We start from the raw sequence: 57,500 nt of genomic DNA on the forward strand, positions 1-57,500 counted from the left end.
GATTCACGTGATCCAACCCGATCAGACGCGCGTCACCCTCTCGGAGAAGAAGACACCGCTGACAGCTGGTCGCTCGGTCCTCCTCTTCCTCAACGATCCGGGCGTGACCTTCGAGGGGTTGTCGGTCCACTCGACGTACGGGAACGACCAGGGATACGTCTCACTCACGGGCTCGCCCACCGACCCCAAGCCTGTCGGGCAGCAGGAATCCGTCCCTCTGCCCGCGACGCTGGCCGAACTCGAGCGGGAGATCTCCGGGGCGGGGTGAGCATCGCCTCCCTCGAACCCGCCCACCGTCGGCGTGATCGGGCAACCCCGGTCAGCAGACGCGGGTCTTGGGTGCGCGTTCGGCGGTCTTGCCCGGGTCGCGTTCGGAGACGCCCGACAGCGCCGCGTCGATGCGCTGCATGATCGACTCCTCCAGCTTCACCCCGACGGCCTTGACGTTCTCTTCGAGCTGTTCGGGGCGGGAGGCGCCGACGAGCGCGGCGGCGACGTTGTCGTTCTGCAGCACCCACGCGATGGCGAGGGCAGGCATGGAGAGCCCGGCGTCGGCGGCGATCGGCTTGAGTTCCTGCACGGCCGTGAGTACCCGCTCGTTCATGAAGTCGCCCATGGAGCCACCGGCCTCCTCGTGCGCGGCGCGCGTTCCCTCCTTCGGAGCCTGGCCGGGTTCGTACTTGCCCGAGAGCACCCCCTGGGCCATCGGGCTCCACACGATCTGGGAGATGCCCAGCTCACGGCAGGTCGGCACGACCTCGTCCTCGATGACCCGCCACAGCATCGAGTACTGCGGCTGGGAGCTGATGAGCTGGAACCCGAGCTCCTGGGCGTACCGGTGCCCCCGCGGATCTGCTCGGCCGTCCATTCGCTGACGCCGATGTAGAGGGCCTTGCCGGAGCGGACGACGTCGGCGAACGCCTGCATCGTCTCCTCCAACGGAGTCTCGGTGTCGAACCGGTGAGCCTGGTAGAGGTCGACGTAGTCGGTCTGCAGGCGCGTCAAGGAGCCGTTGATCGACTCCAGGATGTGCTTGCGGGACAGGCCGGTGTCGTTCTTTCCGGCCGGGCCGGTGGGCCAGTAGACCTTGGTGAAGATCTCGAGCGATTCGCGACGCTCGCCCTTGAGTGCCTCGCCGAGAACGCTCTCGGCCTTGGTGTTCGCGTACACGTCGGCGGTGTCGAAGGTGGAGATCCCGAGGTCGAGCGCCGCCCGCACACACCGGGTGGCCACCTCGTTCTCCACCTGTGAGCCGTGGGTCAGCCAGTTGCCGTAGGTGATCTCACTGATCTTGAGTCCGCTGTCGCCGAGGTATCGGAATTCCATGGCCCCAGGTTAGGAGCCCGGGCATGGATCCACCTGTCGAGGCAGGAGATTCGATCCTTCATGGCCACGTGTCGGCCCGTGCGTCGGCGCGGGCCCGCCTACCCTGGCTGACATGCCCCACGCACTCCGGCCGCGCGTTCGTGTTCCGCTGTGCGGAGTGCCCCTGCTGGCGGCACTGACGGTCGCAGGATGCGCGAGTGCCCCGCCGCCCGCCTCCGACGACTCCGCACCCGAGGCATCGCCCGGCCCCGCGCAGAGTTCGGCATCGGCGTCCGCATCACCCTCGACCTCGTCCCCGCCGTCGCCGGCGAACCCCCGGCAGATCACCCTGGCCTTCGCCGGGGACGTGCACTTCGAGCGACAGCTCGCCCCTCTCCTGCGGGACGGCAAGGACGAGTGGGCGACGCGGCTGCCCGAGCTGGCGGCAGCGGACTTCGCGATGGTCAACCTCGAGACGGCACTGACCGAGCGCGGCTCGCCGGCCGCCAAGACCTACACCTTCCGCGCGCCACCGGCCGCGCTCGACGTGCTGTCCAGCGCCGGCGTCGACGCGGTGTCGATGGCCAACAACCACGCCGCCGACTACGGACGGACGGGGATCGAGGACACCCTCGCCGCCATCGCGAAGAGTCCGATCCCCGTCGCCGGATTCGGCAAGGACGAGAGCGCGGCCTACGCCCCGGTGTCCGTCGACGTCCAGGGGGTCCGGGTCGGGATCGTGGCGGCGACGGAGATCGCCGAGGAGACGTACGCGAACCACTCCGCCGGCCCCGACAAGCCGGGCGTCGCCCAGAACGTCGAACGCGACCGGTTCACGCGCGCGGCGACGGAGGCCGTGCGCGACCACGACCTCGTCGTCGCCTACATGCACTGGGGCACCGAGGGCTCCACCTGCCCCAACGAGCGGCAGGTCGAGACGGCGCGGGTGCTCGGGGACGCCGGGGTCGACGTGATCGTCGGCACCCACGCCCACCGTCCGCAGGGGTCGGGATGGACCGGGCGGACCTTCGTCGGCTACGGGACCGGCAACTTCGTCTGGTACAACGCGAGCCCCGGATCCCGCTCCTCGGGTGTGTTGTCGGTCTCAGTCGACGCGGACTCCGTCCGGGCCCGCAAGAACGGCCAGGACCCCCGCACCTCGGTCGTGAAGGCCTACGAGTGGGCGCCGAAGATCATCTCCGGCGGTGGGGTCCCGCAGGATCCGACGGCCTCGCGAGCTGCGGTGACGCAGGCGGCCGACGCGGCGAAGCGCTGCTCCGGCCTGGCCCAGGAGCCGGGCTCGGGCTGACGCCGACGTGCAACTGACGCGCATCCAGGTGGTGTCCAGTAATCCTCCAGCAAGTCGACTCACCATGCGAGAGGCGTCGATCGGAGAATCATGTTCAGCCTGACCAGTACCACTTTCGTCCTGCTCCTACGCGTCGCGCTGGTCGTCGCCGTGCTCTGGATCGTGATCCGCTGGGGGAAGGCGGCTCAGACCAGCGTGCTGGCCGTGCTGCGGCGGCTCGTCGCGCTCGCCGTCGTCATGCTGCTGGCCGTGCTCAACGTGCTCATGCCGATCAACGCCGAATACGGCTGGTACTCCACGTGGGACGAGGTGTGGACCGACCTGTCGGGCGAGCCGATCCCGACCGTGCCGGCCGCACAGACCGTCGGTGGCGCACCGGCCGCCGCCGCCAAGGCCTCGGTCGGCCCGAGTCCGCTGCAGTCGCTGCCCACCTCGGAGCGCGACCGGCTGCCGCTCTCCCTCACCCCGACCACCAACGGCGGGTATCAGACCTTCACCGTCAAAGGCCCCAAGAGCGGGTTCTCCAGTGATGTGACCGTGTGGTTCCCGCCCGGTTACAGCGAGGACCGCGCCATGTCCTACCCGGTGCTCGAGGTCTATCACGGGTTCCTTCCCGCTCCGCTGGCCACCTTCCGCGTCTTCCACCTCGACGAGACCCTCGAGAAGTTGGCGCTGGAGAAGCAGATGAAGCTGCCGATCGTCGTCATCCCGCACTGGGCCCCGAACAAGCTCGACACGGAGTGCGTCGACGGCGGCGGCAAGAACCCGGCGGTGGAGACCTGGCTGACCAAGGACATCCCGGAGTGGGTGTACCGCAACTTCCGGGTCGACTCGGCGCGTGAGTCGTGGGCGACGTTCGGGTACAGCGCCGGCGGCTGGTGCTCGATGATGTCGACGATGCTGCACCCGACCACGTACAGCGCGGCGATCTCCCTCGGTGGCTACGCCCGTCCGAGGATGGACCCGCCGTACGTGCCCTTCGGACCCAAGAGCCCGGAGGCGCGCCGCTACGACCTCGTGGCGCTGGCGCAGAAGAAGCCGCCGTCGGTGGCGTTGTGGACACTGACCTCGGCGCAGGACCCGTCGTCGGAGAAGACGACGACCGCGCTGGTCAAGAGCGCTCAGCCGCCGTTGTCGGTCACCCCGACCCGGTTGACCGAGGGCAGCCACCGGGCGGAGGTCTGGGGCCCCTACATCGAACCCTCGCTGCGCTGGCTGGCGACGACCAGTTCAGGGTTCGCTCCGGCGAACTGACCCGCGTCGTCCACAGCGGCAGGACCGAGGCCCACTCGTCCACCGCCGCTCGGCCCGACCTCCCACCGGCCGCTCACACCCGCTGGACTTCGTTCGTCGCTGACGGACGAGCGGGTGGGAGACATGACGCAGATCGGGACAGGAGGCGGCGGATTCGCCGTCGACACGAACGCGGTCCGGGTGGCGGCCGACGGTCTGGCGCAGTGCGCGCAGACCGTCGCCGCGGGCCGTCGGTGCGCGCAGGTGGCCGGGCTGGGTGAGGCCGAGAACGTCGCGGAGGCCATGCGCACCTTCTCCGCCGCCTGGGAGACGGCGCTGACGCAGTGGCAGCAGAGCCTCAGCGGGTACTCGGCGGTGGTCGCGCGGGCAGGCGCGACGATGGCCGAGGCGGAGCAGCAGCGGGCGGCCACGTGGTCGGGCATGGGCGGTCAGGTGCCGTGACCGACCAGATCAGATCGCCCGTCATCCCGGTCTTCTCACCGTTCCCGGCCGAGTCGTTCACCATCACGGCCGACCCGGCGATGATCCGATCCTCCGTGGAGCCGTACCGCCGGTTCGCGACCGTCGCCGCCGACGCCGTCGAGAACCTCGCGACGCTGAGCGTCGACTCGTGGGTCGGCGCTGAGGGCGACTTGTACCGCGAGCGACGAACCGCGTTCTCACCGACGATGGCGCGTGCTCAGGGCACGTACGCGACGGTCTGCAGCCAACTGCTGCAGTTCGCCGACACCGTCGAGGCGTTGAAGCGACGCATGGACGCGCTCCGCGGGACCGCCGAGGCGACGTATCGGGCGGGTGTCTCCGACCATGCCGCCGGCGACGCGATCAGTCGCGGATCGATCACTCTCGACGCCGGGTACACGGGTCCTGAACAGCAGTGGTTGCAGCACCTGACGGAGGTGCGGGCGATCCACGCCGAGCTGCTGGCGGCGTCCACAGCCACCGCAGCAGCCATCGCGGCGGCGCCACCTCCACCGCCGATCCCCGAAGTGTCCGCCCTTGCCAGCTCGGCGGAGACTCACGACCTGCTCCCACCCGTGGTGACGCACCGATGGACCGGTGATGCCGACGCTGCCCTCACGTGGGCCTTCGCTCTCGGCGAGAAGGGCATCAAGGTGGAGTCGGAGGAGCTCGAAGACGGCCGGATCAGGCTCCGGGTGATCGACGAGGCGGGCGTCGGGGTTGCTGCGAGCGGCGGTCAGCGATCCAAACTCAAGACCGGTCCGGGCAAGGCCACGGCTGGGGTCGACGCCGGGATCGGGGGGTCCTTTCAAGAGGCCTCGGCGTCGTCGTGGACATGGAGAAGGACGACCTCGTGCCGTATTTGGCGCGGTTGCTGGCCTCATCAGGGGATCCGGCGTCGTTCGTCCCCCCAGAGAGCGTGAACGTGGGCGCGCTCATCGAAGGCAAGAGTCGGATCAGTGCGCACGCCGAGGGCGAGGCCCCTGGTCTGTTCGGTGCCGAGGCCGAGGCGGAGATCGAGTCGTCGGTCCGGGCTGAACTGATGGCGGACGGCTCCAGCGTGACCACGATGAAGTTGGCAGGCGCTGTCGAGGTCGGGGAGAAGGCGGACCCCATCCTGTCCCCCGTCCTCGAGAAGCTGCCGTCCGTGGGCAAGTGGAAGCTCGACTCGGTGTCGGGTTTCGAGGACGTGATGGGCGTGAACACCGCAGCCGTCGGCATCGCGGCAGCCGCGGCGGTGACGCTGCGGACCCGTCCCGACGGGTCCGCGACCCTCGAGCGGTCGGTGCGCACGCAGAAGGCCGGCGATGACCTCATCGACGAGAAGCAGCGCGTCAGGGTGGTCTCGCCTGGCGAGGCGGCAGCGATCAAGAACGACCTCGACAACGGAGACGTCCAAGGAGCCTCGGAGAAGCTGTGGGACATCGCCACCGACGTCAGCGGCCATGACACGGAGAGACGGGAGCTGAAGTACAAGGTCACGAGCGAGGGGGAGTACGGCGCCGAGGGCTCGGTGGGTGCGGGGGCCAAGGCCTCCGCCGAGGCATCGGCCGGCTACCGCAAGGAGGAGCTCGTGTCGGTGAACGGGGTGGCGCGGTGACTCCGGTCGTGGCCGATGCCGATCCCCTCCGAGGCCCGACCAGGGACGTCGATGGCAGGTCCTGAGGCGCTGATCAGCCCGGGGGCCGGGCTGCTCTGACAGGATCGCGGACATGGGGACCAACGAGTTCGGGCAGCCCGTCGGCCGCGAGGTGTCGTGGGTGCCGCCCGAGCCGCTCGCGATGCTCACCGCCACCGGGCGGACCGTCGCGGTCGCGCCGCTGACTCCCGAGCACGCCGAGGGCATGTGGGAGGCGCTGGGTCCGGACCCCTCGCAGTGGACCTACATGCCGTCGGACCCGCCGCACGACGTCGAGGACATGCGTCGCGTCATCGACGGTTACCTCCGGACGGAGGGCTGGATGCCGCACGTCATCACCGATCCCGACGGTGCGGTGCTGGGGATGGGCGGCTACCTGCGGGTGCAACCGCGGCTCGGTTCCGCCGAGATCGGGTTCATCAGCTACGGCGGTCGGTTGCGGCGGAGCGTCGCCGCCACCGAGGCGATGACCCTGTTCGCCAGTCACGTCTTCGACTCCGGCTATCGACGCTACGAATGGAAGTGCGACGCGCTCAACTCGGCCTCGCGCGCCGCCGCCCTGCGCCTGGGGTTCCGGTTCGAGGGAGTGTGGCGCAACGCGCTCGTCTACAAGGGCCGCAACCGCGACACTGCCTGGTATGCCATGACCGACGACGACTGGCGCCGACTTCGACCCGCCCACGAGGCATGGTTGGAGACGGCGACGGACGACGGACAGGCGTTCCGGCTGTCGGAGGCCACCGCGGCACTGTGGGAGGAGACACCATGACCAGTCACAGCGACGACGCAGGCCTCGACGCGGCCCGGCCCCTCGCCGACGTCCGTGTGGTCACGATCGCGCTCAACGTGCCCGGCCCGGTCACCGTCGAACGGCTGGTCCGCTACGGCGCCGCGGTGACGACTGTCCTGCCACCTTCGGGCGATCCCCTCGAGCAGTACTGCCCACCGTGGTTCGCCGACCTGCACCGAGGCCAGCAGGTGACGACCCTCGACCTCAAGAGCGAGGTCGGCCGTGCCCGGATGGCCGACCTGCTCGACGAGGCGGACCTCCTCGTCACCTCCTCCCGCGCGTCGGCGTTGCGGCGGCTCTCGGTCGACTTCGCCACCCTGCACGAACGCCACCCGCGGCTCTGCCAGATCGACATCGTCGGCCACCCCGGCGAGGGCGCCGACATCGCCGGTCACGACCTCACCTACCAGGCCACCGAGGGGCTCATCCGACCCCCGGCCATGCCCACCACCCTGGTCGCCGACATGTTCGGCGCCGAACGTGCCGTCTCGGAGGCGTTGGTCGCGCTGCGGGTCCGCGACGCCACGGGGGCGGGATGCCGGCGCGAGGTCGCCCTCTCCGACGCGGCCCACGACGCGGCCAGACCGGTGGCCTACGGGATGACCTCCGCCGGCGGACCCCTCGACGGCGCCCTTCCGGCCTACGGCATCTACGCGGCGCAGGACGGATGGATCGCCCTGGCCGCCCTCGAACCGCACTTCGAGCGACGGGCACGTGAACTCCTGGAGGTCGACGGCACCGCCGAGGCGTACGCGGCGGTGTTCGCCACCCGCCCGGTCGCCGATTGGCAGGCCTGGGCCGCCGAGAACGACGTCCCCCTCGCTCCGATCCACCAGGGCTGAGCGAGCCGCCGGCGGATCTGGGGCATCATCTGGGGTGGCCGCGGCATCTTCGGGCGCGGATCGACCCACGAGGAGATGGTGTGAGGTTCCGGCAGCACCTGGCCGACACTCGACCACTGCAGAATCCGTACTTCCGGCGACTGTGGACCGCGAACATCGTCACCGTCATCGGGGCTCAACTGACGATCGTGGCGGTGCCGGCGCAGATCTACGTCATCACCTCCTCCTCGGCCTACGTGGGTCTGACCGGGCTCTTCGGGCTCGTGCCGCTCGTCGTCTTCGGGCTCTGGGGTGGGGCGCTCGCCGACGTCTTCGATCGCCGCACGATCCTGCTCATCACCACGTGGGGCCTGATCATCACCACGGCCGGATTCTGGCTGCAGGCGCTGCTCGGCAACCAGAACGTGTGGCTCCTGCTCGGGCTGTTCGCGGTGCAGCAGGCCTTCTTCGCGGTCAATCAACCCACGCGCAGCGCGGTGCTGCCGAAGATCCTCACCCCCGACCTTCTGCCCGCCGCCAACTCCCTGTCGATGACGCTGTTCGGCGCGGGTGCCGTCGTGGGACCCCTGCTCGGCGGGGTGCTCATCCCCGTGCTCGGGTTCTCGTGGTTGTACCTCATCGACACCCTGTGCCTGTTCGCCACCCTCTGGGCGGTGATCTCGCTGCCCCCGCTGCCCGTCGAGGGCGCCGAGGGACGACCCGGATTGCGCTCGGTCGTCGACGGATTCGTGTACCTACGCGGTCATCCGGTGCTGCTGATGTCGTTCGTCGTCGACATCATCGCCATGTTCTTCGGGATGCCGCGGGCCCTCTTCCCCGAGGTGGCCGACGTGTCGTTCGGCGGACCGCCCGGCGGCGGCCTGGCCTACGCCGTCCTATTCGCGGCGATGCCCGCGGGGATGGTGTTCGGCGGGGTGGTGTCGGGGTGGGTCTCCCGGGTGCAGCGGCAAGGTCTGGCCGTGGTCGTCTCGATCGTCGTCTGGGGTGCGGCCGTCGTCGTGCTCGGACTCGCGGTGCTGGCCGCGGACGGCCGAGCCGGGTTCTGGCTGGCGGTCGCGGCCGTGGCGCTCGCCGTGGGCGGCGCCGCGGACATGGCGTCGGCGGCGTTCCGGCAGAGCATGTTGCAGGCCTCGGCCACCGACGCCGTGCGCGGGCGGCTGCAGGGCGTGTTCATCGTCGTCGTCGCCGGTGGGCCGCGCCTGGCCGACGTCGCGCACGGGGCGGCCTCCCCGGTGATCGGCCCGGGATGGACGATCACCGCCGGCGGGCTCCTCGTCATCGTCGGCGTCGTCCTCGCCTCGGCCCTGGCCCCCGTGTTCGTCCGCTATCGAGGGTGAACGACGGCGGCGGAGCGGACGCCGGAGGGCGGGCACGCGCCATGCGTGCCCGCCCTCGTCGATCGGCTCGCCGTCCGGCCGGTGGATGCGTCCTACCTGCCAGGAGCGCGGAGGCTCAGCGGTCCTCGCGCGCGACCCAGTGCTGGTCGGTGGGGCCCACGTAGATCTGCCGCGGGCGATAGATCCGGTTCTTCGGGTCCTCCTGGAGTTCCTTCCAGTTGGCGATCCAGCCGGGCATCCGGCCGATGGCGAACATCACCGTGAACATGTTCACGGGAATGCCCATGGCCCGCAGGATCATTCCGGAATAGAAGTCCACGTTGGGGTACAGCTTGCGCTCCACGAAGTAGTCGTCCTCGAGAGCGGCGTCCGCCAGCTCCTGCGCGATGTCGAGCAGCGGGTCGGTGACGTTGAGCTCCTCGAGCATGTCGTCCGCGGCCGCACGCAGGATCTTGCTGCGCGGGTCGAAGTTGCGGTAGACGCGGTGACCGAAGCCCATGAGCTTGATCCCGTCCTCCTTGCTCTTCACCCGCCGGACGTACTCCTTGACGTCCATGTCGCTGTCGCGGATCTGCTCGAGCATCTCGATGACCGCCGCGTTGGCGCCACCGTGACGCGGACCCCAGAGGGCGTTGACGCCCGCGGAGCAGCTCGCGAACAGGTTGGCCTGGCTCGAGGCGACCATGCGCACGGTCGACGTGGAGCAGTTCTGCTCGTGGTCGGCGTGCAGCAGCAGGAACAGGTTGAGGGCCTTGGAGACGGCCGGCGTCGGCTCGTACGGCTTGTACGGCTTGGTGAACATCATGTGCAGGAAGTTCTCGGCGTACCGCAGGTCGTACCGCGGGTACACGATCGGCTCCCCGATGGACGCCTTGTAGCTGGCGGCCGCGATGGTGCGCACCTTGCTCATGAGCTTGGCAGCGGCCTCCTCCATCTCCTTCTCGGAGTCGATGGAGGTGTTGTCGGGCTCGTACCCGGAGATGAGGTTGACCATCGCGGAGGTGATGGCCATCGGGTGGGCGTCCGGCGGGAAGGCGTCGAAGTGCTTCTTCATGCCTTCGTCGACCATCGCGTGATCGGAGAGCAGGCCTGCGAAACGGTCGCGCTCCTCCTGGTTCGGCAGCTTGCCGAAGATCACCAGGTAGGCGGACTCGATGAAGGTGCTCTTCTCGGCCAGCTCCTCGATGGGGATACCGCGGTAGCGCAGAATGCCCTGGTCACCGTCGATGAACGTGATCTCGGACTTGCAGGACCCGGTGTTGCTGTACCCGTCGTCGAGGGTGATGTAGCCCGTCTCCGAGCGCAGCTTGCTGATGTCGATGGCGAGTTCGTTCTCGGTGCCCTCGACCACGGGGAACTCATACGACTGCCCATCGAGTTCGATGCGGGCCGTCCGGCTCATGTGCTTCCTCCTGATGTCGTCGTGTTCGTCGCAACCTTACGGCCAGCGCGAGACCTCGGTCGTCCTCGGTCCGGGTGATGACGATCTCGCCGCCCCGCTCGCGAGGCCCATCGTGCAGGATCGTCACATGTATGACGTCACCACGTTGCGTTCCCAGATCCCCGCCCTCGCCGACGGAACGGCCTACTTCGACGGTCCGGGTGGCACCCAGACCCCGGCGCCCGTGGCGGGCACGATGGCTCGGGTCCTCACCTCGGGCATCTCCAACCGCGGCACGGTGACGGCAGCCGAGCGCCGCGCCGAGGAGGTCGTCGTCGCCGCCCGGGCAGCCATGGCGGATCTGCTGGGCGCGGATCCCGGCGGGGTCGTGTTCGGCCGGTCGATGACGCAGCTCATGTACGACATGGCGCGCACGCTGGCGAGCGGGTGGGGCCCCGGTGACGAGGTCGTCGTGACGCGGCTGGACCACGACGCGAACGTGCGGCCCTGGGTGCAGGCGGCCGAGCGGGTGGGGGCGAGCGTGCGGTGGGTCGACTTCGACCCCGGGACCGGCGAACTCACCGTCGACGACGTCGCGGCGGTCCTGTCCGACCGGACCCGGGTCGTGGCGGTGACCGCGGCGAGCAACCTCATCGGCACCCGCCCCGACATCGCCGCGATCTCCGCACTGGTGCACGACGCCGGGGCCCTGTTCGCGGTCGACGGCGTGCACGCCACGGCGCACGTGGGCATCGACGTCGCCGCCCTGGGCGCCGACGTGTTCCTCTGCTCCCCCTACAAGTTCATGGGCCCGCACTGCGGGGTGCTCGCGGCGGCGCCGGCGTTCCTCGAGACGCTGCGGCCGGACAAGCTCGCCCCCTCGACCGATGCGGTGCCCGAGCGGTTCGAGCTCGGGACCCTGCCGTACGAACTGATGGCCGGCACGACCGCCGCGGTCGACCTCATCGCCTCCCTGGGCGGCGGACAGGGCTCACGCCGGGAGCGGATCCTGGCGGCGATGGACACGATCGAGGAGCACGAGGACCGCCTGCGGCTGCGCCTCGAGCAGGGTTTGGCCGACCTCGGAGCGACCGTGTGGTCACGCGCCTCCCGCCGTACCCCGACGTTGTTGTTCCGGCTGCCCGGAGTCCCGGACGCCGACGTGTACCGCGGCCTGGCGCAGCGTCAGATCAACGCCCCGGCCTCCTCGTTCTACGCGCTGGAGTGCTCGCGCAGGCTGGGACTGGGCGACACCGGCGCGATCAGGGTCGGCCTCGCGCCCTACAGCGACGACTCCGACATCGACCGCCTGCTGGCGGGCCTGCAGGAGATCGCCGCCACCGCACCCCGCTGATCCACGACACGCGTCGATGGGACACGCCTGTGACGCCGCGTGCGTCCTGTGACGTCCTGCGGGCAGTGCAGCGGGCTCAGAGCAGGGTGGAGTTCGTCGTGACGTCGTCGAGGGCGTCCAGGTCGAGGACGGCTCCGCTGCCCGGGCCCGTCGGCGGGATCAGGTGGCCGTCGACGAGTTCGAAGCTCTGGGTGATGTCGCGGGCGTAGTAGCGGCTCGTGGCCGAGATGTCGCCCGGCAGAGTGAAGTTCGGCAGTCCGGCCAGCGCGAGGTTGGCTGCGCGGCCCAGGCCGGTCTCGAGCATCCCGCCGCAGAACACCGGCACCCCGTGCGCGGCGCAGAGGTCGTGGATCGAGCGGGCGTTCACATACCCCCGACGCGGGCCGGCTTGATGTTGATGCTGTCGGCGGCGTGCAGGGCGATGGCCGTCGCCGCGGTGCCGAGCGAGGTCACCGACTCGTCGAGACACACCGGCGTGGCCAGGTCGGCCGCGAGGCGGGCATGGGCGAGGAGATCCTCGGCGGGGAAAGGCTGTTCGAGCAGCAGCAACCCGAACTCGTCGAAGCGCAGCAGGTGCGGGATGTCGGCCGTGCCGTACGCCTGGTTGGCGTCGACCTGCAGCGGCAGGGGCTCGCCGTAGGCCTTCCGGTGCTCCTCGTCGAAGGCCTCGCGCACGGCGCGGATCGGCTCGACGTCCCACCCGGGACGTACCTTGAGCTTGATGCGGCGGTACCCGTCGTCGAGGTAGCCGCGCACCCAGTCGAGCAGTTCGTCGATGGTGTCGGGGATGCCCACGGAGACCCCCACGGCGATCCGGTCGCGGTGCCCGCCGAGGTAGGTCGACAGCGACATCCCCCGCGCGCGGAGTTGGGCCTCGAGCACGGCGGTCTCGACGACGCCCTTGCCCAGCGGCATCCCGGGGAGGTCGGCGAACGCCGCGCGCAGCAGCGGCAGGGTCGGCCCGTCGGCAGCGGCAGCGTCCCTGGCCATCGGCACGAGGACCTCGGCGAGGGCCGTCCGGACCGTCGCCATGTACTCGGGGTAGTAGGTGGGCTCGCGGTCGGCGCCGCATTCGGCCCACCCGGTGGCCTCGGGCGTGCTCCAGCGCAGCAGCAGGACGTCCTTCTCCGTCTCCGCACCGCGTGAGGTGCGAAACGGGCGGACGAGCGGCAGTGAGGCGGTGCGGAGTTCGACCTCGATCGGTGCGGCGGTCGTCATGACGTCGGTCCCTTCGTCAACAGGTAGGCGCCGGAGCGGGTGAACCCGGCGACGACCCGGTCCGCGCCGGCACGGAACACCTCCCGGGCCGCCTGCCGCCACGCGAGCGAGGCGTCGCGGTCCTCGCGGCGCAGCGTCTCGACGTCGGAGGGGGTGCCCACCAGCCACGCCGCGTCCTCGGGCCGGTCGTGCAACCGCGGACGGCCGTCGTCCCCCTCGTCGAGGACGACGACCGCGCCGAGTCGCGCGGCGAGGTCGTCGGCGGGGTCGCGAGGGGCGGCCGAGCGCACGTCGACGCGCACGAGGAGGCGATCGGTGGGGTCGCCGGCGTTGATGCCGTCGGGGATCGGCGGGTAGTGCTCGACCTCGTACTTCACGACGTCGGCGCCGAGAAGGTCGAGGTTGAAGTGGGCGTTGCGGCGCACGAGCGGGTCGTAGGTCCATTCGATGCCGGCGACCCCGCGCTCCGCCGCCCACTCACGCTGGGCCGACTTGAGCAGTCGGCCCACACCTGCGCCCGCCGCCCTCGGCGCCACCCCGGTGATGAGCGAGGCCAGGGTGTCCGAATGCGGTGCGGCGGCGATGCCGACGACGACGCCGATCAGGTCCTCGCCGTCGAACGCCCCGAGCAGGCAGCCGCCCCACGCGCTGATCGATCTGACGACATCGCCGGGGATCGGCGAGGACTCGTACGGTGTGCCCCAGACCTCGGCGAGCAGCCGGGTCGCGGCCTCGGCCTCGGTCGGGCCGATGAGCGGACGGACGTCGATGTTCACGCCCCCCAGCATGCATCCCGCCTCACCCCGGTGGCAGAGCCGGGTTCGGCGACCCCTGAGGTGACCACTCCGCCGGAGGCGAACGAGGTCGGTCCGCGGCATCGGTACGGTTGCACCGTGAGTCAACCCAGCGCGCGTCTCGTCGTCACCGGCCTGTCCAAGACCTACGGGGGTCGCCGCATCCTGCTGGAGGTCGGTCTCGAGGCGCGCCCCGGTGAGGTCGTCGCCCTCGTCGGCCCGAACGGCGCGGGCAAGACGACACTGCTGCGCTGCATCATCGGCACCGAGGACCCCGACGCGGGCACCGTCACCCTCGACGGCGCGCGGTTCGACGAGAGCGACCCGGCCACGCGGCGCAGGGTGGCGGCCGTCCTGGACGACCTGGCCTGGTTTCCCGACCTCACGGCCTGGGAGCACCTCGACCTGCTCGCCCGCGCGCACGGTGACGACGAGAACGACGACATCGTCGACGACGCGCTCGCCGCGGTCCGCCTGTCCCATGTGGCCGATCAGGTGCCGGGCACCCTCAGCTCCGGTCAACGTCGGCGCCTCGGCCTGGCCACGACACTGGTCCGGCCCTTCGACCTGCTCTTCCTCGACGAACCCGAGCAGCGCCTCGACGAAGCGGGCCGCGAGTGGCTCGCCGGGTACCTGCGCCGCTCGGCCGCCGACGGCCGCACGGTCGTCATGGCCAGCCACGACGCCACCCTGGTCGAGGCCTGCGGAGGGCGGGTGGTCACCATCGACGCCCCCGACGAGGTCGGAGAGGTGAGCTCGGAGGACCGGCCGTGAAAGGCACCGGCAAGCACCGCCGCTCCGGCGGCGACAGGCCGGGTGACGACGCGCCCCACGACGCGGATCGTGACGCCGCACCACCTGGCGACGCGACGAGCATCCTCTCGCCGCCTCTGACCGGCGAGCCTCCGGACCTGCGTGCGCGCCGGTCGTGGGCCCACGACGCGCTGTACGCCCTGGCCGAGGCGCGGGGGAGGCGGCTGGAGGAACGCGGCGATTCGCGCTTCGGCGAGGTCTACACCCTCATCGTCGGGGTCGTCGTCTTCACGGCCATGGCGGGGTCGTTGGCCTCGGGCGTGTTCTCCCGCTCCTGTTCCGGGCCCCTGTGCGCCGGCGCGGTGGAGGGCAGCGCCTACGCGTGGCTCGCGCTCGCGATCGCCGTCGCGACGGCCGGGGCCCTGGCCGTCGGTGCGCGTGCGCTCGGCCCGGCCGGGCTCTCGGCGGCACGACGGTCCTGGTTCGCCTCGGCCCCGATCGACCGCGCGCTGGTCGTGCGCGGTCCCCTGACCACCGTGATCTCCCTGCTCGCCGCGGTCGGCGGCGTCGTCGGCCTCCTCGTCGCCCTCACCGCGTCGGCCGGACGATCGGACCTGCCCTCCCTGCTCGCCGGTGGCGCGGCCGGTGCGGCGGCCGCGGCGTTCGGCGTCGTGCTCGCGGGCCTCGTGCAGACCTCGCGCCTCGCGCGGGCGTGGACGATCGTCGGGTGGTGTCTGCTCGTCGCCGGCATCCTCACCGCGGCCCTGGCGGTCGCGCCGTGGTCGACGTCGGCGATGCCCGCCGTCCCGGCCCTGACCTCGGTGCCCGTCGTGCCGGTCGCGCTCGGGATCGGCCTGCTCGCCCTGCTGGGAGCGGTCCTCGGATGGGTCGTCCTACGGCCTCGCCTGCGCACGATGCCCCTGATCGAGCTGCAGCGCGCCGGCGACACCTCCGAGGCCGTCATCTCCAGCCTCCTCATGCTCGAGACCACCGCGCTGGACGAACTCCGCGGCTCCCGCGCGCTGGCCAAGCGGGGTCGTCACCGGTCCCGCCCGATGCGCGGCCGCGGATGGGTCGCGATCGCGTCGGCCGAACTGCGCAGGCTCACGCGCTCGCGGACGCCGATCGTCGTCGCCGTGCTGCTCGTTGCTGTTCCGGTCCTGGTGTCGGGGCTGCTGGGCGCGGTCCCGGCGATCATCGGCGCCGCCCTCGTCGCCGTGATGCTCGGCAACGGCAGCGCGGGCGGGTTGCGTCTGTGGACGAGGTCGTCCTCGGTCAACCGCATGTTCCCGTTCGCCGCCCGACAGGTCCGCGCGGCCTACCTGCTCGTGCCCGCGCTGCTCGTCTCGGGGTGGCTCGCGGTGGTCTGCCTCCTGGTGGGCCTCGGCTGGATCACGTGGGCGGTCCTCGCGGTCGCCGCGGCGTCGGCCGTGCTGCGCGCCGCCCCCGAATCGTCCGTCGGACTGGCCGCCGGCAACGTCGTCATGACACCCCAGGGCGCGATCCCGGTGGGACTCATCGGCATCCTCATGCGCGGCCCCGACGTCGCCGTGATCCCCGTCGTGCTGCTGCTGGCCGGATTCCCGGGAGCGGCGTTCATGCTCGCGCTGGCGTTCCTCGTCGGGTTCCTCTGGCGCGACTGACCTCGCCGGCCGAACCCGCCGACGCGGGCGCGCGCGGGCCGGTCAGAGGTAACGCTGGAAGCGGGTGCGCACGGCCTCGCGGGTCGGGTGGTGGTCGCCGTTCTTGGCCTTGATGGCGTCGGCGATCTGCTGGTAGGACAGGCCGCGGCGGTGGGCGTCGCGCACCCCCTCCTTGAGCCGGGCGTCGTTGCCGGTGCGCCGCGCGTGCTCGTCGAGCTCGGTCAGTCGCCGTTGGATCAGCCGGACCGTGGGTTTGGGGATGTGCCGCGCCTCGCGCTGCTGCAGCCAGGAGTCGATCTGCGCCGCGTCCCACAGCGTCTTGCGTCCCCACTTGCGGTCGGTGGGTGCCGGCATCTGGTCGCGGCTGGCCATGCCCCGGATCGTCGAGGCGCGGATCGAGTGCTTGCCCGTGATGCGGGCGAGTTCGTCGGCGATCATCTCGGCGGTCACGTAGCCCGTCGGCGGCCCGGCGGGAGTGCTCTCCTGCACGGCGGCCTCGGTCTCGCGGTGGCTCGTGGCGACACCGTCCATCACCCTCGCCACGGCAGTGCGGTGAGCGATGAGGGGTGCGGTCGGAGTGGCCTGGCCCTCCTGGGTCGACATTCCCACCTCGTTCGCCGTCTCGAAACTGCCCGCCAGCCTAGGTCATGGCGTGGGCGGGTCGGCGTGTGTGGGACATCCCTTCGGACGTGGGTCCCGAGGATTCCCCCGGTGTGTGGCCCGTGCGTCGGGCGCGGCGGGGTCGGCCGTGATTCCTGTGGGTCGACGGACGGGCACTGCAGATGAACTCTGTATGAACGCCCTGCGTGACCTGGGTCACCCTCCTTAGCGAGGCCGGCCGCGAGCTTTCGCGAACGACCCCTGGGGTCAAGGGGATTGGCGAGCCGCTCCTGAACGGTCCACCAGGACGATCGTTCAACGCTCAAGCAGATCCGCAGGTCGGGACGGACATTTGCTTGACAGGAGCAGCGCTCGATCGCAAGACTCCCCGCGTTCCCTCTAGCTACCGAGGAGTAGTCGTGAGCATCACGGCCTTGCGCACCATCCGTCACCGTGCCCAGGTGAGCCCCGAGCTCGCCGCGCGCATCGAAGCCGTCCCGGCGACGCCGACCATGGAGTCCGGCGAAGCGGCGTGCGCGTCCGCCCGCGCGCTGGGGATCCCGGCCACGGCATGGACGCCGGAGGTCGAGGCCGAGACCGTGCCGCGCTCGCTTATGAGCATCTGCGAGAGCTGCCCGGTGTGGGGAGCCTGCCTGCGTGAGGCCATCCGCATGAACGACGTCGGATACCGCGCCTCGACCACGACGAGTCAGCGCAGACTCCTCTTTCCCGAGCTCGCCACCGCAGGCCGGAGCCCACACAGTGCCCCCCGGGTCGCCGATCTGGCCTCGGAGACCGAGCGTCGCCCGCGCCACCCGCGGGGCGAAGGCAGCCTCTCCCGGTACCGCCGGGGCTGCCGCTGCGACGAATGCCGCGGCCACAACGCCGCTGCCCGCCGACGCGAGCGCGCCCGCGCCTCGTGAGCAAGGAGACGTCATGACCACCACCGGTTCGCCCCACCAGTTCGGCCCCAAGCCGACCAACCCGCAACCTCGACCCGACGCGGTCCGCTACACCGCCGTCGAGCGTCCATGGCGGCGGGAGGCGGCGACCGCGGAGGTCCTCCCCGCAGGCGGCGGCCACACCGCCGACGTGCCGGTGCACGGTGAGGCTGCTCCGACGGCCATGACGGACGGAGCGACCACGTCCGATCACGACACGTTCACCCACACCGCTGCCGCTCCCGCCGCTGCCACTCCGGTCACCGCGCCCCAGGACGTCCCGGCCGGGTCGATCGTCGAACGGCCGGAGTACCGGCGCCCCCGCGCGGAGGCGTCCGCGCCGATGGTGCGCACCCGCTCACCGAAGCCGCGCTCGGGCTGGCAGTCCATGGCGTACACCCTCACCGGCGGCCGCTGGAACCCCGGCATCAGCGACCGCGAGCAGCGTGAACGTGACCGCGAGCGGCAGATCTCGACGCAGTTGCGCGGCAAACACGTCACGGCGTTCTTCTGCCTCAAGGGCGGCATCAGCAAGACCTCGACGACGGCCGCGACCTCGATCGCGTTGTCCGACCTGCGTCCCGACCCGGTGTTCTCCATCGACGCCAACCCCGACGCGGGTGACCTCGCCGAACGCCTCGTGGGCGGCAGGCTCTCGGGCATCGCGGCTCTGGCTCGCGACATCGACCGCATCGGCAGCCTGGATGACCTCTCGCGCCACACCGCCACCCGGGGGCGCCTCACCGTGCTTCCGGGTGAGCCCAACCCGACCCTCGGCGACTCGCTGTCGGCCGACGACTTCGATGCCGTCATGCGGGTCGTGCAGCGCTACTACTCCTTCGTGCAGGTCGACTGCGGCACCGGTGTGACACACCCGCTCATGGAGGGGGTGCTGCGGTTCGCCGACACCGTCGTCATCCCGGCGGCGTGGTCGGTCACGGGCGCGAGGCGTGCCGCCGAGACCATCGACTGGCTCGCCGACCACGGCTTCGAGGATCTCGCGCGCACGTGCATCGTCGTGTTGACGGCCAAGGACATCGTCTCCTCGGCCGTCGACAAGGATGCGGTGCTCGACTTCCTCTCGCGGGCGGCCGACGTCGTCGTCGTGCCTGCCGACCCGCACGTCGCCGACGGTGCGTTGCTGGACTGGGAGGCGTTGCAGCCGGCCACCCGGGAGGCCTACCTCGACATCGCCGCGGCCATCACGAAGAGGTTCGACGACTCCCCGATGTGAGCACCGACCGCGTCCCGAATCGCGCTGTGTGACATGACGCCCCCTGTCCGGGTCTTGCCCGACAGGGGGCGTGCGCGTTAGGAACGGGGATGACGTATTCCACCTTCGACGTTCCCGTCCCCGGCGGACCGATGCGCGTGGGCCGCTGGTCCGGCCCCGAGGCCACCACCACGGTGGTGGCCGTCCACGGCATCACCGCCCACCATCTGGCCTGGGCCCTCGTCGCGCAGGAGCTGCCCGAGGTGGACCTCGTCGCTCCCGACCTGCGGGGCCGTGGCCGCTCGCGCGATCTGCCTCCCGAGGTGGGCATGGCCGCGCACGCCGACGACGTCGCCGCCGTGATCCGCGAGGTCGGCGGCCCGGTGGTCGTCGTCGGTCACTCGATGGGCGGGTTCGTGGCGGCGGTGCTCGCCCACCGGCATCCCGACCTGGTCTCGGGTGTCGTGCTCGTCGACGGCGGATTCCCGTTCGCATCCGGGGATGCCGAGACCACCCAGGCCGGGCTCGAGCTCATCAAGAACAGGCTGCGGGCGCGCTTCCCCTCGGTCGAGGACTACGTGGAGCTGTTCCGGGCCCACCCCGCCTTCGTCGACGACTGGTCCGACGCCGTCGAGGGCTACGTCCGCTACGACGCGATCGGTGAGACGCCGGAGCACCACAGCAGTGCCGTCCTGGACGCGGTCGTCGCCGATCAGCGCGACATCGCCGCCAGTGACGCGCTCACCGACGCCCTGGCCGCGTTGGCCGAGTCGGAGGCGTCGGGTGGCAGCGACGGCGCCCCCGTCCGGACGATGTTCCTGCGCGCCCCGCGGGGTTTCGTCGACGACCCGCCCGGGCTCTACTCACCCGAGGCGACCACCGAGCTGCGTTCGCAGTACCCGGCCGTGGAGTTCCGTGAGATCGAGGGCGTCAACCACTACACGATCACCCTCGGACGCCGCGGCGCTCGCGCCGTCGCCACGGCGGTGCGGGACATGATCGGGTGACCTGCCGCGGCGTGGCCGGCCGGCTGCACGACCTCGGGCCGCCTCCCAACGGAGACGGTCCGAGGAACGGGCGGTGCGCTCATCGGGCACCCCCGCGGTCACGTCCCGGGGGCTCTGCGTGGCCGTGGTGCTGGTACGACGTCGTGGCTTGTGGATCAGCCCGTCGTCGCCGGAGCGCTTGCCGGTGGGCGCACGACCCACTGCTGCATCTCCTCGAGGTAGGCGTCCTTGGCCTTGGGGTTCTGGGTGAGCGAGCAGCGACAGTAGTCCTCGCGCTCGTCGAAGTAGGTGTCGAACGTCATGATGTCGGAGTTGGCGTTCATCCAGCGCATGACGCGTTCGATGAACTGCGGGTTGTCGCCGCCGGACTCGTTCGAGCCGGGGATGACGCCCCATTCGGGAACGGCGAACTCCTTGTTGCGTGAGCGGGCGAAGTTGCCCCAGAAGTCCCACCCGCCGGGCTGGGTCAGGTGGCGCTGCCAGCGACGTTCGTCGTCGTACGGCGGACTCCAGTCGTAGGCGTCGATGCCGATGATGTCGACCACGTCGTCGCCGGGGTAGGCCTTGGTGGCGTCCTCGAGCGAGTTGCCCTTGCCCTCGTTCGGGTTGAAGACGATGCGGAGCTGGGGCCCGCCCTTCTTCAACGACGTCGACGCGTTCCGGAACGCCTTCTTCCACTCCTCGACGTTGTCGTCGGTGGCGCGCCAGTTCCAGTTGACGATGTTCATCTCCCAGCCCGGACGCACGTAGGCGGTGGGGTACTTCTCGGCGATGAGCCGGCCCATCCGCTCCCACTGGTCGTTGTCCTGGCCGCTCGCGGCACGCTCCAACGACCCGTCGTCGGGGAAGAGGGGCAGCGCCACGTTGAGGGTGCCGGAGAACCCACTCGGGATGGCCATGTCGCTCAGCCACCACTCGTTGAACAACGTCTTCCACGAATCGCGGGTCGGTGAGACGCCGATGACGTCGAGCGGACGACCGCGGAGTTGTTCGAACTCGGTGGCCAGTTCGGCCTGGTTGTGCACGACCCCGCTGTCCCACTTCAGGCCACTGCGGACGCCGATCTCGGGCGCGTTCGGTGCGCGGGTGTGCGGTGCGACGGTGGTGGTCGAGGGCTGCTCGGGCGGCGGTTCGCCCTCCTGCGTGCAGCCCGCCAGGAGCAGCGCGACGGCGGCTCCGACCGCGACGGCCCCCGGACGCGGCGGTTGATCATCGATGTTCCTCCCCAGCTGGATCTCCGGGCCATCCTAGACGAGCAGGACGGGTGCCTTGACCGGCGTGCGGGCGCCGACGTCGTGGTTCCGTACCCTGGGCCCATGACTTCGGCCTGGATCTTGACCGGCTGCGTCGTCCTCCTCATCGCTCTCAACGCCCTCTTCGTCGCGGTCGAGTTCTCGTATCTCACCGTCGACAAGGGGGCGGTGGAGCGTGAGGCCGACGCCGGTGACGCGCGCTCGACACGGGTGATGGGACACCTCCGGTCCCTGTCGAGCCAGCTCTCCGGAGCGCAACTCGGCATCACCGTGACGAGCCTGGTGGTCGGCTTCATCGCCGAACCCTCGATCGCCACGCTGCTCGGTGCCGCCTTCGGCGCCTTCGACTACACGGGCCCCGCCGCCACCGGCCTCGCGTTCGGTGCGGCGTTCGTCATCGCCACGTTCAGCCAGATGGTGTTCGGCGAGCTCGTCCCCAAGAACTGGGGCATCGCCGAGCCGATGCGCGTGGCCAAGCTCGTCGTCTGGCCGCACACGGTGTTCATGACCGTCTTCGGGTGGGCCGTCAAGCTCTTCAACGACGGCGCCAACCGCGTCGTGCGCATGCTCGGGTTCGAACCCACCGAGGAACTCGCGCAGGCACGCACGGCCGAGGAGTTGCAGTCGGTCGCGCGCCGCTCGGGGCAGGAGGGGACCCTGGACGAGGCGACCGCGGAACTCCTCGCCCGCTCCATCGAGTTCGGTCGCCTCACGGCCGGCGAGGTGATGAAGCCCCGCCCGCAGGTGGAGTTCCTGCACGCCGAGGAGCCGGTGCAGGCCGTCCTCGACGCCGCGATCCGCACGGGGCACTCGCGGTTTCCGGTGATGGGCGAGCACGTCGACGACATCGCGGGCCTGGTCCACGTCAAGCAGGCCGTCGGCGTCCCTCTGGGCGACCGCGGACAACTGACGGTCTCGGACATCCTCGTCGACGCACCGGTCGTGCCGGAGTCGATGACCCTCGACCCGCTGCTGCGCCGCCTGCGCGAACCCGGGTTGCAGCTCGCCGTCGTCGTCGACGAGTACGGAGGCACCGCCGGGATCGTGTCGCTGGAGGACCTCGTCGAGGAGATCGTCGGCGAGATCGACGACGAGCACGACCGCGGCCCGCTGATGTACCGCCGGGCGGGACGGGCGTGGATCGTGTCCGGCCTGCTGCGCCCCGACGAACTGGGTCAGTTGCTGCAGCTCGACCTGCCCGAGGGGAGGAGTCGGACACCCTGGGCGGGCTCGTCACCGAGATGCTCGACCGGCTGCCCGACGCCGGTGACCACGTCGTGCTGGACGCGATGGACGAGGTCAACCGCGACGGCAACGACCTGCCCACCCCCGCGTTCGTCGACGTCACCGTCATGCGCCTGGACGGGCACCGCGTGGCCTCGCTGCGCATCACCGTGCGCCGGCCGCACGCCAGCGTCGCCACCTCCGTCGCGGCTCTCGGAAGGGAGGAGGCGTGAACGACCTCACCTCGTTGCTCATCCTCGTCGTGCTGCTCGCCCTCAACGCGTTCTTCGTCGGGGCCGAGTTCGCGCTCGTCTCGGCCCGCCGGTCGCAGATCGAACCCCGCGCCGCCGGCGGATCCTGGCCGGCCCGCGCCACGCTGCGGGGGATGGAGAACGTCTCCCTGTCCATGGCGTGCTGCCAGCTCGGCATCACGATGTGTTCGCTGGGGATCGGTGCCGTCGGCGAGCCCGCGGTGGCGCATCTGCTCGAGGTCCCGTTCGAGGCGATGGGGGTGCCGTCGGCGTTCGTGCACCCGGTGGCGCTGGTCATCGCGCTGATCATCGTCGTGTACCTGCACATGGTGCTCGGCGAGATGGTGCCCAAGAACATCACCCTGGCCGGCCCCGACCGCGCCGCGCTCATCCTCGGGCCACCGCTCTACCTCGTCACCATCGTGTCCCGGCCCGTCATCTGGCTCATGAACGCGACCGCCAACCTCGTGCTGCGCGCCGCCCGCATCGAGCCCAAGGACGAGGTCGCCTCCGCGTTCACCAACGAGGAGCTGCGTCACTTCGTCGCCGAGTCCGGTCGCGAGGGACACCTGGACGAGGACGAACTCTCCCTGCTGCAGGGGGCGCTGGAGTTCGAGACGCTCACCGCGCGTGACGTCACGATCCCCACCGCCGACCTCGTCACCGTTCCCCCCGACGTGACGATCGCCGAGGTGGAGGAGCTCGCGAGCCGCACGGGGTTCTCGCGGTTCCCCGTCCTGGAGGACGGTGAGCTGCGCGGGTACGTGCACCTCAAGGACCTGTTGGCCATCGACGTCGACATGCGTGACGAGCCGCTGCCGGCCGATCGCGTCCACCCGCTCGGATGGGTGCAGGCCGACGACCGGCTGCGTCAGGTCATCTCGGTGATGCAGGAGCACAGCCTGCACCTGGCTCAGGTCGAGGGGGTCTCCGGTGGCGGCGTCGTGGCGCTGGAGGACGTGCTGGAGTCGCTCGTCGGCGAGGTCCGTGACGCCACGCGGGTGCCCGGCACGCGTTGATTCTCCGGTGAGCTCGCGATGAGGTAGGACACCCATCCGGCCTGCCGGTCCCCGTCGATGAGGATCGCCTTGACCAGCAGGGTGGCGGGCAGGGCGAGCAGGGCGCCGAGGGGCCCGAGGACCCAGGTCCAGAAGAGCAGCGAGACGATCGAGACCGTCGGAGTCACCCCCACGGCGTCACCGGCCACCTTGGGTTGGATGAGGGACTGGATGACGAAGTTGAGCACGCAGTAGGCCACGATCACGGCGACCGCCGTCTTCGGCCCCTTCTCCAACAGGCCGAGGAGGGCAGGCGGGATGAGGCCGATGACGAACCCGATGTTGGGGATGTAGTTGGTGAGGAACGAGAACACGCCCCACACCAGCGCCAGGGGGACGCCGAGGTACATCAGCACCCACGTGTCGAGGACCGCGACGATGAGCCCGAAGACCGTGGTGACGATCCAGTAGCGACGCACACCCCGGGCGAAGTCGCGCAGCACGGCGGACACGTGCGGGTTGCTCTGCCTGATGAGGTCGAAGCGGCGGCCGACGCCGATCGTGTCCATGGTGAGGAAGAACAGCACCGTGACGAGGACCAGCAGCAGCGACAGGACACCGGTGAGGTTGGACAGGACCCCCTGGAGCAGGGTGAGGCCCTGCTGCGCGAAGTTCTGCCACTGGGTGGAGACGGTGTCCTGGATGGAGTCGACGAGTGCCTGTTCGGTGATGCCGCGCGTCTCGAGCATGGCGAGCATGTCGAGGTAGAGCCGCTCCACCTTGGGGATGTACCGCGGCATCTCCAGGACCAACGCGGCGATCGACCACCCCAGCAGGGCGAAGAACCCGATGAGCACCGCGATGACCACGAGGCCCGTGAACACCGCGGCGAGAGGCCCCGGCAGCCCCCGGCGCCGCAACCATCCGTGCATCGGATAGCTGGCGATGACGAGGTTGAGCGCGAGGAAGATCGGTGCCGCCACCTCGGACGCGGCGCGCACCCCCGCCATCCCGACGACGAACGCGGCGAGTCCGACCGAGACGGTGAGGAAGTGGGGCCAGCGGGTACGGACCAGCGGTTCGGCCGGAAGCTGCGGTGGCAGCTGCGGCACCTCCCGCGGGGAGGGTGGGACGACGGGACCCTCGGGGATGCGTCGTCGGACGTTGTCCAGCAGAGCCGATGGGTCGGGCATCCGCAGGCGCGCGACGCGGCGGCGCACAGATGCGGGAACGGACGGTCGGCGGGCGAACGGCACGTGTCCACGATAGGGCCCGACGCCGGGAGCAGGCACACGATCCGATCCGGACAGGGTGCATCACCGTTCCGGATCGCCGCGCCGGGAGCGCTGAGGAGAAAAAGGTCACCGAACGGTATCGAACGGGCGAACTCGGGAGTTCGGTGTAACGGCGGCTCGATACCGAACGATCACACGTGTGAACACCCGGGGTGGAGAGCCGCACCGACGACCGGCCAGGGCCGGAAGAGAGGTCGGTGCGAGGCGCGTAGAAGCGCGAGCGGCCCGGCGTCCGAGTGGACGCCGGGCCGATCCGTTTGTTCCCCCGCGGTCAGCGGCGGGTGCCACTGTCAGGGTCGGTCGCGGGCGGACCCGCGTCGTCGGGTCGGATGTCACCGCTCTCCCGCTCACTGGGCTGCGAGGTCGGCGCGCGGTCCTCGGCTTCGGCCTTGCGCATCTCCTCATCGCTCGGACGCGGGATGTCGCCCGGTTGCGCTCCAGCCTCGGCGAGGTCGCGGTCGATCTCGTGCTTGTGCTCGGCGATCCGCCGCTCCGCCTGCGCGCGCAGCTGGGGGTTCTCCGCGAGGTACCCGTCGTGCTGACGGTGCGCCTCCTGGAGCTTGCGGTGCAGGCCCACCTCGTCGCGCACCAGGGGACGGAACTTGGGTTCCACCTTGGCGAGCTGCGCCTCCTCGGTGAGGAGTCGGAGGTAGTTGCGCTCGCGCTCGGCCGGGTCGGCTTCGTAGCCGAGGTCGAGGTACTGGTCGACGTGGCGGCGGGTGTTGTTGATGAGCGTCTGCGCCTTGCCCTTGCGGGAGAACAGCGAGGCCAGGACCGTGACGACGAGGACGCCGACGATGACGGTGAGCGAGATGTTCGTCTCGATCTCGATGACGGGCACCGGCTCGCCGTCGTTGATGAACGGCAGGTTGTTCTCGTGCAGGGCGTGCAGGATGAGCTTGACGCCGATGAACGCGAGGATCGCCGACAGGCCGTAGGACAGGTAGATGAGGCGGTCGAGCAGGCCGTCGATGAGGAAGTACAACTGGCGCAGACCCATGAGCGAGAACGCCGTGGCGGTGAACACGATGAACACGTTCTGGGTGAGGCCGAAGATCGCGGGGATCGAGTCCAGCGCGAAGAGGATGTCCGTGCCGCCGATGGCGATCATCACGAGCAGCATCGGCGTCATGACGCGCTTGCCGTTCTCGTGGGTGAACAGCTTGTCGCCGTCGTAGTCCTCGCTCGTGTGGAAGAACCTGCGGGCCAGGCGGATGACGAAGTTGTCGGCGCCGTGGTCGTCCTCGTCGCTGCTCTCCTCCTTGAGGAGGTTGCCGGCGGTGTAGATGAGGATGAGGCCGAACAGGTAGAAGATCCAGGCGAACTGGTTGATGAGCGCCGCGCCGAGGAAGATGAAGCCCGTGCGGGCGAACAGCGCGAAGACGATGCCGAAGAGCAGCACCTTCTGCTGGTAGGCGCGCGGCACCCGGAAGCTGCTCATGATGATGAGGAACACGAACAGGTTGTCGACCGAGAGGGCCTTCTCGGTGATGTACCCGGCGAAGTACTCGGTACCCATCGTCGATCCGCCGAACAGCCACACGCCGACGCCGAAGACCAGGGCGATCCCCACGTAGAAGGCGGACCAGACCGCCGCCTCGCGCAGGGTGGGCACGTGCGCCTTGCGCACGTGGAAGATGTAGTCGAAGAGCAACAGACCTGCGATGGCGACGATCGTCGCGATCCAGACGGTGGTGGACACCTCGGTCATCGTGAAGTGGAGCTCCTGTCAGGGGGTCGGCCACGCCGGGGAGAATCACCGGCCCGGGCGGCGTCGTCGGTGATCGCCTGGGTATGACGCTTGAGGGGGTCAGGGTGTTCCCAGCAGGCGCCGCCACGAGGTGTCGCCACGTGACCCGCCAATGCTGCCACGGCGTGAGGTGATCGACCTCTCAGGGCAGCGTTGCGAACTCCACGATCTCGACCAGCCCGGCCGCGGGGGTGCGCGCGATGCGGGCGGCGACCTCCTCGCGCACGCTCGCGTCGTTCACGAGGACGACGGCGCGGGCCTTCGGCCGCTCGCTGCGCAGCAACGCCAGCGTGAACACGTCCTGGACGACGAGGACCAGGTCGAGGTGCCGCAGCGGACCCGCGCCGGCGTGGGCGGCGACGAAGAGGGACTCCTCGGCGCTCGCCCCGTCGACGAGCACGCGGGCGCCGCTGGCGAGGGCCACCGAGGCCGGACGCAGGGGGATGCCGACGTGGTCGGCGAACCGTCGCACCATGTCGTCCGCGGCCATCCGCCGTGCGGACCGCCGAAGGCCGCGCCCCCCGTGTGCGGTGGGAAGGGGTCGGCGGGTCGCGGTGGGGCTGGGCACGGAGGGTCCTTTCGGGGACGCGAGGAGAGGCAGGATGCTCCTCGCCCCATCGGCCGCGCGCCGGTGGATCGGAGTCTCCGGCGCGGATCCGTCCCGCGTCGTGAGGATCCGGGCGGTCGTGTCGGCGGCGGTGGGTCGCCTCGGCCGGTCAGTCGGAGACGGCGAACCGTGCCGAGCGGCCGGCGCGGTCGAAGCGGCGGAACCCGCGGGGGAGCAGGGCGGCGGTGCGCAGGGCGAGGTCGCCGGCGATGTGCAGGACGGCCGCTTCCTCGTCGTTGTCGGCCACGGTGAGCCGCTGGAGGTCGTGGGCGAGTTCGGGCAGCATCGCGGCGGCGTAGCGGTGGATCACGGGGCTGAGGTCGGCGGCCACGCGCAGGGTGGCGAGGTCGTCGGTGAAGGCGGCCAGGTCGTGGCGGGCGACGTGGGTGCCGAGGAAGCGGACCGGCCCGGCGGGGGCGGGGTCGAGCAGCACGGCGCCGCAGGAGGAGGGGCTCCACCCGGTCGGTACGCGGTCGGAGAGCAGCAGGACGGCCTGGGCCACGGCGGCCCCGGCCGAGAGGCCGACGACCGTCCGCAGTGATTCGGCGACGGCGCGGGTGGTCGACGGCCCGATCTCGACGGGCGGGAGCGCGTGCCGGGCGATGTCCAGCCGTCGCGCCAGTCGGCGGACGTCGGAGATGTTGTGGCCGATGCCGGCGGCGGCCTCGCCGATGAGGTCGACGGGCGTCCGTGACCAGCTCAGGTCGGGTGCCGGTGCCGCCTGGGTGGAGGCGAGCACGTCGAGCAGGACGAGTCGGCGGCGTTCGCTGGGCAGGAGTGCGCCGGTGTCGCGGATGCGTCGGCGCAGCGTGGCCATCTGCGCCACGACGCTCACCCGTGCCGTGATTCCGGTCGCCCCGTCGGCGGCCCGATCGGTGGGGTCGGTGGTCGCCCACGGGCGCAGGTCGAGCCGGTCGAGCTTGTCGGCGATGGCGCTCGCGGGGGCGAGGCACGCGTCGCGGACCATCACGTGGGTGCGGACGGCCGCGGCCAGATCGAGCTCTCGCTCGTCGAACGTCGCGGGTCCGGCGGGGCCCACCGGTCCGGTGACGCGACGGATGTCCGTGCCGTCGTGCCCGTCGATCGCCATGGCAGAACCCTTCGACATGCTGCACGGCTCAGGGGGCGCCGCGCTCATGTCCATAGTCGACCCGGAGGGCTTCGTCCTGAGTCCGCGTTTGGTCAAGAACGTTGCAGGACGACGAAAATTGTCCGGGTGCCGGGTCCGTGGGCCGGGGTTTCGGCGCCGCGGACGGGTCAGTCCGCGTCGAACGTCGCACCGATCACGAGGAGGCGGGTGGCGCGTTCCGCGGCGTCGGCGACGAGGGTCTGGGCCTCGGCGACGGCCTGGGCGAGGTCCATGGGGATGGTGATGATGTTGAGGATGGCGCCGATCCCGATGTCGTGGACGTCGGTGGCGCCCTCGCCGATGGAGCCCGCGAGGGCGAGGCAGGGTTTGCCCTTGGCCTCGGCGCGGCGGGCGACCTCGGCGGGCACCTTGCCGCGGGGGGTCTGGAAGTCGACGGCACCCTCGGCGGTGATGACGATGTCGGCGCGTTCGATCGCGGCGTCGAGGTCGATGCCGGAGAGTTCGCCGTCGAGCAGCACCTCGAACCGTTCGCGCAGGTGCGCCCCGCACACGGCCGCGAGGGCGGCGCCGAGGCCACCGGAGGCGCCGGTGCCCGGGCCGGTCGCCACGTCGAGGTGCAGCTCCTCGAGGGTGTCGGCGCAGGTGGTGCTCAGCAGTTCGGCCCACCGCGTGAGCGCCCGGTCGAGGGTCTCGACCTGCTCGGGGCTCGCGCCCTTCTGCGGCCCGAACACCCGGGCCACGCCGCGCTCGCCGGTGAGGACGTTGTGGATGTTGCACGCCACCTGGATGTCGACCTGACGCACCCGCGGGTCGAGGCCCGTCAGGTCGAGACGCACCGCGCCCGCCAGGGCCGCGCCGCCCTCGGCGATCTCGGTGCCGTCGACGTCGAGGATCCGGGCGCCCAGGGCGCGCACGAACCCGGCGCCGCCGTCGCTCGTGCCGGAGTCTCCGCAGCCCACGATGATGCGCGTGGCCCCCGCGTCGAGGGCGGCGAGGACGAGTTCGCCGACACCGCGCGTGCTGGTGGCGGTCGGGTCGCGCAGATCGGCGGGCACCAGACGCAGGCCGGCCGCGGCGGCCATCTCGACGACCGCGGTGCCTTCGAGGTCGCCGCCGAGGAGGGCGAAGTGCGAGTCGACCGGGTCGCCGACGGGCCCGGACACCTGGTGGTGCACCAGACGACCGCCGGTCGACCGTGCCAGCGCCTCCGCGGTGCCCTCCCCGCCGTCGACCATGGGGATGCGCTCGGTGATCGCCCCGGGCAGGGCGCGACGGATGCCGCGACCGATGGCCTCGGCGACCTCGGTGGAATCGAGGGACTCCTTGAAGCCGCTCGGCGCGATGAGGAAGCGGTGGGGGACGACGGCGGGCATGTGAACCTCCGGGGGACGCTGGGAGAGCGGGTGAGTGCGGGTGGTGGCAGGTCGCGCGCGGCGCGGCCGATCAATGGGGCAGGCCGAGGAAGGGCCAGACGAAGTAGCTGAAGAGCAGGACGAGGACGGCCGTCACCGGCGCGAGGACCACGCTGAGTCGGCGCAGGTCGGAGGGCTCGTAGGTGGGCACCTCGGCGATGGAGGAGAACATCATCACGGGCTTGGCCGAGGCGGGCAGCGTGTGACAGAACCCGGCCGCCGCGGTGGAGGCGAAGGCCGCCGCGTCGGGGGCGACGCCCATCGTGGGCGCGAGGGCGACGACGATCGGCACGAGGACCGCCGACCGTGCCGACCGCGACTGGATGACGAGGTGGGCCATCGTCGAGACGAGGACGACGACGATCATGAACGGCAGCGAGCTCGTGATCCCCAATCCCGCGAAGAGGCTGGCCGCCATCCACTCCGCGGCGCCTGAGGTCATCAGGGCGTCACCGAGGGCGAGGGTGGCCGCCATGAACAGCAGCAACGACCAGGGCACCTTCTTGAGGGTGTCCTTGAGGCGGGCGGAGCCGTAGCGCGGGGACGTGGTGACCAGCGCACCCATGAGCGCGACGATCGCGGGGTCGATGCCGTGCAGGGTCGCGGTGCACCAGAGCACGACGACCGTGGAGATGATGATGGCCGCTCGGGTCTCGTAGATGCTCAGCGGCCCGGTGACGGGCGTGGGTGAGGCCGCGGCGAGGGCGTCGATCGTCAGGGCGACCGGGCGGCGGCGTTCCTCGCGGGAGAGGAACCCGAACAGCACGAGTTCGGCGGCCAGGTGGCTGCTGACCAGCGCGAGCGGGAGTCCGAGCAGCAGCCATTCGGCGAAGTCGAAGCCGGTTCCGGTGGCGGTCTGCACGACCCGGCTGGTGACCAGGTGCGCGCCGGCACCCAGCAGCGACCCGACGGCGGAGAGCAGGATGACGGTGGGGAAGAGCAACGCCAGGGCGCGCACGAGTCGCTCGTGCTGCTTGCCCTGGGACATCAGGGCCGTGCCGATGGCGATGAACACCGGCAGGGAGAGCGCGGCACGGCCAGAGGTGGCGGGGACGGCGAACGTCGTCACCACGAGGGCGGCGGTGATGAGGTGGACCAGTCCGCGTACGCCCGTGGCGCCGGTGACGAGCCAGCAGGCGGCGCGGTCGGCGAGCCCCGAGGACGTCACCCCCGCCGAGATGACGAAGGCGGCCACGAGCAGCCAGATCGTGTCGTCGCCCAACGCCGAGAACAGCCGGTCGCTGTCGAGGACCCCGGAGAGCACGACGATCGTCCCCGCGAGCAGCGCCACGAACGTGTCGTCCAACGGCGTGAAGGCCCACGCCCACACGGCGGCGATGAACGTGACCAGCGTGATGGCGCCCGCGCGGGACAGGTCGAGGGTCGTGCCGTCGGCGGCGATCGTGCGCCCCTCGGAGGTGACCACCAGGACGATGAGCGCGATGGCGAGCAGGCCCGACCACAGCCGCGGCGAGGCGAGCCATCCGCGACCGATCCCCGTGGACGGCGGGAGCTCCGGGGCCGGCGCCGGCGTGCGGTAGGAGGTCAGATCAGCCATCGCGGTTCACCGCCGACGTCGTGTCGGTGCTTGTCGTCGCCGTCGCGGTTCTCGGGATGGTGAGTCCGAACGTCGCACCCCGGCCCGGCTCGCTCTCCACGAATGCGGTGCCGCCGTGGGCCTCGGCGATGGCCCGCACGACGGCCAGGCCCAGACCACTGCCTGCCGCGTCGCCGGGCTCGCCGTCGGTAGCGGCGGCGTCGTCCGCCTCCGTGGCCCGCCGGTTCTCTGCTGAGTCGGTCTCTGCGGAGAACCGCGAGAACACCGTCTCGGCGACCTCCTGGGTGATTCCGGGCCCACGGTCGCGCACGGCGAGCTCCACGCCGGTGTCGTCGTCCACCGACCGGATCCACCAGTCGATCGGGCTGTCGGGTGGGCTGTGCTGAGCGGCGTTCTCGGCGAGTTGCTCTGCGGCCGTGACGATCTTGTCGACGTCGGCCCGTAGCGAGGTGTCGCTCACCTCGAGCAGTCGCCAGTCGCGGTCGGCGACCTGGTGCAGGCGTGCGGAGACGGCGTCGGCGAGAGCGCTCGTCGTCGTGTCCGTGGCGGCGACGAACCCGGCTCGGCGTGCCGAGGTGAGGACGTCGAGGTCGTCCAGGGTGCGCTCCATCGACACGAGGTCGGCCTCGATGGCGTCCAGGCGTGGATCGCCGGTCGTGTCGGCGAGGCGGCGGCGGGCGCGCCGGATCGGGTCGCGCAGCTCGTGCCCGGCGGTGTCGACGAACCGTCGTTCGGTGGTCAGGCTGTGGTGCAGACGGTCCAGCAGCGTGTTGACCGTGAGGCCCAGCGCGGCGATGTCGTCGCGGCCGTGCACCGGAAGCCGCTGGTCGAGGTCGTGGGCGCTGATCGCCTCCGCCGTCCGGCGCATCGTGCGGACCGGTTTGAGGATCTGGCCGGCGACCAGCCAACTCACCAGGGTGGTGAGCAGGAGGACTCCGAAGCAGACACCGATGAGCAGCCGGACGATCCGCTCGACCTCCTCCTCGGCCTCGGAGACGAAGAACGCCACGACGAAGCGCCCTGCGGGCCGGTCGGACTGGTCTCGCAGTTCGACCTTGCCCCAACGCATCTCACCGACGTCGGTGGTCATGATGCCGGACTCGCTGCGGGCGATCTCGGCCATGGCGACCGCGTCGCTCGGCAGATCGAGCGCCTGGGCGTCGCGCGTGCCGGGGCCGTAGAGCTCACGCACGCGCCCGTCGGCGAAGTGGCCGAAGAAGTACTCACCCGTCTCCGGACGCTGGCGGTTGAGGAAGACCTCGACGATGCGCTCGCCGGAGGTGAACGGCCGGGCCGTCTCGGGATCGAGGCCGTCCGAGGCGAGATCGCGGAACTCGGCCAGCTCCTGCGTGACCTCCTCGTTGGCGCGGCGGGCCACGTCGGCGCGCAACGTGGAATCGACGGTGACGACGATCGCGAGCTGGCCGAGGAAGATCGTGGCCAGCAGCCAACCGACGATGCGCCAGCGTGCCGAGACGCGTGATCCGGTGGGGCGGGGGTCCTTGCTCATTCCTCGTCCTCGGTCGTCGTGGTGGCGGTGCCGGGCGTGCTCGCTCCCGAACTCCGTGCCGAGTTCTGTGAGTTCTGTGCTGTGCCGGGGCTGCCGCCGACGACGGCGTCGTCGCCGGGTTCGGCCGGTGGGGGCGGCGGCCCGACGGTTCGCGTGATCTGGGTGGGGACGACAGGCTCGGCGGGGGTGTCGCCCTCCGGCGGCGGCGCCGCGTCGGACGGCGGGTCGGACACGCCGTCGAGCGTGACGACGGGCTCCCGGATCAGGGGTGCGTCGGGTCGCGCCGCGAGCTGTTCGCTGGCGAGGGCGAGCAGCACCGGGACGGCGAGCAGCCCGAGGAGGGCGAGGAGTCGAGTCGAAAGACGCACGACGAGAACGGTATGCGCTGTGTTGTCGCTGCTCGTGAGGCGTGCATGAGAGAACCCACACGCTGTGCCGGGGGCGCGTCGCGCTCGACTTGCGTCAGCCGACGCGCGTGCGCACCACCGCGCCGCGTCCGAGATCGGGCGGCCGCCGCCAGGGGGACGTCACCCGTCCAGCCACCCGCAGGGCCTCGGTCTCGTGGCGCCCGCCGAACATCGCCAGCGTGGTCGCGGCGGCGAAGCTCGGCCCGAGGCTCGTCACCAGCAGTTCGACAGCGCGCGGCTCCACGAGCACGTCGCGCAGGATCGCCGCGGGTCGTCCGGCGACCCCGGCGGCCCTGCTCACCTCGACGACGGCCGCCCGGCGGAGCGGGTGATCGACGCGTGTGGGGTGCCCGCCCGGTCCGTCGAGGGACAGGTGCGTGCGCAGGGCTCGGCGTGGTGCGTCGGGGGCGATGTCGTCGACGACCGCGGTGAGCAGGCGGCGCGCGGCGGCGGTCCAGGCGGCTCCCCGTCGCGCGGGTCCGGGGTCGGCGGGCGCAGCGAGGGCGGTTGCGGCCCGGCGCCATTCGTCGAGGTCGAGGAGCCCGGTCGCGTCGAGGACCTGCCGTCCGGAGACGAGGAGGGCGTGGCGACCGGCGGCCGCCAGCCCCGGGATGGCGGGGTCGCGCGCCAGCTCGTCCTGGTGGGCGGGGGAGAGCGCGACGCCCGACATCGACTGCCACATCGCGGCGACGGCCGCGGGGGTCGGCGCGGTCGGCGCGACGTGGGCGCCCCGGAGGCGCAACCACAACAGGTCGAGGTCGGCGACGTCGCCCGCGTGCGCAGCGGTGGGGCCCTCGCCCAGCAGGGAGGTGATGCGGCGGTGCACGTCGTCGGGGGTGCGCGCGAGGTCGGTGCAGATCAGGGTGGGTGGACGCCCCGCGCGGAGGTCGTCCAGCAGCGTGGCCTGCTCCGCCGAGCGCCACGGCCGTCGCACCGTCATCCCGCCACCTCCGGGCGGCAACCTACCCCGCCTCGCCGGGTGCGTGTTCGGGCCGTGTTGCCAGCGGTGCCGGGGGTCGAGTGGGTCTGTCTGAAGTCCAACGGTCCTCACGAGTGGTCTGGGGTGCGAAGGCGCGGCAGAGTGGACCCACACATCCGGCCGAGGAGTAGCCATGACCCGTCGTCGTCTCGCCACCTGCGCACTCGTCCTCGCTGTCCTGCCGTTGTCGGCCTGCGGCGAGGGCAACCCCTTCGGTGAGTTCATCCAGGGGCCCCAGCAGACGGGGACCACCGCCCCTCCGACGACGGTGTCGCCCGAGACGACCACCGCCACGGACACGGGCACCGAGACGGGCACCGGTACGCCCACCGACACGCTGAGCGGGACGGGCACCGACACGGGCACCGCTACCGACACGAGCACGACCACAGCTCCCTCGGGTACCGGCACGCCCACGTCGTCGCCGGCCGACACCGCGTCGCCCACGACCGACCCGGCAGCGACGTCCACAGCCACGACGGGTGCGACGTCGGCGCAGACCGCCGTCGCGCAGGTCGACGGACGCACCATCCAGGGCGTGCCGACGGGGCTCGGCTTCCCGGCCGAGGCGGGGATCGAGGCGACGCATTCGTTCGCCGGCGGCGGTGGGTCCGTGGTCATGTCGGAGCCCGCCGAGAAGGAGATCTTCTCCTACTACCGCTCGGCGCTGCCCGGGGCAGGGTTCCGGGTGGTCAGCGACACCGCGGGAACCCTCGCCTTCACCGGACACGGCTTCCGCGGAACGCTGGTCGGCACCGGTTCCGGTGGCGTCCTCACCTGGTCCCCGGCTCAGGGCTGAGCGCCGCGCCACCTGTTGCATCCCTGCGGTCGCATCCGGAGTTGATCGCGCGTTCTGGACGGTTGTACAACTTCTGCGTGCCCGGGGTGATCGACCGGGTGCGCGTCCGTCCGTCGCCGCCGGGGACCGACCCCTCTCGGGGCCCGGGGCGGGGACGTCGCCGCGGGGCTCGCTGATTCGGCGGATGTATTCAAACGCGGCGGTCGGCGCTGGCCAAGGCGTCCAGGACAAGCGTACAAATGGTGATCAGGACGGGCGTCCGGTTCGAGAGAACGGGGCGGACGGTGCGGCGTGGGGACGCCGGACCGGGCGGATGCCGGGGAGCATCCGATCGTCCGGGGATCCGCCCGCATCCGTGGGGACGGATGGCAGGGGCTGTGCCGGTGGGGACCGGCGCGGATGCAGGTTCGGGGAGGCATGACCGCACCGATGGGGATCGGTGCGTACGGGGATCGCGTCGATGGGGATCGACGTGGCAGGGGAATGGGAGAGGCGAGACCCTCGAGCGCATGGATGCGAGGGGCCGGGGTGGCGGTGGGGACCGCCGCCCCGGCCGCGTCATGAAAGCGCCCCGGATCGCGTCGAGGACGCAGGCACTCGCATCTGTCGTACGATCTGTCATATGGCCACGCTGACGATACGCACGGACGACGCTGTCGAGCGCGCCCTGGCCGCGCTGACCGAGGGTGGTCTGTCCCGCTCGGAAGCGGCAAGGAGCGCAATCCTCGACGCCGAGCGGGCCCACCGCCGCACGAAACTGCGGGCCGAGGCCGAATCGCTGCGCAACGACCCCGAGGACGTCTCCGCTTCTCGCGCCCTCGCAGCAGAGATGGACGCCATCCGTGCGTGGTGATCTGTACCGGTTGCGGGCTCCCAAGGAGGTCCGGGGCCACGAGCAAGCCGGCGCTCGATACGTGGTCGTCGTGCAGTCGGATGACCTTCCGCTCTCCACCTGGATCGTCGCGCCGACGTCCACCGGCCGACGTGGTGCGTCGTTTCGGCCGGAGATCGACATCGACGGTGTCAAGACCCGCGTCATGGTCGAACAGCTCACCGTGGTCGACCCCGAGACGCGCTTGGGAGACTTCGCGGGGCGACTCGACGCCGACGAGATGAGCGCCGTCGACCAGGCGCTCCTGGTGACGCTCGGCCTGGACTGAAGACCGCTCCCCGGTCACCACGACAAGGGCTTTTACCTCAGAGCTCGTCTGAGGACCTCCGCCAGGTGGAGCGCCGAGCGGTCGGTGCCCTGGTCGACCTGCGTGCGGCAGGAGAATCCGTCGGCGAGGACGAGGTCGTCCTCGCCCGCCTCCCGGACCTTGGGGAACAGCTCGCGTTCGGCGCACGCCGTCGACACCTCGTGGTGGCCGGGCTCGAAGCCGAAGTTGCCCGCCAGGCCGCAGCATCCGCCACCGACGACGTCGACGTCGATGCCCAGCTCGGCCAGCACCCTGGAATCGGGGTCGTAACTGCCCTTGGCCTTCTGGTGGCAGTGGACCTGAGCCACCGCGGACGCCTCCACCGTGCCGAAGGGCCAGGTCGACGACTCCACGTGGTCGGCGACGACCGTGGCGAACGTCGTCACGAGGTCGTGCAGCCTCCCGGCGTGGGGATGCTCGGGCAACAACTCGGGTGCCTCGGTGAGCATGACCGTGCACGAGGGCTCCAGGCCGACGATGCGATGCCCGGCCTCCAGGTGTGGGCCGAGCGCGGCCAGCGAACGTGACAAGGCGCGCTTGGTCATGTCGAGCTGACCCGTGGAATGCCAGGTCAGGCCGCAGCAGACCGGGCCCGACGGCATGACGACGTGATACCCGAGCGCTTCGAGGACCTCGACCGCCGCGACGCCGACCTGCGGGCTCAGGTGGTTGCTGAACGTGTCGGGCCACAGGACGAGAGTCTCCGCGCCCGGCGCCGGGGTCGGCGCCTCACCACGGCGGGCGCGGGTGGAGAACCAGGCGGCGAGGGACAACTCGTCGGCGAACGTCACCATCTCGCGACGCGGCTCGACCCCCGCCAGGCGCAGCGTCGCCACCTCCAGCGGCCGGAATCGCATGGCGCGGTTGATGATCGACCCGACTCCCAGCTTGGTCACCAGCGCGGCCGCCACCGGCAGCCATCCCATCGAGTAGTGCGCGAGCGGGCGCAGCCGGCCGGTCCAGTGGTGGTGGAGGAACTCCGCCTTGTACGTCGCCATGTCGACGTTGACCGGGCACTCCGTCGCGCAGGCCTTGCACGACAGGCACAGGTCGAGCGCCTCGAGGGTGTCGGTGTTGCGCCACCCACCGCGCAGATGCTCACCACGCAGCATCTCGGCGAGCACACGAGCACGGCCCCGCGTCGTGTGGACCTCGTCGCCGGTGGCCTGGAAGCTCGGACACATCGCCCCCGTGTCGGAGCGGCAGGCACCCACGCCGACGCAGCGGTTGACGGCCGAGGCGAAGTCGCCGCCGTCGCGGGCGAGTGCGTGCACCGGGATCGTGACGTTCGTGCGCAGGCCGGGCCCGGGACGCAGGCGGTCGTCGATCGGCTCGGGATCGACGAGCACCCCGGGGTTGAGGACGTTCTCGGGGTCGAAGATCGCCTTGAACCGGGCGAAGAGCGCCAGCATCTCGGGCGAGTACATGCGCGCGAGCATCTCGGAGCGGGCGCGGCCGTCGCCGTGCTCACCGGAGACCGACCCGCCGTGCCGGGCGACGAGTTCGGCAGCGGCGGTGATGAACTCGCGGTACACCGCGATGCCGGCGTCGGTGCCCAGGTCGAAGTCGATGCGCACGTGGATGCAGCCCTCGCCGAAGTGGCCGAAGGGGATGCCGGCCAGGCCCATCCGGTCCATGAGGGCGTAGAGGTCGCGCAGGTAGTCGGCGAGGTGGTCGACGGGGACGGCGGAGTCCTCCCAGCCCGGCCACGCCTCGCCGCCGTCGGCCCGCCGGGTGGCGATGCCGGCCGCCGCCTCGCGGATCCGCCACAACGCCCGCGTCTCCTCGGGGTCGGTGACCACGACCGCGCCATCACCTGCCCGCGACACCTCCGCCAGCTCCCGGCCGGCGCGGACCGCGTCCTCGAGATCGGTCCCCGCGACCTCGCAGTACAACCAGGCACCGCCGGCGGGCAGGGTCGACCCGGCGTTCTCGCTGCCCGGGCGGGTGCGCAACGCCGCGATGAGGTCGGAGCCCATCCCCTCGATCGTCTGGACCCCCTCCCGGCGCAGGCGCGCGCCGTCGGCGGCTGCGGCGAACACGTCGTCGTACCCGAGCACGACCAACGCCGTCGCCGCCGGGGGCTCCACGAGCGTGACCGTGAGTTCGCTGAACACCCCGCACGTGCCCTCGGTCCCGGCCAGCGCCCTGGCCACGTCGAACCCGTGCTCCGGTAGCAGGTAGTGCAGGCCGTACCCCGACACCTGGCGGGGGAATCGGCCGAGCTCGGTGCGGATCAGCTCCTCGTTCTCGGCGACCAGGGCGCGCAGGTCGGCCTCGATGCGCGGATCACTGCACCCGCCGCGACGGGCCGTGATCTCCCGGCCGTCGGCGAGGACGAGGCGCAACGCCACGAGGTTCTCCGCCGACGTGCCCCAGGCCACCGAGTGCGACCCGCACGCGTTGTTGGCGACCATGCCGCCGATCGTGCACCGGGAGTGCGTGGACGGATCGGGGCCGTAGGTCAGCCCGTGGTCGGCCGCGGCGACGCGCAACGAGTCACAGACGACGCCCGGCCCGACGACCGCCGTACGCGCCGCCGGGTCGATGCGGACGGACGTGAGATGACGACTCGTGTCGAGGACCAGGCCCTCGCCGATCGAGTTGCCCGCCACCGACGTTCCGCCCCCGCGCGAGGTGAGCGCCAGTCCACGACTGCGCGCCCATCGAACGGCCTCACGCACCTCGGTCGCATCCCGCGGCTCGACGATCGCCGCAGGCCATCGACGGTAGATCGAGGCATCGCTGGTGTAGGCGGCGCGGGTCGCGGCGTCGGTGCGCAGGCCGGGTGGCTCGGTGCGTCCCGTGCGGGGCGGCGCGTCGAACGTGCTCTGAGAGGTCACGGTGCCTCCGGGGTGGCGTGGCGGTCACCCGACGGTACTCCGTGCGGCCCGCCCGGGGGCATCCGGCCGGTGCCGCGCCTGCCGGACCGCTACGCGCGCGTCGTGGAGCTCGGCGCGGCGGTCGTGCGCACGGACTTCGTCGTCCTGACGACCGACTTCTTGGTCGCCGTCTTCACGGACGTCACGGCCTTCTTCTTCACGGACTTCTTGACGACCTTCTTGACGGGCTTCTTCGAGGTCTTCGTGACGACCTTCTTGGCGGGTGCGGCCTTCTTCTTCGCCGACGTCGCCTTGGCGGACTTCGCGACGGGCTTGGCGGGCTTGGCGGCCGGTTCGGCCTTGGCCGTGGCTGTCGTCTTCACCGTCGTGGACCGCGTCTTCACCACGACCGGCGTCGTCGGCGTGACCTCGGCAGGTCGGGCCGGGCCGCTCAGCGGACGTTCGGTGATGACGACGTTCTCGTAGCCCGGTACGACGGGCGGCGGGGGAGCTGCGCGGCGTGGGCGCCCCCGGGCGTGATCACGGCCGCAGCGAGGATGAGTCCGGTCGCGATGCGTACGCGGCGCGATGTGGTGTCCTTCATGTCCATCCCCCTGGATTACCCACCTGGGCGACTGCAGTGGTGCAACGACATGATGCCGTCGACGGCCGATCTCGGCCGGGTCGTCCATTTTTCACGATAAGAGCGAATCCCGCTGTCGCATACCGTGGTCGTATACATGTGGACGAGCGTCCAGGTGGCGACAGGAGTCCTCTGCGTGCGGACGGCCACCGTCGGGTGGCGGCCCGAGCCGGTGGGGAACGACGACGACCGTCGGGCCACGGTGACTCCTACTCGTCTCGACAAACGATCCTGCTGCATCTCGCCATGCGATATTCGCCGATCGCTTCCGCGCGGGTGACGGAGTCGTCATCCGCCTGAGAACCCCTGGTCCGCCGATGAATCCAGACGTGCGACCTGGACGGTCGTTCCGAAGGTCGGCATCCACGGCTGGGCAGATCTCCCCGTCACGGATTACGGTCCAGGCGTGCCACGGGGGTGGCTGAGGGGGTCACGCGGACCGGGGGGAACGCGGGGGTGTCGTCGGCTTTCGCACGTGGCTTCGCCCTCTTGTCGAAAGGACGTCCGCGTGATTTCGCGCCCGCTCGCCGCCGCCCTCGTCGCGGCCACCGCCGCACCTCTGGTTCTCGCCTCGTCGATCCCGGCCGGTGCCGTGACCTCGGCGCCGGCGTCGACGACCACGATCCAGGGGGTGAAGGCGCCCGTCACGTCCCGCGCCGCCGCGGTCGGCAAGCCGGGGACGATGGCCCGCAAGTACCTCGGGACCCCGCGGTCGGGACTGCCCTGGCACAGCGGCGCCTGGACCGGGGAGTTCATGAACGCCCGCAACGCGACCAAGTGGGGCACCTGGCGCGGCCGGCCCTCGGACGCCACCCCGACGTTCCCCGAGCGCAAGACGTGGAAGGAGATGCGCGCCTCCACCTGGCACATCGACACCTACCACGGCTTCAAGGGAACCCTGGTGTACGGCCTGCCGATCCTGCCGGAGAACTCCAAGCCCGCCGAGCTCAAGCGCGTCGCCACCGGCTGGCAGGACCCGACCTACCGCAAGATCGCCCGAGACCTCAAGCGGTTCAAGGGCGGCCCCGTCGTCGTCCGCGTCGGGTGGGAGGCCAACGGTGACTGGATGTCGTTCCGGGCCACCGCCACCACCGCCGGGCAGTACCGCGCCGCGTTCCGCCGCGTTGTGCAGGTGATGAGGAAGGAGAACCCGAAGCTCGTCTTCGACTTCGACATCAACTGCGGCACACCACTGCCTAAGCAGAAGAACCGGCTGGACTCCCTGACCAAGCTGTACCCCGGTGACGACGTCGTCGACCTCATCGGGTGCGACACCTACGACTGGGACGTGCTCAAGGCCAAGACCGACCGCCAGTGGCGGGCCGCCCTGCGTCCGCGGAACTCCGTCGGCATCCAGGACGTGGCCGACTTCGCACGCAAGCGCAAGAAGGGCCTGTCCTTTCCCGAATGGGGCCTCACCCACGCCTACGACGGCAACGGCGACAACCCGTTCTACATCCGCAAGATGCACGCGTTCTTTCGCGCCAACAGCGACGTCCTCGTGCTCGAGAACTACTTCAACGTGCCCGACCAGCACATGAAGAACTCGATCTGGTCGGTCAAGCCGCAGAACCCCAAGTCGGGGGCGGAGTACAAGAAGCTCTGGTGACGCCTCACCGGGCGCGCACCGCCCGGTGAGAGACGTCCGGCAGAACTCAGGGCGCGAGGCCCTCGACGATCGACGCCGCCGGAGCCTCGCGCGCCGCACGCCACCCGGCTCCGGCCCACAGCGACACCCCGTCGAGGTCGCCGTCGTGGGCCGCCGCGGCGCGCAGCGGCTTGGTGAGTTGGTCGACGGCCGGGTAGACGGCGGGCGCGTAGGCGTCGTAGCGGTCGACGAAACCGTTGCGCAGCCCGCGTGCCGGGCGGCCGGAGAACGCGCGGGTCACGCCGGAGGACAGGCGCGGGTCGGTGATCCCCATCCGGTGGGCGGCGCTCGTGCCGGCCTCCTCGGCGAGCAGCAACGCCGTCCCGACCTGCACCGCGACGGCTCCCGAGGACAGCGCCCGCCGCGTGTCGCCCGCGGTGGTGACGCCGCCGGCGGCGACGAGCGGCACCCCGAGGTCGGTCATCATCGGCAGCAACGCCAGATGGTCGAGTTCGTTGGGATCGTCGGTGACGCGGTGGGTGCCGCGGTGGCCGCCGGCCTCGTACCCCTGGACGATGAGGGCGTCGGCGCCGACGTCGACCGACACCTCGGCCTCCTCACGCGTCGTCACCGTGACGGCCACGCTGGTGCCCACCGCGTGCAGCCGCTCGACCACGTCGGCGCGAGGGCAGCCGAAGGTGAACGACGCCACGGGAACCCGCGCGGCCTCGAGCACGTCGATCTTGTCGTCGTAGTGGTCGTCGTCGGTCCAGTCGGGCACGGGCAGGGCCAGACCCGCGGCGCGCTCGTCGTGGGCGAGCAGGTCGCGGAACGCGGCGACGGCCACGCGGTCGGCCCGCTCCCGCCCCTCGCTGTCGGCGACGCCGGTGGCGGCCGAGGCGGAGTCGACGCGTTCGGGCAGGCAGGAGGACCGTGCCGGGACGAAGACGTTGACCCCGAACGGAGTCGCCGTGCGGCTGCGGACCTCGGCGATCTGCTCGGCCACCAGCTGCGGCGCCTTGTACCCCGCGGCCAGCATTCCGAGACCGCCGGCCTCACCGACCGCCACGACCAGATCGACACTCGATGGCCCACCCGCCATGGGGGCGCCGATGACCGGCCGTGCCGTCGAGGGGAGTTCGACCACTGCTGGACTCATCCCCCCACTGTGCCAGAGGGCGCCTCGGCGCAGGCCGCCGCGGCGATGCCCCCATCGGCTCGGGGTGAGGCGAGCGCCACTCAGGGACGGCTCAGGGGTGCCTCAGGGCCGCACCCGATAGGAACGGCCCGCGATCCGCGGGAGGGTTGAGTCATCACGGAGAACGACACGAACCGACAGTCCGAGGAGGACACCATGAACTCGATCCACACCAGCCTCGCCAAAGCCGGCTTCGTGCGCCCCGACGGCGAGCGCATCATCGGCGGCGTCTGCTCCGGCATCGCCCGCCGCTACGGCCTCGACGCCTGGGCCGTCCGCGCCCTGCTGATCCTCGCGCTCATGCTGCTGCCCGGCAGCCAGCTGCTCGTCTATCCCGTCGCGTGGGTGCTCATGCCGTCCGAGGCGGTCGCCCGCCGCACCGCGCTCACCGAGCCCGCGGCTCCCGCCGGCTACGACGACGTGCCGCAGGACACCGTCCTCCGCTGACCCGGGGACTCACGCGTCGGCCACGAGAGGCACACGAGGAGAGAAGGGGTGGGTGCCATCGGGCCCCACCCCTTCGTCATGCCTTCGGGTCTTGGTGGAGTCGCCGTCGGCGACCCCGACCCCTCGGATCTCAGATGCGCGGGACGCCCGGCGACCCGGGTGAATCGCCTTCCTCCTCCTTGCGCTCGCCGCGGCGCTTGAGGAACGAGGCTCCCGGGAGACCGGAGATCGCGGTGGTGAGTTCGTGGACGGTCTCGAGGATCTCGTGCACGTCGGGGCCCACCTGGTCGAGCTTGCCGAGCATGGGCAGCACGTCGTCCTCGAGGTGGCCCAGCAGGACCGGGAGGCGGTCGACCATGCGGATGAGCGCGGTGACCTCCTGCTTGTCGACCTCGTCGACGAACCGGCTCGCGAGCGGGGTGGCCTTCGCGGCGATCGGCTCGAGGGGGCGAGCATCGTCTCTCCCCGGGCCAGGAGACCGGCGGCCGCGACGGCGGTGCCCTGGGCGCCCTCGACCGTGACGGCCGCCTCGCGCGTGACCTCCTGCACCGCGACGACGGTGGCGGTGGCTGCGGCCGAGGCGTCCTCGGCGTCGGCGAGCACCCCGGCCGTGCGATCGAGCATCGCCTCGCCGTCCTCGAGCATCGTCTCCACCGATCCGACCGCCGCCTGGCCGCGCGCGAGGAGGTCCTCCGCCTGCGTCATCAGCGCATCGGCGCGATCGACCAACTCGCGGGCTCGGGTGAGGAGATCGAGGACGTCGCCGACCGCCCCCGGCAGATCGAGGACCAGGTCGGTGACGCCGTCGCGGACCGACCCGGCGGCCGACAGCAGAGAAGCGGGGGTGATGATGCGCATGCGCCCATCATGCCGGTGCCGTGACGAGGCCGCGCGGGCGCGCGGGCACTCCACGCAGTCGATGCAGTGCGCCTATCGCCGCGAGGTCGAGGTCGTCGAACTCCGGCGTGGGCCGCCGATCCGGTCCACCATGGGTGCATGACGACGTTCCGCATCGCCCTGATTCCCGGAGACGGCATCGGCAAGGAGGTCGTGCCACCCGCGTGCGAGGTTCTCGACGCGGTCGGCGCGGCGAACGGCTTCGACTTCGACTACACCGAGTTCGACTGGTCCTGTGAGCGATACGCCCGCGAGGGCGCGATGATGCCCGAGGACGGCATCGAGCAGCTGCGCCCGCACGACGGGATCTTCCTCGGCGCCGTCGGCTACCCGGGGGTGCCCGACCACGTCTCGCTCTGGGGCCTGCTCATCCCGATCCGCCGGCAGTTCGACCAGTACGTCAACCTGCGGCCGATCCGGGTGTTCGACGGCGTCGACGGGCCTCTGCGTGATGCGGCCGGCACCGACCTCGTCATCGTGCGCGAGAACAGCGAGGGGGAGTACAGCGAGATCGGCGGGCGCATGAACGTCGGCACCCCGTATGAGATGGCCGTGCAGGAGTCGGTGTTCTCCCGGCGCGGCGTCACCCGCATCGTCGACTACGCCCTCGACCTCGCCGAGACCCGCGGGCGCCAACTGACGTCCGCCACCAAGAGCAACGGCATCGTGCACACCATGCCGTTCTGGGACTCCATCGTCGAGGAGCGGTGCGCCGAGCGGCCTTCGGTCGCGTGGGATTCGGAGCACATCGACGCGCTCGCGGCCAAGATCGTGCTCGACCCGCGCCGCTACGACGTCATCGTCGCGAGCAACCTCTTCGGCGACATCCTGTCCGACCTCGCCGCCGGCGTCGCGGGCTCGATCGGCATGGCACCCTGCGGCAACATCAACCCCGAGCGCGAGTACCCCTCGATGTTCGAGCCGGTGCACGGCTCGGCCCCCGACATCGCAGGTCAGGGCGTGGCCAACCCCCTCGGTGCGATCTGGACGGCGGCGCTGATGCTCGACCACCTCGGCCACGACGAGGCCGCGGTGCAGGTGGTCTCGGCGATGGAGGAGCTGCTGTCCTCCGGCGGCCCCCGCACGGCAGACCTGGGCGGCACGGCATCGACGACCGAGGTGACCCGGGCCCTGATCGACCTGCTCTGACAGGGCGCTCGACTCGAGACGTCCGCCCGCCGGTGAGGAGTCGAGCCCTGGCGTGAGGCAAGGTGTGACGGTGCCCGATGACGACCTCGGCTTCGACCCGCCGCCGCACTCTCCCGATCCTCGCCCGCGAGGTGTGCGGACGTGGCTCGTCGTACTGCTCGTCGCGGTGGTCTCGACGGCGGTGCTCGCCGTCCTCGGAGCGCCGTCACCCGTGCTGTTCGGGGCCCTGCTCGGCGGGTTGCTCGTCGGGATCTCGCGGATGGCCACCCCCGAGTTGCCGCGGCCCGTCTCCGTGTTCGGCCAGGCGCTGCTCGGAGTCTCCACCGGTGCCGTCATCGACCCCGAGACCCTCGGCGACTTCGTCGATCACGCCGGACCGGTCGTCCTCAGCGTCTTGCTGACGATCGCCGCGAGCATCCTGCTGGGCCAGCTGCTGCGCCTGCAGCGGAAGCATCGCGTGACGCCCGCGACGGCCACGTTCTCCTTCATCGCCGGAGGGGCCTCCGGGGTGACGGCCGTGGCCGACGAACTCGGTGCGGACGACCGGGTGGTCGCGGTCGTGCAGTACCTGCGTGTGCTCATCATCCTCGTGGGGATGCCCGTCATGGCGGTGGTCGCCTTCGGTGCGCCCGTCGGCTCGGACACGCAGTCGGTGGCGGAGTCGACCGGGCTCCTCTTCGGCGAGATCACGTGGCCCGCACTGGGGTTCACGGTCATCTGCCTCCTGCTGGGGTTGCTGCTCGCCCGCATCGTGTCGGTCCCGGCGGGCAACCTCCTGCTGCCCCTGAGCGTGGCCGCGGTGTTCGCGGTGACCGGCGCGCTCGACCCCTTGCTGGGCCCGGGCGCGACCGAGTTCCCCGCACCCCTGGAGGCCGTGGCGTTCGCGATCATCGGCCTGCAGGTGGGGCTGCGCTTCACCCGCGAGAGCCTGCGGAGCGTCGCGCGGCTGCTGCCGATGTCCACGGCGATCATCCTCGTGATCATCGCCGTCTCCGCCGGGATCGGGATCGTCCTCGCCGACGTCATCGGCATCAGCCGGCTGGACGGCTACCTCGCCACCACCCCGGGCGGCCTGTACGCCGTGCTCCTCACCGCCGATCTCGCCGGCGGTGACGTCACGTTCGTGCTCGCGGTGCAGGTGCTGCGGCTGTTCCTCGTGCTCGCCCTCGCCCCGGTGATCGCCGCCTACTACCGACGCCGGAAGGCCTGAACCTCAGCCCGGTCGGGCGATGACGGCGACCACGAAGTCGGAGCTGTCGGTGAAGGGCCGCAGGTCCCACGTCGAGTACAGGGCGTCGGCGACCAGGCCGACGGCCTCGATGTCGCCGCGGAAGGTGTCGAAGCCGTAGCCGCGCCCGGCGCCGAACCCGACGACCGCACGGCCGCCGGGAGCCAGGTGGGATCCGAACCGGCGGATGATGTCGCGCTGCGTCCCCGGCGCCGCGAAGGTGACGACGTTGCCGGCGCACACGATGGCATCGAACGGCTTCTCTTCACCGCGCGCGGGCAGGTCGAGTTCGGCGAGGTCGCCCTGCAGCCACGTCGCGTCGGGGAACTGCCGCGAGGCCTCTTCGACCAGCGCGGGATCCACGTCGACGCCCACCACACGGTGCCCCACCTGCGAGAGATACCCACCGACACGGCCCTGACCACAGCCCGCGTCGAGCACCCGGGCGCCGCGCGGCACCATCGCGTCGATGAGGCGCGCCTCACCGACGATGTCGTCGCCGGCCTCGCGCATCGACCGCCAGCGCTGGATGTACCACGAGGAGTGCTGCGGGTTCTCCACGACGCGCTCCTCCCACAACGTGCGCTGACGTGCCATGTCGGCTCCCTCGGTTGCTCGGTGACGATCCGGTCCCACCGTAGTCGCGCCCGGCGAGGGCCTCGCACGAGGTCGGTCCGCCAACGTGCCGATCCGGACCCGGGGCCGGTCCGGCTCTCGTGCGGACATCGGAACGGACATGAGCGCTGTCGCCATGACGACACTGCGGCTGTCCGTTCCGGTGTCTGTTCGACCGGTGCTCGAGGGTCGATGCGGGCGCGGTGGCGGGTCAGGGGTCTCGCCCAGTTGGGCAAGACGGTCGGTGACGGTGCTCTCGGACGGTCCCAGCACCGGGTCACGCCGGGAGACGACATTGATGACTGCCTTGACCGCCGCGGGGATCTCGCGGGACTCCCCGGTGGCCCAGACCGACGCGGCGTAGCTGCGCATCGTCTCGTCGCCGACTCCCACGGCGTCCAGGCCGATGGCCCGGCACACCGCGAGGGCGCGCGGCAGGTGGTAGGTCTGGCTGACGAGGGTCACCCCGCTCACCCCGAAGATGCGGGTGGCGCGCACGCACGAGTCGTAGGTGTCGCGACCGGCGAAGTCCATGACGACGCGGTCGGCGGGTACGCCGTGGGAGAGGAGGTAGCGCCGCATGGCCGTGGGCTCGTCGTAGAACTCGGTGCGGTTGTCGCCGGAGACCAGCAGCAGCGACACCTTGCCGCGCGCCAGCAGGTCGGCGGCCACGTCCAACCGCGCCGCGAGGAACGGGCTGGGGTGCCCGTCGGGTTGCACACCGGCGCCGAGGACGAGCGCGACCGGGCGGTGCGGCACGTCCTCGGGCGTGCGGATGCCACCGCGGGAGGCCAGGTGCATCCAGGCGTTGCTGCCACCGATGACGAGGCCGAGCGCGGCGAACGCGGCCAGGCCCACCCGCAGCACGCGGGCGCGACCGCGTGCCGGCCTCATGGACAAGGGCGCACCGGCGCTCCGGTCATGACCGGGAAGCCCGCCAGGCAAGCCCCCCACCACTCAGAGGGTGGTGCCGTCGGCGACGGTGCGCGGCTCACCGGCGTCGGCCAGGGTGCCCTCGCCGTCGACGACGACGTCGGCCCCGAAGGTCCAGTCGCCCTCGACGGTCAGGTGCCGGGCGCGGCGCAGCGAGGGCGCACCGTGCGGGAAGCGCCTCTCGAAGTCGCCGATCTTCTTGTAGAACGCGGAGTCGAGGGAGATGACCGGAGCCGGGTCGGTGAGCAGGTCGAGCCGGCCGTCCTCGCGCACGTCGTAGGCGTCGGAGCGCAGGAGCAGCAGCTCGTTGGTGGTCTTGACCGGCAGGAACCGGGTGCGGGGGACGCAGATGGCCTGCGCACCCTCGAACACCTCGACGGCCGCGCCCATCGCCGACTCGATCTGGAACACCTCGGGGGAGTCCGGATTCTTGGGGTCGACGGTCTTGATGTTGCGGATGAGCGTCAGCCCGAGCACGCCGTCACGCTCGCGCAGCACCTCGGCCACCTTCTGGAGGTCGAACCACAGGTTGTTCGTGTGGAAGAAGGGGTGGCGGTGCTCGTCGGTGAAGTAGTCCATCTCCTCCGGCGCCGTCTGGGCCGTCTCCCGCAGGATGAGGCGGTCGTCGGCGGTGCGCACGGCGAGGTGTCCGCCCTTGCGGTCCATGGCGGTCCGACGGCAGACCTCGGCGGCGTACGGCGCGCCGGAGGCGGCGAACCAGCCGGCGAGACGGGCGTCCGGGCCGGCGCCGAGGTTGTCGGAGTTGCTCACCGAGGCGTATCGGAACCCGGCCTCGAGCAACGCGTCCAGCACCCCGGTGCCGAAGAGCGAGGGGTAGAGGTCGCCGTGGCCCGGTGGGCACCACTCGAGGCGGGGGTCCTCGGGCCACTCGACGGCGGTGAGGTCGTCGGTGCGCAGCTTGGGCTCCTGGCTCTGGAGGAAGTCCAGCGGCACCCCGTCGACGGCGAGCTCGGGGTAGGCGGCGAGCGCCTCCAACGTGTCCTTCTGGGTGTTGAAGCTGTTCATGAGCACCAGGGGCAGCCGCACCCCGTACTCCTGCCGCGCGGCCAGCACCTGCGCGACGATGAGGTCGAGGAAGCTGCGGCCGTCGCGCACCGGGAGCAGCGACTTGGCCGTGGCCATGCCCATCGACGTGCCGAGCCCACCGTTGAGCTTGATGATGACGGTCTTGGCCAGCGCCTCGCGCGCCGTCTCCTCGTCGACCTCGAGGTCGTCGAGCATCGGCGGATCCTGCATGGGACGGATGTCGTCCTCGCGGATCAGGCCGGTGGCCCCGGCCTCGAGCTCGCGGTAGTAGTGCCCGAAGACGTCGATCGCGGTCTGGTCGACCCCGGCCTTCGCCATCTTCGCCTGTGCGTCCTGGAGGGCCTCGTCGCTCATGGCCTCGATCGTAGTTCGACCGTGCGTGCGCCTCATCCTCGGCCGGCGTTGGAGCGCGCGATCGCCAGGTAGTCCGCCCGGGCCGTGGAGGCCTGCGAGCGCATGTCACCGAGGCGGGAGATGAGGTCGGTGCCGGGGCAGGAGGTGTTGCCGACCTGGTAGTGGCCGGCGACCACGGGCTTGGAGGCGCCGTTGACGGTCAGGGTGCCGGAGGGCTCGAAGCCGTAGCGCGCGGAGGTCCATCCGATGAGGTCGACCATGGCATCGACCCCCTCCTGGGTCGCGGGCTGGGCGTTGGTGTCGCCGATGTAGGAGACGCCGAGGTAGGCCTCGTTGACGCCGCGGGCGTGCGCGCCGCGGTGGGCGATGCCGATGCCGCCGCGGCGACCCTCCCAGACACCGCCGAAGCGGTCGACGAGGGCGTTGTAGCCGATGTCGGCCCAGCCGCGGTCCTGGGTGTGGAAGCGCTGGATGCCGCGCAGGATGCTCGGAACCTGGCTGCGGGAGTAGGAGTTGGTGCCGGCGGTGTGGTGGACCACGACGCCGCGGGGGGCGGTGCCGGGCACCGAGTTGGCCTCGGAGGTCTCCGAGGCGCGCCACTCGGCCCGCTTGGAGGGCATCGAGGCACGCGGGCCGGGCAGGCCGGCGGGCACCGGGATGGCCTTCACGGTGTTCTTGGTCTTCTTCGCCGGCCGCTTGGCCTGCGTGGCGGGGGCGAGTGCGGCGAGTGACGCCGCGGACACGCCCCCGCGCACGGAGGCCGGGGCGCCTGCCGCGCGCCGTGCGGGTCCGGTCGTGCCCAGGGTGGCGGGGTCGATGATCGCCAGGCGCGGGTCGCGGGTCGCCTGGACGCCCGCGGTGAGGCGGCCCTCGACGTGGGTGGCGCCGGTGACGGCGATGGCCTCCGACCCGGCGCGTGAGGAGGACCCGGGCGCCGCGCAGTCGGGGCACGGCTCGACCTCGACGTCCTCCCAGGCGCTCCACACCCCGCCGCGCTTGGCGCGGTAGGCCAGGCGGACCCCGTCGCCGGTGCCCTCGACCCACGAGACGCCGATGACCGCGACGTCGGTCGGCACGGCGACGACTCCGGTGGTGAGGACGCGCGTCGCCGTGGCTGCGGCCCCTCCGCGGGTGGCGGGCGTCGACAGCGGGTGGAAGCCGACCCGCCGGTCGCCCTCGGCGGCCCGCGTCGACGTCGCAGCGTCTGTCGCGAGGGGAGATGCGGCGGCGGGGGTGACGGCGCAGAGCACCGGGGCGACGAGGACGGCGGAGCAGAGCACGGCGGCAGAGCGCATGGGGACCTCATGAGGGGTGAGCGGCGAAGGGCCGGTGGTGACGGGGTTCACGATCTCGGAGTCGTGTCGCCCCACAGTGAACACTGCCGAAGCGCTGCGCGGGGGCGAACCGCCCCGGTTGACAGTTCTTCACGCAGACGTCGCCGTCTCGTCGCCCCGTTCGGGCGGGCGGGAGGTGGCCGTCGTCGATGGGGGAACGCCGCAGGACCGGCCCCGAGGCGGAGCCGGTCCTGCGTGGAGCGGGGTGGATCAGCGGATGACGAACAGCCCGTCGCCCGCCTGCACCTGCGTGGAGGCCACGATGATCGGCTGCCCGACGGCGGCCGAGTTGGTGACGATCACCGGGGTGGTCAGCTTGTACCCGGCGGCCTCGATGGCCTCGGGGTCGAAGGTGACCAGCGGCGTTCCCTCCTCGACGATCTGACCGGTCTCGACGTGCGCCTCGAACGGCACCCCGTCGAGCTTGACCGTGTCGAGCCCGATGTGGATGAGCAGTTCGACCCCACTGTCGGTCTTGAGGCCGACCGCGTGCTTGGTGGGGAAGATCAGCGCGACCGTCGCGTCACACGGCGCGACGACGGTGTTGGACGTCGGGCGGATGCCCACACCCGGGCCGACGAGCCCGCCACCGAACGCGGCGTCCTCGACCTCGGACAGCTCGATGACCTCACCGGCCAGGGGAGAACGCACGATGGTGGCGACCCGCGCCGGAGCGGCATCGGCCGTCGCCGCACCCGCAGCAGCACCGGCGCCCGCCGCGGTGGCCCCGCCCGGAGCCGCCGCCTCGATCTCGGCGACGTCTTCGTCGTCCACGTCCACGTCGACCGGGTTCTCCATGTAGGAGTGGACCGCGGTGGCCACGGCCGTGACCCGCGGGCCGTAGATGACCTGAACGCCCTTGCCCGACTTCATGACTCCCGACGCTCCGGTGCTCTTGAGGAGGGAGTCGTCGACGAGCGAGCCGTCCTTGACGCTGACGCGCAGTCGGGTGATGCAGTTGTCGACGTCGGTGAGGTTGTCCAGGCCGCCGAGGCCCTTGACGACCGCGGCCGCGAGCAGGGTGTCCTCGTCGACGTCGGTGCGGGTCTTGGTGGCCGTGGCCGTGCCGCCCCCACCGGCGGCCGAGCTGGAGCCGTGGCTGGTGTTGCGTCCGGTCTTGGCGTCGACGTCGGAGCGGGAGTACAGCTTGACCTCGTCGGTGTCGTCGCGGCCGGGGGTCTTGAGGTTGAGCTTGCTGATGAGCACGCGGAACAGCAGGTAGTACACGAAGAAGTAGACGATGCCCACGAGCGGGATCATCAGCCAGTTCGTCCGGTCGTTGCCCTGCAGGATGCCGAACAGGGTGAGGTCGATGAGGCCACCGGAGAAGGTCATGCCCACCCCCACGTTCAGCAGGTGCATGAGCATGAACGACAGGCCCGCCAGCAGGCAGTGGATGATGTAGAGCAGCGGCGCCACGAAGAGGAACGTGAACTCCAGCGGCTCGGTGATGCCGGTGAGGATCGCGGTGAGCGCCGCCGAGAGCAGCAACGACCCGGCGACCTTGCGCTTGGCCGGCGAGGCCATCTGGTACATCGCCAGCGCAGCGCCGGGCAGGCCGAAGATCATGAACGGGAACTTGCCCGCCATGAAGCGGGTGGCCTCCGAGCTGAACGCGGTCGTGTCGGCGCAGCCGAGCTGGGCGAAGAAGATGTTCTGCGCGCCCTGGACCTGCTGGCCGCAGACCTCCATGACGCCACCGACGCTCGTCTGCCAGAACGGCAGGTAGAACACGTGGTGCAGGCCGAAGGGGATGAGCGCGCGCTCGATGATGCCGTAGATGAACGTGCCCGCGTACCCGGAGCCGAGGACGAGCGCGCCGAGGGCGTTGATGCCGATCTGCACGACGGGCCACGCGAACGCCATGGCGATGCCGACGACGAGGAACACGATCGAGCTGATGATCGGCACGAAGCGCTCACCGCCGAAGAAGCTGAGCACCTCGGGCAGCTTGATGTTGTGGTAGCGGTTGTGCAGCGCGGCGACGCCGAGGCCCACGATGATGCCGCCGAAGACACCCATCTGGAGGCTGTCGATGCCGACCACGTTGGCGAACGATCCCGAGGGCAGGCACTCGGCCGGGTTCTGGCCCGCGGCCTGCGCCGTCTCGCACTGGGTGCGGGCGTCGCCGGGGTAGCGGATCGCGAGCATGGCGCCGATCGAGGCGTGCATGACGAAGAACGCGATGGCGCCGGACAACGCGGCGACGGCCTTGTTCTGCCGGGCCATGGCGAGGGCGACCGCGATGGCGAAGATGATCGGCAGGTTGCCGAAGATGATGCCGCCGGCGGCGTTCATGACCTGCAGGATGTCGTTGGGGATGGTGCCCGGGCCCATCGCCTCCATGAGGCCGAAGTTGGTCAGCATCGTCTCGTTGGTGAACGAGCCACCGATGCCGAGGAAGAGGCCGGCGACCGGCAGGATCGCGATGGGGAGCATGAACGCGCGTCCGACGCGTTGCAAGGTGGCGAAGATCTGGTCCTTCATGGTTCTCCAAGGTGTGACGGCAGGGGAGGGGTGCGCCGGCGTGAGCTGGGCCGCCCGGCTTGCGAGGAAGCCTAGGACGATTCGGGGGCGCCGAGGTACACGGACGGCTCCGGCGGCCCCGCATGTGTGCGCAAAAGTCGGTCAGCGCGACGGGGTCGACCGGCTCGTGTCGTCGGCCTCGCGGTAGCGGGCGGCGATGCTCTTCCACAGGGGGCGTTGGTGATGCCCGCCTCCTCCGGGTCGAAGATCGGGTTCAGCCCGGAGCGACGCTGCCGCTCGTAGTCCTTGAACACGGCGACGGCCGGCCCGATGAGCAGCACCAACGCGATGAGGTTGACCCACGTGTACAGGCCGATGCCGATGTCCGCCAGCGCCCACGCGAACTCCGAGGAGCGGAACGAGCCGAGGAGGATCGACCCGGCGAGGACGAGCTGGAAGATCACCGTGACGGTGCGCCCGGCGCGCTTGCGGCGCATGAGGTAGGCGATGTTCGTGTCCGCGTAGAACCCGAACGACAGCAGCGTGGTGAACGCGAAGAAGAACATCGCGATCGCGATGAACGGAGCGCCGAAGCCCGGCAGCACGGACTCGATGGCGGCCTGGGTGTAACCGGGGCCGGCGGCGAGGCCGGGAACGTGCTCGACCAGCGTCTGACCGGTGTCCTCGCGGACGACGTTGTAGCTGTTGGTGGACAGGATCATCAGGCCGGTGATCGTGCACACGAGAAGGGTGTCGACGTAGACCGAGAAGCCCTGGGAAAGGCCCTGCTTGACGGGGTGGCTCACCTCGGCGGCCGCGGAGGCCTGCGCGCCCGAGCCGGTGCCGGCCTCGGAGGAGTAGATGGCGCGCTTGACGCCCCACATGATGATGGCGCCGAGCATGCCGCCGTACAGGGCCTCCCCGCCGAACGCGCTGCGGAAGATCAGGGCGAACATCTCGGGCACGCGCGGGGCGTTGAGGGCGACGACGACCAGGCCGAGCAGCACGTAGGCGGTGGCCATGAACGGGACGACCACGCCGCACACCTTGCCGATGCGCTTCATCCCGCCGAGGACGACCGCGCAGAAGAGGATCGCGACGACGATGCCGGTGATGCGCGGGTCGACGCCCCAGGCGTTGTTCACCGACTCTGCGATGTTGAAGGCCTGGATCGAGGGCCCGGTGATGGTGGTGGCGAACACGGTGGACACGGCGTAGGCGATGGCCAGCGGCATCGCGATCCACCGGAACTTGATGCCCTTCTCGATGTAGTACGCAGGGCCGCCGCGGTATTCGCCGGCGACCTCCTCCTTCCACACCTGTGCCAGGGAGGACTCGACGATGGCGACGGCCGAGCCGACGATCGCGGTCACCCACATCCAGAACATGGCACCCGGGCCGCCGAAGCCGATGGCGGTGGCGACGCCCGCGATATTGCCGACGCCGATCCGGCCGCCCAGGGCCATGGCGAGGGCCTCGAAGGAGGAGACGCCGCGCTCGGAGTCGCCGCCACGGGCGAGTTGGCGCAACATGTCCCCGACGCGTCTGACCTGGGGAAATGCGAAGCGCAGCGTGAAGAACAGGCCGACGGCGAGGATGAGCACGACCATCGGGGTGCTCCAGAGCCACCCCACCGTTGTCGTGACGACTTCTTCGAGCATCCGTGTCTCCCCGGGTTGGTCGTGGTGCCTCAGGGGCTGAGGCATCGCTTGCGCAAGTCTGGCGGGATCGACGGCCGATTTTCCCGGAGTGGGGTGGCGAATTCGCCGATTCGGGTGAAATCGTGGCACACGAGCGGTGTCCGACTCCGTGTTGCCGCGGGTCGTTCGTTCGGTAGCATGCCTGCGGCAGGGTGCGTTCCTGCACGGTGGGCAATTTTGCACACTGTGCAAGCTCGGGTCTATGCTCCCCGGGTGAACGACGTTCTCTCCGGTCGGCGCGAGGCCAACAAGGCCCGCACGCGCGCTGCGCTGGTCGCTGCTGTCTACCACGTCATCGAGACCGAGGGCATCGAGGCCCTTACGGCCGAACGCGTCGCCGACGCGGCCGGCATCTCGCGGCGCACCTTCTTCAACTACTTCACCAGCGTCGAGGCGCTCATCGCCGCCGAGTCGGCTGACATCTTGGAACGCGTGCGGCGTGCCCTGGCCGCACGGCCGGCCGACGAGTCTCCGGTCACCAGCGTCATCGGCGTCATCGAGGAGCTCTTCACCCTCGACCTGCTCGTCGACGCGACGCGCGCCTGGCGGGCGGTCGAGCGGGTGCCCGCCGCTCGCCGGTACGCCCTCGAAGCAGGATCGGGGCAGGTCGCCGAACTGGCCCACGAGTGGGGACGTCGGCTCTTCGACCCCCAGGGCGACGATCCACTGCGCGCCGCCGTGCTCACGGCCACCGTCCTCACCGCCTTCGAAGAGGCGCGCCGGCACTGGCTCTCCCGACACCAGGGCGAGATCGACGAGAGCGCGCTCGCCGCCTTCCTCGACGACGTCCGCCGCGCCGCCGAGATCATCCGTCCCGCGTTCGATCGGTGATCACCGGGCGCAGGCATCGACGCCCCGCCCCCAGCCCGCCTCCCTCCCCGCCCCGATCGGGCGACACGATCTCAGGAGATGCCGACATGGCCGTCTACCTCTACCGGCTCGGACGCTTCGCCGCGCGGCGCGCCTGGGCGGTGATCCTCACCTGGATCCTCGTCCTCGGTGTCCTCGGCGGCGCCGCCCTGGCGCTGCAGAAGCCGTTCACCAAGGAACTGTCCATCCCCGGAACCGAGTTCCAGCAGGTGCTCGACGACCTGGACTCCTCGCTGCCGGACGCCGCGGGCGGCACCGCCGGTGTGGTCTTCTCGACCCGCGACGGGGCGCCGTTCACCCAGGAGCAGAAGAACGCCGTGGCCCGCACGGCCGAGGCGTGGTCGGGCATCGACGGGGTCGAGGACGCGAGCAACCCCTTCGCCACGCAGAAGGAACTCGACGACGGTCGCGCCGACCTGGCCGAGGGCCGGACCAAGCTGGCCGACGGCGAGCAGGAGATCCGCGACAACCAGCGCACGATCACCGACGGCAAGGAGGACCTCGAGACCGGCCGGAAGAAGCTGGAGTCGGGTGCCGAGGAGCTCGCCGACGGTGAGCGGCAGCTCGCGCAGGGTCAGGCCAAGATCAGCGAGGGCCGGGCGGAGATCACCCGGAACGCCGAGAAGCTGGCCAAGGGGCGGGCCGAACTCCGGCAGGGACAGGCCCAGCTCGACGACGGCCGCCGGCAGCTCGACGCGGCCCGGGAGCAGTTGCGCACGGGCCAGGCCGAACTCGACGCCAACAAGCCCAAGATCGCCGAGGGCAAGAAGCAGCTCGCCGAGGGCCGCGCCAAGGTCGAGGCCGGTGAGGCCCAGGTCGCTCCGGCGGTCGAGCAGCTCGCCGAGGGTGAGAAGCAGCTCGCGGCGGCGCGCGCCGAGTTGAAGGACGGGCAGCGTCAGGCGGCCGCCGGACGCGAACGGCTCGAGGCGGGTCGTGCCCAGCTCGCGCAGGGTGAGCAGCAGGCCGACGCCCTCGAGGCCGAGCTCGGGGCCGAGGACCCGCAGGTCGTCGCGCTGCGGGCCCAACTGGCGGAGAAGTCCGCCGAGCTGGAGGCCGGCGCCGCCGAACTCGACGCCACCGACGCCAAGCTCGCCCAGGGCGAGGCCGAGCTGGAGGCCCAGGCCGCCACGCTCGAGGCCGGCAAGAAGGAGTTGGCCGAGAAGACCGCACCCCTGGAGCAGGCCCGCCGCACCCTGGAGGAGAAGTCCGCCGAACTCGCCGCGGGTGAGCGCGAACTCGAGCAGGGGCAGGCCAAGCTCGACGCCGGCCGCGCCACGCTGCGGGAGAAGACCGCGGAGCTGGAGAAGGGTCAGCGGGAGATCGCGGCCGGCCGCGCGCAGTTGAACGAGGGTCAGGCCAAGCTCGACGCCGGCCGCCGCGAGCTGGAGCGCGGACAGGAGCAGATCGACGCCAACCGGGTCAAGCTCGAGGCGGGCAAGGCCGAACTCGCCCGGGGCCGCATCGACATCGAGGCGGCCGCGAGGCAGCTCACCGAGGGCCAGGAGAAGCTCGACGACGCCAAAGCCACCGTGGCGGAGAAGAAGACCGAGTTGCGCCGCGGGGAGCGCCGGCTCGCTCTCATGGACGGGCTGCGGTCGGTCAACGAGCGCGGCGACGTCGCGATGTCGAGCGTCCGCTTCGACGTGCCGATGAACGAGGTGCCGGTCGAGACCAAGGACGCACTGCCGCCCAAGGCGACCGAACTCGCGGCCCTCGGGGTCCAGGTCGACTACTCACAACAGATCGCCGAGAGCCTGCACATCGGCGGCGCGAGCGAGGTCGTCGGGTTCGCCGTCGCAGCCGTGATCCTCGTCGTCATGCTCGGATCGCTGCTGGCCGCCGGGCTACCGCTGCTCATCGCCCTGGTCGGGCTCAGCGCCGGCATGCTCGCCATGCTGGCGATGACCCAGTGGGTCGAGATGTCCGACGTCACACCGGCGCTCGCGGTCATGCTCGGGCTCGCCGTCGGCATCGACTACGCGCTGTTCATCGTGCACCGGCACCGCACGATCCTCGCGGTCGGCGATGTCGACGT

At 71.1% G+C, this 57,500-nt stretch carries 50 protein-coding genes and 3 pseudogenes (2 of these 53 only partly in view); 28 read left to right on the top strand and 25 right to left on the bottom strand.

Annotation, left to right across the window (positions count from 1 at the left end):
* Window positions 1–268, top strand: partial view of a hypothetical protein gene (locus QQK49_RS20195; RefSeq protein WP_284305552.1) — the 3' portion only. Its footprint begins 353 nt before the window's first position; only the last 268 of its 621 coding nucleotides appear in the window; its start codon lies off the left edge, out of view; it ends in the stop codon at window positions 266–268.
* Window positions 269–319: 51 nt separating this feature from the next.
* Here QQK49_RS20195 and QQK49_RS20200 read toward each other — a convergent pair.
* A pseudogene (locus QQK49_RS20200) lies at window positions 320–1,326 on the bottom strand (aldo/keto reductase family protein).
* Between the two features lie 112 nt (window positions 1,327–1,438).
* On the opposite strand from QQK49_RS20200, the gene QQK49_RS20205 reads away from it, so the two are divergent.
* From QQK49_RS20205 to QQK49_RS20240, 8 genes are all read left to right on the top strand, one after another.
* Complete coding sequence (locus tag QQK49_RS20205; RefSeq protein WP_284305553.1) at window positions 1,439–2,614, top strand: CapA family protein; 1,176 nt, start codon at window positions 1,439–1,441, stop codon at window positions 2,612–2,614.
* A gap of 90 nt (window positions 2,615–2,704) precedes the next feature.
* A complete protein-coding gene (locus QQK49_RS20210) occupies window positions 2,705–3,868 on the top strand; it encodes an alpha/beta hydrolase (RefSeq protein ID WP_284305554.1) in 1,164 nt (387 codons plus the stop codon).
* Window positions 3,869–3,991: 123 nt separating this feature from the next.
* Complete coding sequence (locus QQK49_RS20215; RefSeq protein ID WP_284305555.1) at window positions 3,992–4,309, top strand: hypothetical protein; 318 nt, start codon at window positions 3,992–3,994, stop codon at window positions 4,307–4,309.
* The gene (locus QQK49_RS20220; protein WP_284305556.1) at window positions 4,306–5,253 is read left to right on the top strand and encodes a hypothetical protein; all 948 of its coding nucleotides are present in this window, start codon (window positions 4,306–4,308) and stop codon (window positions 5,251–5,253) included. Before QQK49_RS20215 ends, QQK49_RS20220 begins: the two co-directional genes overlap by 4 nt.
* A 2-nt stretch (window positions 5,254–5,255) precedes the next feature.
* Window positions 5,256–5,930 (top strand): hypothetical protein, encoded by a 675-nt coding sequence (locus tag QQK49_RS20225; protein ID WP_284305557.1) that lies wholly within the window; start codon window positions 5,256–5,258, stop codon window positions 5,928–5,930.
* Between the two features lie 112 nt (window positions 5,931–6,042).
* Window positions 6,043–6,738, top strand: a complete 696-nt coding sequence (locus QQK49_RS20230) for a GNAT family N-acetyltransferase (protein ID WP_284305558.1) — start codon at window positions 6,043–6,045, stop codon at window positions 6,736–6,738.
* Window positions 6,735–7,601, top strand: a complete 867-nt coding sequence (locus QQK49_RS20235) for a CoA transferase (protein WP_284305559.1) — start codon at window positions 6,735–6,737, stop codon at window positions 7,599–7,601. Before QQK49_RS20230 ends, QQK49_RS20235 begins: the two co-directional genes overlap by 4 nt.
* Before the next feature lie 80 nt (window positions 7,602–7,681).
* The gene (locus QQK49_RS20240; RefSeq protein ID WP_284305560.1) at window positions 7,682–8,938 is read left to right on the top strand and encodes an MFS transporter; all 1,257 of its coding nucleotides are present in this window, start codon (window positions 7,682–7,684) and stop codon (window positions 8,936–8,938) included.
* Between the two features lie 115 nt (window positions 8,939–9,053).
* On the opposite strand, the gene QQK49_RS20245 is transcribed toward QQK49_RS20240, so the two are convergent.
* Window positions 9,054–10,340, bottom strand: a complete 1,287-nt coding sequence (locus tag QQK49_RS20245) for a citrate synthase (protein ID WP_284305561.1) — start codon at window positions 10,338–10,340, stop codon at window positions 9,054–9,056.
* Between the two features lie 127 nt (window positions 10,341–10,467).
* Here QQK49_RS20245 and QQK49_RS20250 point away from each other — a divergent pair, with 127 nt between their 5' ends.
* The gene (locus QQK49_RS20250; protein WP_284305562.1) at window positions 10,468–11,673 is read left to right on the top strand and encodes a cysteine desulfurase-like protein; all 1,206 of its coding nucleotides are present in this window, start codon (window positions 10,468–10,470) and stop codon (window positions 11,671–11,673) included.
* A gap of 76 nt (window positions 11,674–11,749) precedes the next feature.
* Here QQK49_RS20250 and menC read toward each other — a convergent pair.
* Together menC and QQK49_RS20260 are read right to left on the bottom strand one after the other, a co-directional pair.
* Window positions 11,750–12,891: pseudogene (menC, locus tag QQK49_RS20255) on the bottom strand (o-succinylbenzoate synthase).
* Window positions 12,888–13,667 (bottom strand): GNAT family N-acetyltransferase, encoded by a 780-nt coding sequence (locus QQK49_RS20260; RefSeq protein ID WP_284305563.1) that lies wholly within the window; start codon window positions 13,665–13,667, stop codon window positions 12,888–12,890. The pseudogene menC and the gene QQK49_RS20260 overlap by 4 nt, the downstream one beginning before the upstream one ends.
* 117 nt (window positions 13,668–13,784) lie before the next feature.
* On the opposite strand from QQK49_RS20260, the gene QQK49_RS20265 reads away from it, so the two are divergent.
* Entirely contained in the window at window positions 13,785–14,459 is a 675-nt protein-coding gene (locus QQK49_RS20265; RefSeq protein WP_284305564.1) for an ABC transporter ATP-binding protein, read from the top strand.
* Window positions 14,456–16,081, top strand: coding sequence for a DUF6297 family protein (locus tag QQK49_RS20270; protein WP_284305565.1), 1,626 nt, complete (start codon window positions 14,456–14,458; stop codon window positions 16,079–16,081). Before QQK49_RS20265 ends, QQK49_RS20270 begins: the two co-directional genes overlap by 4 nt.
* A 42-nt stretch (window positions 16,082–16,123) precedes the next feature.
* On the opposite strand, the gene QQK49_RS20275 is transcribed toward QQK49_RS20270, so the two are convergent.
* Window positions 16,124–16,684 (bottom strand): hypothetical protein, encoded by a 561-nt coding sequence (locus QQK49_RS20275; protein WP_284305566.1) that lies wholly within the window; start codon window positions 16,682–16,684, stop codon window positions 16,124–16,126.
* Between the two features lie 416 nt (window positions 16,685–17,100).
* On the opposite strand from QQK49_RS20275, the gene QQK49_RS20280 reads away from it, so the two are divergent.
* From QQK49_RS20280 to QQK49_RS20290, 3 genes are all read left to right on the top strand, one after another.
* Window positions 17,101–17,604: a hypothetical protein gene (locus QQK49_RS20280; protein ID WP_284305567.1), complete on the top strand. Its 504-nt coding sequence runs from the start codon at window positions 17,101–17,103 to the stop codon at window positions 17,602–17,604.
* Window positions 17,605–17,617: 13 nt separating this feature from the next.
* Window positions 17,618–18,856, top strand: coding sequence for a MinD/ParA family ATP-binding protein (locus tag QQK49_RS20285; RefSeq protein WP_284305568.1), 1,239 nt, complete (start codon window positions 17,618–17,620; stop codon window positions 18,854–18,856).
* Between the two features lie 89 nt (window positions 18,857–18,945).
* Window positions 18,946–19,842: an alpha/beta fold hydrolase gene (locus QQK49_RS20290; protein ID WP_284305569.1), complete on the top strand. Its 897-nt coding sequence runs from the start codon at window positions 18,946–18,948 to the stop codon at window positions 19,840–19,842.
* Between the two features lie 155 nt (window positions 19,843–19,997).
* Here QQK49_RS20290 and QQK49_RS20295 read toward each other — a convergent pair whose 3' ends face one another.
* Complete coding sequence (locus QQK49_RS20295; RefSeq protein WP_284305570.1) at window positions 19,998–20,867, bottom strand: glycoside hydrolase family 26 protein; 870 nt, start codon at window positions 20,865–20,867, stop codon at window positions 19,998–20,000.
* Window positions 20,868–21,158: 291 nt separating this feature from the next.
* On the opposite strand from QQK49_RS20295, the pseudogene QQK49_RS23470 reads away from it, so the two are divergent.
* The 3 genes and pseudogenes from QQK49_RS23470 to QQK49_RS20310 all read left to right on the top strand — a co-directional run.
* Window positions 21,159–22,112: pseudogene (locus tag QQK49_RS23470) on the top strand (hemolysin family protein); the annotation flags it as partial.
* Window positions 22,113–22,231: 119 nt separating this feature from the next.
* On the top strand, window positions 22,232–22,552 hold the full coding sequence (locus QQK49_RS20305) for a transporter associated domain-containing protein (RefSeq protein WP_284305572.1): 321 nt from the start codon (window positions 22,232–22,234) through the stop codon (window positions 22,550–22,552).
* On the top strand, window positions 22,549–23,589 hold the full coding sequence (locus tag QQK49_RS20310; RefSeq protein ID WP_284305573.1) for a hemolysin family protein: 1,041 nt from the start codon (window positions 22,549–22,551) through the stop codon (window positions 23,587–23,589). Before QQK49_RS20305 ends, QQK49_RS20310 begins: the two co-directional genes overlap by 4 nt.
* On the opposite strand, the gene QQK49_RS20315 is transcribed toward QQK49_RS20310, so the two are convergent.
* From QQK49_RS20315 to QQK49_RS20355, 9 genes are all read right to left on the bottom strand, one after another.
* Window positions 23,484–24,824, bottom strand: coding sequence for an AI-2E family transporter (locus tag QQK49_RS20315; protein ID WP_284305574.1), 1,341 nt, complete (start codon window positions 24,822–24,824; stop codon window positions 23,484–23,486). The two genes, QQK49_RS20310 and QQK49_RS20315, sit on opposite strands and share 106 nt — an antisense overlap.
* Window positions 24,825–25,134: 310 nt before the next feature.
* Complete coding sequence (locus tag QQK49_RS20320; protein ID WP_431310559.1) at window positions 25,135–26,574, bottom strand: TerC family protein; 1,440 nt, start codon at window positions 26,572–26,574, stop codon at window positions 25,135–25,137.
* Between the two features lie 181 nt (window positions 26,575–26,755).
* Complete coding sequence (locus QQK49_RS20325; protein ID WP_284305575.1) at window positions 26,756–27,103, bottom strand: hypothetical protein; 348 nt, start codon at window positions 27,101–27,103, stop codon at window positions 26,756–26,758.
* Between the two features lie 226 nt (window positions 27,104–27,329).
* Complete coding sequence (locus tag QQK49_RS20330) at window positions 27,330–28,328, bottom strand: hypothetical protein (RefSeq protein WP_284305576.1); 999 nt, start codon at window positions 28,326–28,328, stop codon at window positions 27,330–27,332.
* A gap of 149 nt (window positions 28,329–28,477) precedes the next feature.
* Window positions 28,478–29,683: a glycerate kinase gene (locus QQK49_RS20335; RefSeq protein WP_284305577.1), complete on the bottom strand. Its 1,206-nt coding sequence runs from the start codon at window positions 29,681–29,683 to the stop codon at window positions 28,478–28,480.
* 70 nt (window positions 29,684–29,753) lie between these two features.
* The gene (locus QQK49_RS20340; RefSeq protein ID WP_284305578.1) at window positions 29,754–31,280 is read right to left on the bottom strand and encodes an SLC13 family permease; all 1,527 of its coding nucleotides are present in this window, start codon (window positions 31,278–31,280) and stop codon (window positions 29,754–29,756) included.
* Window positions 31,273–32,790, bottom strand: a complete 1,518-nt coding sequence (locus tag QQK49_RS20345; protein ID WP_284305579.1) for an ATP-binding protein — start codon at window positions 32,788–32,790, stop codon at window positions 31,273–31,275. Before QQK49_RS20345 ends, QQK49_RS20340 begins: the two co-directional genes overlap by 8 nt.
* Complete coding sequence (locus QQK49_RS20350; protein WP_284305580.1) at window positions 32,787–33,158, bottom strand: hypothetical protein; 372 nt, start codon at window positions 33,156–33,158, stop codon at window positions 32,787–32,789. The genes QQK49_RS20345 and QQK49_RS20350 overlap by 4 nt, the downstream gene beginning before the upstream one ends.
* Before the next feature lie 94 nt (window positions 33,159–33,252).
* On the bottom strand, window positions 33,253–34,137 hold the full coding sequence (locus QQK49_RS20355; RefSeq protein WP_284305581.1) for a hypothetical protein: 885 nt from the start codon (window positions 34,135–34,137) through the stop codon (window positions 33,253–33,255).
* A 172-nt stretch (window positions 34,138–34,309) separates the two neighbouring features.
* Between QQK49_RS20355 and QQK49_RS20360 the strand changes: the two genes are divergently transcribed.
* The 3 genes from QQK49_RS20360 (at window position 34,310) to QQK49_RS20370 (ending at window position 36,135) form a co-directional block, all read left to right on the top strand.
* Complete coding sequence (locus tag QQK49_RS20360; protein WP_284305582.1) at window positions 34,310–34,975, top strand: hypothetical protein; 666 nt, start codon at window positions 34,310–34,312, stop codon at window positions 34,973–34,975.
* 622 nt (window positions 34,976–35,597) lie between these two features.
* Window positions 35,598–35,828: a hypothetical protein gene (locus QQK49_RS20365; RefSeq protein WP_284305583.1), complete on the top strand. Its 231-nt coding sequence runs from the start codon at window positions 35,598–35,600 to the stop codon at window positions 35,826–35,828.
* On the top strand, window positions 35,818–36,135 hold the full coding sequence (locus QQK49_RS20370; RefSeq protein ID WP_284305584.1) for a type II toxin-antitoxin system PemK/MazF family toxin: 318 nt from the start codon (window positions 35,818–35,820) through the stop codon (window positions 36,133–36,135). The genes QQK49_RS20365 and QQK49_RS20370 overlap by 11 nt, the downstream gene beginning before the upstream one ends.
* A gap of 32 nt (window positions 36,136–36,167) precedes the next feature.
* Here QQK49_RS20370 and QQK49_RS20375 read toward each other — a convergent pair whose 3' ends face one another.
* From QQK49_RS20375 to QQK49_RS20385, 3 genes are all read right to left on the bottom strand, one after another.
* On the bottom strand, window positions 36,168–39,017 hold the full coding sequence (locus QQK49_RS20375; protein WP_284305585.1) for an FAD-binding and (Fe-S)-binding domain-containing protein: 2,850 nt from the start codon (window positions 39,015–39,017) through the stop codon (window positions 36,168–36,170).
* Between the two features lie 89 nt (window positions 39,018–39,106).
* On the bottom strand, window positions 39,107–39,400 hold the full coding sequence (locus tag QQK49_RS20380; RefSeq protein ID WP_284305586.1) for a hypothetical protein: 294 nt from the start codon (window positions 39,398–39,400) through the stop codon (window positions 39,107–39,109).
* A gap of 47 nt (window positions 39,401–39,447) precedes the next feature.
* On the bottom strand, window positions 39,448–39,600 hold the full coding sequence (locus tag QQK49_RS20385; RefSeq protein WP_284305587.1) for a hypothetical protein: 153 nt from the start codon (window positions 39,598–39,600) through the stop codon (window positions 39,448–39,450).
* Between the two features lie 547 nt (window positions 39,601–40,147).
* Between QQK49_RS20385 and QQK49_RS20390 the strand changes: the two genes are divergently transcribed.
* Window positions 40,148–41,248 carry a glycoside hydrolase family 26 protein gene (locus QQK49_RS20390; protein WP_284305588.1) on the top strand — a complete coding sequence of 367 codons (1,101 nt, stop codon included), beginning with the start codon at window positions 40,148–40,150 and terminating at the stop codon, window positions 41,246–41,248.
* Window positions 41,249–41,294: 46 nt separating this feature from the next.
* Here the strand turns inward: QQK49_RS20390 and QQK49_RS20395 are convergent, their stop codons facing one another.
* On the bottom strand, window positions 41,295–42,386 hold the full coding sequence (locus QQK49_RS20395) for a nitronate monooxygenase (protein WP_284305589.1): 1,092 nt from the start codon (window positions 42,384–42,386) through the stop codon (window positions 41,295–41,297).
* Between the two features lie 195 nt (window positions 42,387–42,581).
* On the opposite strand from QQK49_RS20395, the gene QQK49_RS20400 reads away from it, so the two are divergent.
* Window positions 42,582–42,872 (top strand): PspC domain-containing protein, encoded by a 291-nt coding sequence (locus QQK49_RS20400; protein ID WP_284305590.1) that lies wholly within the window; start codon window positions 42,582–42,584, stop codon window positions 42,870–42,872.
* Between the two features lie 130 nt (window positions 42,873–43,002).
* On the opposite strand, the gene QQK49_RS20405 is transcribed toward QQK49_RS20400, so the two are convergent.
* Entirely contained in the window at window positions 43,003–43,230 is a 228-nt protein-coding gene (locus QQK49_RS20405) for a hypothetical protein (RefSeq protein WP_284305591.1), read from the bottom strand.
* Here QQK49_RS20405 and QQK49_RS20410 point away from each other — a divergent pair.
* The 3 genes from QQK49_RS20410 to QQK49_RS20420 all read left to right on the top strand — a co-directional run bounded on the left by QQK49_RS20410 (window position 43,198) and on the right by QQK49_RS20420 (window position 46,128).
* On the top strand, window positions 43,198–43,872 hold the full coding sequence (locus QQK49_RS20410) for a hypothetical protein (protein WP_284305592.1): 675 nt from the start codon (window positions 43,198–43,200) through the stop codon (window positions 43,870–43,872). The two genes, QQK49_RS20405 and QQK49_RS20410, sit on opposite strands and share 33 nt — an antisense overlap.
* On the top strand, window positions 43,869–44,918 hold the full coding sequence (locus QQK49_RS20415) for a tartrate dehydrogenase (RefSeq protein ID WP_284305593.1): 1,050 nt from the start codon (window positions 43,869–43,871) through the stop codon (window positions 44,916–44,918). The genes QQK49_RS20410 and QQK49_RS20415 overlap by 4 nt, the downstream gene beginning before the upstream one ends.
* A 70-nt stretch (window positions 44,919–44,988) precedes the next feature.
* Entirely contained in the window at window positions 44,989–46,128 is a 1,140-nt protein-coding gene (locus QQK49_RS20420) for an AbrB family transcriptional regulator (protein WP_284305594.1), read from the top strand.
* A 3-nt stretch (window positions 46,129–46,131) separates the two neighbouring features.
* Here QQK49_RS20420 and QQK49_RS23025 read toward each other — a convergent pair whose 3' ends face one another.
* The 5 genes from QQK49_RS23025 to QQK49_RS20450 form a co-directional block, all read right to left on the bottom strand.
* Complete coding sequence (locus QQK49_RS23025; protein WP_348536239.1) at window positions 46,132–47,655, bottom strand: ElyC/SanA/YdcF family protein; 1,524 nt, start codon at window positions 47,653–47,655, stop codon at window positions 46,132–46,134.
* A 63-nt stretch (window positions 47,656–47,718) separates the two neighbouring features.
* Window positions 47,719–49,095: a UTP--glucose-1-phosphate uridylyltransferase gene (locus QQK49_RS20435; RefSeq protein WP_284305595.1), complete on the bottom strand. Its 1,377-nt coding sequence runs from the start codon at window positions 49,093–49,095 to the stop codon at window positions 47,719–47,721.
* Between the two features lie 32 nt (window positions 49,096–49,127).
* Window positions 49,128–50,390 (bottom strand): peptidoglycan recognition protein family protein, encoded by a 1,263-nt coding sequence (locus tag QQK49_RS20440; protein ID WP_284305596.1) that lies wholly within the window; start codon window positions 50,388–50,390, stop codon window positions 49,128–49,130.
* A gap of 249 nt (window positions 50,391–50,639) precedes the next feature.
* Entirely contained in the window at window positions 50,640–52,916 is a 2,277-nt protein-coding gene (locus tag QQK49_RS20445; RefSeq protein WP_284305597.1) for a PTS sugar transporter subunit IIABC, read from the bottom strand.
* Window positions 52,917–52,987: 71 nt separating this feature from the next.
* Window positions 52,988–54,556: an alanine/glycine:cation symporter family protein gene (locus tag QQK49_RS20450; protein WP_284305598.1), complete on the bottom strand. Its 1,569-nt coding sequence runs from the start codon at window positions 54,554–54,556 to the stop codon at window positions 52,988–52,990.
* A gap of 252 nt (window positions 54,557–54,808) precedes the next feature.
* Between QQK49_RS20450 and QQK49_RS20455 the strand changes: the two genes are divergently transcribed.
* Both QQK49_RS20455 and QQK49_RS20460 read left to right on the top strand, forming a co-directional pair.
* Window positions 54,809–55,426, top strand: a complete 618-nt coding sequence (locus QQK49_RS20455) for a TetR family transcriptional regulator (RefSeq protein WP_284305599.1) — start codon at window positions 54,809–54,811, stop codon at window positions 55,424–55,426.
* A gap of 86 nt (window positions 55,427–55,512) precedes the next feature.
* Window positions 55,513–57,500, top strand: the 5' portion of a protein-coding gene (locus tag QQK49_RS20460; protein WP_284305600.1) for an MMPL family transporter. The gene runs 1,525 nt beyond the window's last position; 1,988 of the gene's 3,513 nt are visible here — the first part of the coding sequence; it begins with the start codon at window positions 55,513–55,515; the stop codon falls past the right edge of the window.

Source organism: Mobilicoccus caccae, from assembly GCF_030161635.1.
Lineage (GTDB): Bacteria > Actinomycetota > Actinomycetes > Actinomycetales > Dermatophilaceae > Mobilicoccus > Mobilicoccus caccae.

Excerpts from the sequence above, each read along its gene's own strand:
- QQK49_RS20205 (WP_284305553.1), top strand. The coding sequence starts at position 1,439 with ATGCCCCACGCACTCCGGCCGCGCGTTCGTGTTCCGCTGTGCGGAGTG.
- QQK49_RS20210 (WP_284305554.1), top strand. The coding sequence starts at position 2,705 with ATGTTCAGCCTGACCAGTACCACTTTCGTCCTGCTCCTACGCGTCGCG.
- QQK49_RS20215 (WP_284305555.1), top strand. The coding sequence starts at position 3,992 with ATGACGCAGATCGGGACAGGAGGCGGCGGATTCGCCGTCGACACGAAC.
- QQK49_RS20230 (WP_284305558.1), top strand. The coding sequence starts at position 6,043 with ATGGGGACCAACGAGTTCGGGCAGCCCGTCGGCCGCGAGGTGTCGTGG.
- QQK49_RS20235 (WP_284305559.1), top strand. The coding sequence starts at position 6,735 with ATGACCAGTCACAGCGACGACGCAGGCCTCGACGCGGCCCGGCCCCTC.
- QQK49_RS20245 (WP_284305561.1), bottom strand. The coding sequence starts at position 10,340 with ATGAGCCGGACGGCCCGCATCGAACTCGATGGGCAGTCGTATGAGTTC.
- QQK49_RS20250 (WP_284305562.1), top strand. The coding sequence starts at position 10,468 with ATGTATGACGTCACCACGTTGCGTTCCCAGATCCCCGCCCTCGCCGAC.
- QQK49_RS20275 (WP_284305566.1), bottom strand. The coding sequence starts at position 16,684 with ATGTCGACCCAGGAGGGCCAGGCCACTCCGACCGCACCCCTCATCGCT.
- QQK49_RS20285 (WP_284305568.1), top strand. The coding sequence starts at position 17,618 with ATGACCACCACCGGTTCGCCCCACCAGTTCGGCCCCAAGCCGACCAAC.
- QQK49_RS20290 (WP_284305569.1), top strand. The coding sequence starts at position 18,946 with ATGACGTATTCCACCTTCGACGTTCCCGTCCCCGGCGGACCGATGCGC.
- QQK49_RS20320 (WP_431310559.1), bottom strand. The coding sequence starts at position 26,574 with ATGACCGAGGTGTCCACCACCGTCTGGATCGCGACGATCGTCGCCATC.
- QQK49_RS20325 (WP_284305575.1), bottom strand. The coding sequence starts at position 27,103 with ATGGCCGCGGACGACATGGTGCGACGGTTCGCCGACCACGTCGGCATC.
- QQK49_RS20330 (WP_284305576.1), bottom strand. The coding sequence starts at position 28,328 with ATGTCGAAGGGTTCTGCCATGGCGATCGACGGGCACGACGGCACGGAC.
- QQK49_RS20335 (WP_284305577.1), bottom strand. The coding sequence starts at position 29,683 with ATGCCCGCCGTCGTCCCCCACCGCTTCCTCATCGCGCCGAGCGGCTTC.
- QQK49_RS20340 (WP_284305578.1), bottom strand. The coding sequence starts at position 31,280 with ATGGCTGATCTGACCTCCTACCGCACGCCGGCGCCGGCCCCGGAGCTC.
- QQK49_RS20345 (WP_284305579.1), bottom strand. The coding sequence starts at position 32,790 with ATGAGCAAGGACCCCCGCCCCACCGGATCACGCGTCTCGGCACGCTGG.
- QQK49_RS20355 (WP_284305581.1), bottom strand. The coding sequence starts at position 34,137 with ATGACGGTGCGACGGCCGTGGCGCTCGGCGGAGCAGGCCACGCTGCTG.
- QQK49_RS20360 (WP_284305582.1), top strand. The coding sequence starts at position 34,310 with ATGACCCGTCGTCGTCTCGCCACCTGCGCACTCGTCCTCGCTGTCCTG.
- QQK49_RS20365 (WP_284305583.1), top strand. The coding sequence starts at position 35,598 with ATGGCCACGCTGACGATACGCACGGACGACGCTGTCGAGCGCGCCCTG.
- QQK49_RS20385 (WP_284305587.1), bottom strand. The coding sequence starts at position 39,600 with ATGAAGGACACCACATCGCGCCGCGTACGCATCGCGACCGGACTCATC.
- QQK49_RS20395 (WP_284305589.1), bottom strand. The coding sequence starts at position 42,386 with ATGAGTCCAGCAGTGGTCGAACTCCCCTCGACGGCACGGCCGGTCATC.
- QQK49_RS20400 (WP_284305590.1), top strand. The coding sequence starts at position 42,582 with ATGAACTCGATCCACACCAGCCTCGCCAAAGCCGGCTTCGTGCGCCCC.
- QQK49_RS20405 (WP_284305591.1), bottom strand. The coding sequence starts at position 43,230 with ATGGTCGACCGCCTCCCGGTCCTGCTGGGCCACCTCGAGGACGACGTG.
- QQK49_RS20415 (WP_284305593.1), top strand. The coding sequence starts at position 43,869 with ATGACGACGTTCCGCATCGCCCTGATTCCCGGAGACGGCATCGGCAAG.
- QQK49_RS23025 (WP_348536239.1), bottom strand. The coding sequence starts at position 47,655 with ATGAGGCCGGCACGCGGTCGCGCCCGCGTGCTGCGGGTGGGCCTGGCC.
- QQK49_RS20435 (WP_284305595.1), bottom strand. The coding sequence starts at position 49,095 with ATGAGCGACGAGGCCCTCCAGGACGCACAGGCGAAGATGGCGAAGGCC.
- QQK49_RS20440 (WP_284305596.1), bottom strand. The coding sequence starts at position 50,390 with ATGCGCTCTGCCGCCGTGCTCTGCTCCGCCGTCCTCGTCGCCCCGGTG.
- QQK49_RS20445 (WP_284305597.1), bottom strand. The coding sequence starts at position 52,916 with ATGAAGGACCAGATCTTCGCCACCTTGCAACGCGTCGGACGCGCGTTC.
- QQK49_RS20450 (WP_284305598.1), bottom strand. The coding sequence starts at position 54,556 with ATGCTCGAAGAAGTCGTCACGACAACGGTGGGGTGGCTCTGGAGCACC.